This window comes from Peribacillus butanolivorans, assembly GCF_001273755.1.
Lineage (GTDB): Bacteria > Bacillota > Bacilli > Bacillales > DSM-1321 > Peribacillus > Peribacillus butanolivorans.
On sequence record NZ_LGYA01000001.1, the window covers coordinates 3,740,173 to 3,797,843 of the forward strand.

Annotated in this window: 58 protein-coding genes and 2 other annotated features (1 of these 60 running past the window's edge); of the genes, 8 read left to right on the forward strand and 50 right to left on the reverse strand. The window is 40.4% G+C overall.

The genetic code is table 11. From position 1 onward, the window contains the following. From AKG34_RS17280 to zapA, 7 genes are all read right to left on the reverse strand, one after another. Window positions 1-373 (reverse strand): helix-turn-helix domain-containing protein (locus AKG34_RS17280; protein WP_152952371.1); only part of this gene is annotated, 373 nt, incomplete at its 3' end. Window positions 374-454: 81 nt separating this feature from the next. After that, entirely contained in the window at window positions 455-601 is a 147-nt protein-coding gene (locus tag AKG34_RS28055; protein ID WP_161804948.1) for a hypothetical protein, read from the reverse strand. Between the two features lie 216 nt (window positions 602-817). Further along, entirely contained in the window at window positions 818-1,225 is a 408-nt protein-coding gene (locus AKG34_RS17285; RefSeq protein WP_053347227.1) for a DUF350 domain-containing protein, read from the reverse strand. Between the two features lie 65 nt (window positions 1,226-1,290). Next, entirely contained in the window at window positions 1,291-3,645 is a 2,355-nt protein-coding gene (locus AKG34_RS17290) for an endonuclease MutS2 (protein WP_053347228.1), read from the reverse strand. A 35-nt stretch (window positions 3,646-3,680) separates the two neighbouring features. Further along, window positions 3,681-5,399, reverse strand: a complete 1,719-nt coding sequence (gene polX / locus AKG34_RS17295) for a DNA polymerase/3'-5' exonuclease PolX (protein ID WP_053347229.1) — start codon at window positions 5,397-5,399, stop codon at window positions 3,681-3,683. Window positions 5,400-5,615: 216 nt separating this feature from the next. Continuing rightward, window positions 5,616-6,149: a CvpA family protein gene (locus tag AKG34_RS17300; RefSeq protein WP_053347230.1), complete on the reverse strand. Its 534-nt coding sequence runs from the start codon at window positions 6,147-6,149 to the stop codon at window positions 5,616-5,618. Window positions 6,150-6,153: 4 nt separating this feature from the next. After that, the gene (gene zapA, locus AKG34_RS17305) at window positions 6,154-6,414 is read right to left on the reverse strand and encodes a cell division protein ZapA (RefSeq protein WP_053347231.1); all 261 of its coding nucleotides are present in this window, start codon (window positions 6,412-6,414) and stop codon (window positions 6,154-6,156) included. A gap of 171 nt (window positions 6,415-6,585) precedes the next feature. Between zapA and rnhC the strand changes: the two genes are divergently transcribed. Then, window positions 6,586-7,539: a ribonuclease HIII gene (rnhC, locus tag AKG34_RS17310; RefSeq protein ID WP_053347232.1), complete on the forward strand. Its 954-nt coding sequence runs from the start codon at window positions 6,586-6,588 to the stop codon at window positions 7,537-7,539. Here rnhC and AKG34_RS17315 read toward each other — a convergent pair. From AKG34_RS17315 to AKG34_RS17330, 4 genes are all read right to left on the reverse strand, one after another. Then, complete coding sequence (locus AKG34_RS17315) at window positions 7,530-7,748, reverse strand: alanine-zipper protein (protein ID WP_407946264.1); 219 nt, start codon at window positions 7,746-7,748, stop codon at window positions 7,530-7,532. The two genes, rnhC and AKG34_RS17315, sit on opposite strands and share 10 nt — an antisense overlap. 190 nt (window positions 7,749-7,938) lie before the next feature. Next, complete coding sequence (gene pheT, locus AKG34_RS17320) at window positions 7,939-10,353, reverse strand: phenylalanine--tRNA ligase subunit beta (RefSeq protein ID WP_053347234.1); 2,415 nt, start codon at window positions 10,351-10,353, stop codon at window positions 7,939-7,941. A 27-nt stretch (window positions 10,354-10,380) separates the two neighbouring features. Next, entirely contained in the window at window positions 10,381-11,421 is a 1,041-nt protein-coding gene (gene pheS, locus AKG34_RS17325) for a phenylalanine--tRNA ligase subunit alpha (RefSeq protein WP_053347235.1), read from the reverse strand. Window positions 11,422-11,480: 59 nt separating this feature from the next. Beyond that, window positions 11,481-11,720: a binding site (T-box leader), on the reverse strand. A 44-nt stretch (window positions 11,721-11,764) separates the two neighbouring features. Beyond that, complete coding sequence (locus AKG34_RS17330; RefSeq protein ID WP_053347236.1) at window positions 11,765-12,523, reverse strand: TrmH family RNA methyltransferase; 759 nt, start codon at window positions 12,521-12,523, stop codon at window positions 11,765-11,767. A gap of 122 nt (window positions 12,524-12,645) precedes the next feature. Here AKG34_RS17330 and sspI point away from each other — a divergent pair, with 122 nt between their 5' ends. Then, on the forward strand, window positions 12,646-12,855 hold the full coding sequence (gene sspI / locus AKG34_RS17335) for a small acid-soluble spore protein SspI (RefSeq protein WP_053347237.1): 210 nt from the start codon (window positions 12,646-12,648) through the stop codon (window positions 12,853-12,855). A 34-nt stretch (window positions 12,856-12,889) separates the two neighbouring features. Here sspI and AKG34_RS17340 read toward each other — a convergent pair whose 3' ends face one another. The 7 genes from AKG34_RS17340 to AKG34_RS17365 all read right to left on the reverse strand — a co-directional run bounded on the left by AKG34_RS17340 (window position 12,890) and on the right by AKG34_RS17365 (window position 19,870). Next, window positions 12,890-13,276: a general stress protein gene (locus AKG34_RS17340; protein ID WP_053347238.1), complete on the reverse strand. Its 387-nt coding sequence runs from the start codon at window positions 13,274-13,276 to the stop codon at window positions 12,890-12,892. Between the two features lie 190 nt (window positions 13,277-13,466). Continuing rightward, window positions 13,467-13,799 carry a hypothetical protein gene (locus AKG34_RS17345; protein WP_152952306.1) on the reverse strand — a complete coding sequence of 111 codons (333 nt, stop codon included), beginning with the start codon at window positions 13,797-13,799 and terminating at the stop codon, window positions 13,467-13,469. Continuing rightward, entirely contained in the window at window positions 13,723-13,878 is a 156-nt protein-coding gene (locus AKG34_RS28060; protein WP_161804949.1) for a hypothetical protein, read from the reverse strand. Before AKG34_RS28060 ends, AKG34_RS17345 begins: the two co-directional genes overlap by 77 nt. Window positions 13,879-14,138: 260 nt before the next feature. Beyond that, window positions 14,139-15,464 carry a (Fe-S)-binding protein gene (locus AKG34_RS17350; RefSeq protein WP_053347240.1) on the reverse strand — a complete coding sequence of 442 codons (1,326 nt, stop codon included), beginning with the start codon at window positions 15,462-15,464 and terminating at the stop codon, window positions 14,139-14,141. Further along, entirely contained in the window at window positions 15,461-16,873 is a 1,413-nt protein-coding gene (gene glcD, locus AKG34_RS17355; protein WP_053347241.1) for a glycolate oxidase subunit GlcD, read from the reverse strand. Before glcD ends, AKG34_RS17350 begins: the two co-directional genes overlap by 4 nt. Window positions 16,874-16,990: 117 nt before the next feature. Beyond that, window positions 16,991-18,103, reverse strand: a complete 1,113-nt coding sequence (locus AKG34_RS17360; RefSeq protein ID WP_053347242.1) for a CdaR family transcriptional regulator — start codon at window positions 18,101-18,103, stop codon at window positions 16,991-16,993. A 75-nt stretch (window positions 18,104-18,178) separates the two neighbouring features. Next, entirely contained in the window at window positions 18,179-19,870 is a 1,692-nt protein-coding gene (locus AKG34_RS17365; protein ID WP_053347243.1) for an L-lactate permease, read from the reverse strand. 242 nt (window positions 19,871-20,112) lie between these two features. Here AKG34_RS17365 and AKG34_RS17370 point away from each other — a divergent pair, with 242 nt between their 5' ends. The 4 genes from AKG34_RS17370 (at window position 20,113) to AKG34_RS17385 (ending at window position 23,889) form a co-directional block, all read left to right on the forward strand. After that, a complete protein-coding gene (locus tag AKG34_RS17370; RefSeq protein WP_053347244.1) occupies window positions 20,113-20,844 on the forward strand; it encodes a FadR/GntR family transcriptional regulator in 732 nt (243 codons plus the stop codon). Between the two features lie 177 nt (window positions 20,845-21,021). Continuing rightward, window positions 21,022-21,738, forward strand: coding sequence for a (Fe-S)-binding protein (locus tag AKG34_RS17375; RefSeq protein WP_053347245.1), 717 nt, complete (start codon window positions 21,022-21,024; stop codon window positions 21,736-21,738). A 22-nt stretch (window positions 21,739-21,760) separates the two neighbouring features. After that, on the forward strand, window positions 21,761-23,191 hold the full coding sequence (locus AKG34_RS17380) for a LutB/LldF family L-lactate oxidation iron-sulfur protein (protein WP_053347246.1): 1,431 nt from the start codon (window positions 21,761-21,763) through the stop codon (window positions 23,189-23,191). Continuing rightward, complete coding sequence (locus AKG34_RS17385; protein WP_053347247.1) at window positions 23,188-23,889, forward strand: LutC/YkgG family protein; 702 nt, start codon at window positions 23,188-23,190, stop codon at window positions 23,887-23,889. The genes AKG34_RS17380 and AKG34_RS17385 overlap by 4 nt, the downstream gene beginning before the upstream one ends. Window positions 23,890-23,949: 60 nt before the next feature. Here the strand turns inward: AKG34_RS17385 and AKG34_RS17390 are convergent, their stop codons facing one another. Together AKG34_RS17390 and AKG34_RS17395 are read right to left on the reverse strand one after the other, a co-directional pair. After that, window positions 23,950-25,035 (reverse strand): M42 family metallopeptidase, encoded by a 1,086-nt coding sequence (locus AKG34_RS17390; protein ID WP_053347248.1) that lies wholly within the window; start codon window positions 25,033-25,035, stop codon window positions 23,950-23,952. A gap of 64 nt (window positions 25,036-25,099) precedes the next feature. Further along, window positions 25,100-25,588 (reverse strand): dUTP diphosphatase, encoded by a 489-nt coding sequence (locus AKG34_RS17395; protein ID WP_180320467.1) that lies wholly within the window; start codon window positions 25,586-25,588, stop codon window positions 25,100-25,102. A gap of 109 nt (window positions 25,589-25,697) precedes the next feature. Here AKG34_RS17395 and AKG34_RS17400 point away from each other — a divergent pair, with 109 nt between their 5' ends. Continuing rightward, the gene (locus tag AKG34_RS17400; RefSeq protein WP_053347249.1) at window positions 25,698-26,078 is read left to right on the forward strand and encodes a hypothetical protein; all 381 of its coding nucleotides are present in this window, start codon (window positions 25,698-25,700) and stop codon (window positions 26,076-26,078) included. 64 nt (window positions 26,079-26,142) lie between these two features. Here the strand turns inward: AKG34_RS17400 and AKG34_RS17405 are convergent, their stop codons facing one another. The 26 genes from AKG34_RS17405 to AKG34_RS17525 all read right to left on the reverse strand — a co-directional run bounded on the left by AKG34_RS17405 (window position 26,143) and on the right by AKG34_RS17525 (window position 52,403). Continuing rightward, window positions 26,143-26,715, reverse strand: coding sequence for a TVP38/TMEM64 family protein (locus tag AKG34_RS17405; RefSeq protein ID WP_053347250.1), 573 nt, complete (start codon window positions 26,713-26,715; stop codon window positions 26,143-26,145). A gap of 63 nt (window positions 26,716-26,778) precedes the next feature. Beyond that, a complete protein-coding gene (locus tag AKG34_RS17410) occupies window positions 26,779-27,051 on the reverse strand; it encodes a DUF1294 domain-containing protein (RefSeq protein WP_053347251.1) in 273 nt (90 codons plus the stop codon). Window positions 27,052-27,121: 70 nt separating this feature from the next. Further along, window positions 27,122-27,481, reverse strand: a complete 360-nt coding sequence (gene rplT / locus AKG34_RS17415) for a 50S ribosomal protein L20 (protein WP_034309067.1) — start codon at window positions 27,479-27,481, stop codon at window positions 27,122-27,124. Window positions 27,482-27,516: 35 nt separating this feature from the next. Next, the gene (gene rpmI / locus AKG34_RS17420; RefSeq protein ID WP_034309070.1) at window positions 27,517-27,717 is read right to left on the reverse strand and encodes a 50S ribosomal protein L35; all 201 of its coding nucleotides are present in this window, start codon (window positions 27,715-27,717) and stop codon (window positions 27,517-27,519) included. A gap of 34 nt (window positions 27,718-27,751) precedes the next feature. After that, entirely contained in the window at window positions 27,752-28,252 is a 501-nt protein-coding gene (gene infC, locus AKG34_RS17425; RefSeq protein ID WP_053347252.1) for a translation initiation factor IF-3, read from the reverse strand. A gap of 98 nt (window positions 28,253-28,350) precedes the next feature. Then, window positions 28,351-28,487: a sequence feature (ribosomal protein L20 leader region), on the reverse strand. A 126-nt stretch (window positions 28,488-28,613) separates the two neighbouring features. Further along, the gene (locus AKG34_RS17430; protein ID WP_053347253.1) at window positions 28,614-29,108 is read right to left on the reverse strand and encodes a GNAT family N-acetyltransferase; all 495 of its coding nucleotides are present in this window, start codon (window positions 29,106-29,108) and stop codon (window positions 28,614-28,616) included. Between the two features lie 84 nt (window positions 29,109-29,192). Beyond that, window positions 29,193-29,363 carry a hypothetical protein gene (locus AKG34_RS28065; RefSeq protein WP_157444028.1) on the reverse strand — a complete coding sequence of 57 codons (171 nt, stop codon included), beginning with the start codon at window positions 29,361-29,363 and terminating at the stop codon, window positions 29,193-29,195. 104 nt (window positions 29,364-29,467) lie between these two features. Next, a complete protein-coding gene (gene thrS / locus AKG34_RS17435; protein ID WP_053347254.1) occupies window positions 29,468-31,399 on the reverse strand; it encodes a threonine--tRNA ligase in 1,932 nt (643 codons plus the stop codon). 440 nt (window positions 31,400-31,839) lie between these two features. Then, a complete protein-coding gene (ytxC, locus tag AKG34_RS17440; RefSeq protein WP_053347255.1) occupies window positions 31,840-32,676 on the reverse strand; it encodes a sporulation protein YtxC in 837 nt (278 codons plus the stop codon). A gap of 120 nt (window positions 32,677-32,796) precedes the next feature. Further along, window positions 32,797-33,735 carry a primosomal protein DnaI gene (gene dnaI / locus AKG34_RS17445; protein WP_053347256.1) on the reverse strand — a complete coding sequence of 313 codons (939 nt, stop codon included), beginning with the start codon at window positions 33,733-33,735 and terminating at the stop codon, window positions 32,797-32,799. After that, window positions 33,722-35,134, reverse strand: a complete 1,413-nt coding sequence (locus tag AKG34_RS17450) for a replication initiation and membrane attachment family protein (RefSeq protein WP_309446296.1) — start codon at window positions 35,132-35,134, stop codon at window positions 33,722-33,724. Before AKG34_RS17450 ends, dnaI begins: the two co-directional genes overlap by 14 nt. Before the next feature lie 64 nt (window positions 35,135-35,198). Further along, complete coding sequence (gene nrdR, locus AKG34_RS17455; protein ID WP_053347258.1) at window positions 35,199-35,660, reverse strand: transcriptional regulator NrdR; 462 nt, start codon at window positions 35,658-35,660, stop codon at window positions 35,199-35,201. Window positions 35,661-35,920: 260 nt separating this feature from the next. Further along, entirely contained in the window at window positions 35,921-36,301 is a 381-nt protein-coding gene (gene speD, locus AKG34_RS17460; protein WP_053348147.1) for an adenosylmethionine decarboxylase, read from the reverse strand. 390 nt (window positions 36,302-36,691) lie between these two features. Continuing rightward, complete coding sequence (locus AKG34_RS17465; protein ID WP_053347259.1) at window positions 36,692-37,726, reverse strand: glyceraldehyde-3-phosphate dehydrogenase; 1,035 nt, start codon at window positions 37,724-37,726, stop codon at window positions 36,692-36,694. A 159-nt stretch (window positions 37,727-37,885) separates the two neighbouring features. Continuing rightward, entirely contained in the window at window positions 37,886-38,485 is a 600-nt protein-coding gene (coaE, locus tag AKG34_RS17470) for a dephospho-CoA kinase (RefSeq protein ID WP_053347260.1), read from the reverse strand. Between the two features lie 24 nt (window positions 38,486-38,509). Continuing rightward, window positions 38,510-39,142, reverse strand: coding sequence for a sporulation membrane protein YtaF (ytaF, locus tag AKG34_RS17475; RefSeq protein WP_053347261.1), 633 nt, complete (start codon window positions 39,140-39,142; stop codon window positions 38,510-38,512). 80 nt (window positions 39,143-39,222) lie between these two features. Then, a complete protein-coding gene (gene mutM / locus AKG34_RS17480) occupies window positions 39,223-40,053 on the reverse strand; it encodes a DNA-formamidopyrimidine glycosylase (RefSeq protein WP_053347262.1) in 831 nt (276 codons plus the stop codon). Window positions 40,054-40,073: 20 nt separating this feature from the next. After that, window positions 40,074-42,698 (reverse strand): DNA polymerase I, encoded by a 2,625-nt coding sequence (gene polA, locus AKG34_RS17485; RefSeq protein WP_053347263.1) that lies wholly within the window; start codon window positions 42,696-42,698, stop codon window positions 40,074-40,076. Window positions 42,699-42,824: 126 nt separating this feature from the next. After that, window positions 42,825-43,757, reverse strand: a complete 933-nt coding sequence (hflC, locus tag AKG34_RS17490; protein WP_053347264.1) for a protease modulator HflC — start codon at window positions 43,755-43,757, stop codon at window positions 42,825-42,827. Next, a complete protein-coding gene (hflK, locus tag AKG34_RS17495; RefSeq protein WP_053348148.1) occupies window positions 43,754-44,770 on the reverse strand; it encodes an FtsH protease activity modulator HflK in 1,017 nt (338 codons plus the stop codon). The genes hflC and hflK overlap by 4 nt, the downstream gene beginning before the upstream one ends. Window positions 44,771-45,024: 254 nt before the next feature. Further along, window positions 45,025-46,803 (reverse strand): two-component system histidine kinase PnpS, encoded by a 1,779-nt coding sequence (gene pnpS, locus AKG34_RS17500; RefSeq protein WP_053347265.1) that lies wholly within the window; start codon window positions 46,801-46,803, stop codon window positions 45,025-45,027. After that, complete coding sequence (locus AKG34_RS17505; protein ID WP_053347266.1) at window positions 46,787-47,518, reverse strand: response regulator transcription factor; 732 nt, start codon at window positions 47,516-47,518, stop codon at window positions 46,787-46,789. Before AKG34_RS17505 ends, pnpS begins: the two co-directional genes overlap by 17 nt. Before the next feature lie 290 nt (window positions 47,519-47,808). Then, entirely contained in the window at window positions 47,809-48,744 is a 936-nt protein-coding gene (gene mdh / locus AKG34_RS17510; protein ID WP_053347267.1) for a malate dehydrogenase, read from the reverse strand. Between the two features lie 122 nt (window positions 48,745-48,866). Then, window positions 48,867-50,138, reverse strand: coding sequence for an NADP-dependent isocitrate dehydrogenase (icd, locus tag AKG34_RS17515; RefSeq protein WP_053347268.1), 1,272 nt, complete (start codon window positions 50,136-50,138; stop codon window positions 48,867-48,869). 150 nt (window positions 50,139-50,288) lie between these two features. Next, window positions 50,289-51,404 carry a citrate synthase gene (gene citZ, locus AKG34_RS17520; RefSeq protein WP_053347269.1) on the reverse strand — a complete coding sequence of 372 codons (1,116 nt, stop codon included), beginning with the start codon at window positions 51,402-51,404 and terminating at the stop codon, window positions 50,289-50,291. 537 nt (window positions 51,405-51,941) lie between these two features. Next, window positions 51,942-52,403 carry a DUF441 domain-containing protein gene (locus AKG34_RS17525; RefSeq protein ID WP_053347270.1) on the reverse strand — a complete coding sequence of 154 codons (462 nt, stop codon included), beginning with the start codon at window positions 52,401-52,403 and terminating at the stop codon, window positions 51,942-51,944. Between the two features lie 188 nt (window positions 52,404-52,591). Between AKG34_RS17525 and ytvI the strand changes: the two genes are divergently transcribed. After that, complete coding sequence (gene ytvI, locus AKG34_RS17530; protein WP_053347271.1) at window positions 52,592-53,719, forward strand: sporulation integral membrane protein YtvI; 1,128 nt, start codon at window positions 52,592-52,594, stop codon at window positions 53,717-53,719. 90 nt (window positions 53,720-53,809) lie between these two features. Here the strand turns inward: ytvI and aceA are convergent, their stop codons facing one another. The 4 genes from aceA to pyk all read right to left on the reverse strand — a co-directional run. Next, window positions 53,810-55,093, reverse strand: a complete 1,284-nt coding sequence (gene aceA / locus AKG34_RS17535) for an isocitrate lyase (RefSeq protein ID WP_053347272.1) — start codon at window positions 55,091-55,093, stop codon at window positions 53,810-53,812. A 45-nt stretch (window positions 55,094-55,138) separates the two neighbouring features. After that, window positions 55,139-56,731, reverse strand: a complete 1,593-nt coding sequence (gene aceB / locus AKG34_RS17540; RefSeq protein ID WP_053347273.1) for a malate synthase A — start codon at window positions 56,729-56,731, stop codon at window positions 55,139-55,141. Window positions 56,732-57,158: 427 nt separating this feature from the next. After that, window positions 57,159-57,551 (reverse strand): FxsA family protein, encoded by a 393-nt coding sequence (locus AKG34_RS17545; RefSeq protein WP_053347274.1) that lies wholly within the window; start codon window positions 57,549-57,551, stop codon window positions 57,159-57,161. An 81-nt stretch (window positions 57,552-57,632) separates the two neighbouring features. Then, window positions 57,633-57,671 carry the 3' end of a pyruvate kinase gene (gene pyk, locus AKG34_RS17550; RefSeq protein ID WP_053347275.1) on the reverse strand. The gene runs 1,722 nt beyond the window's last position, so the window shows 39 of its 1,761 coding nt (coding positions 1,723-1,761); its start codon lies beyond the right edge, outside the window; it ends in the stop codon at window positions 57,633-57,635.

Genomic DNA, 57,671 nt, shown 5'->3' on the forward strand with positions numbered 1-57,671 from the left:
GATTCTTTTTCGATTTGAAGCGTGGTGACTTGTTTTGCTTTTTATAATATCGACTATAGGAATCTGCTAAATTTTCCACCGATTTCTGTAAGGCAATACTGTCTACTTCTTTCAGGAAAGAATACTCTTTCTTTAAAGCTGGAAGTTCTTTGATTGTTGCGTATTTATTCAGAAAAGAACCTTTCCATTCATTAGAGGATAATTGGCCGTTCTGCTTCATTTCTTCACAAATATACCAGTAGGCATCTTTCTCCTTTTGTTTGCCTAAAAAGAAGTTATAGACAAAACGGGAGCAGCCGATCGTTTTATTGATTAGAACTAGTTGTTCTTTAGTTGGATAGATTCGAAATTTATAAGCTTTGTTTACGATCATTGGTTTCACCCCCTTATAGTTATTATTAACCACAGAACGTATGTTTGTCAAAAGATTACTTTGGCTTATGCCAACCGCCATTCATCTTCCCCTTACCGTTGGGCTCTCGCCCTTCACACGCTTGAAGAGGGAGTCTTCTGGCGGGAAATGATAAATTTGCGTTTGCAGTGCCGGTAAAGCGTTCATTGATATTTCTTCAATCTTTTGTATCAGTTTAGACTGATCCACTTTTCTTCCTCCTCTTCCAAACTGTCAATTAATTAATATTTATACACTCAAAACATCATTTTTTAATAGGAGGTCAAATAAAAGAAGCGACACAAAGGCCGCTTCTATCAGGTGAAGAATATCATATAAATGATTCCAAACAGAAAAAAAATTCCGCAACAAACGATTAAGATTTTTGCAAGTTTCTCCACAGTTTTCTCCCTCTCATGCAGAGCATTAAGAAATTCCAGCGCCGATGACAAAAGATAAAGCGATTGAAATGATCATCGATAGAAATCCAACTGCCCGATTATCTTTTTGTATCTCTTCATCTATTTTAAATCCAGGCGTCATAAATTCAAAAATAAAATAACCGATCAGCAGCAGGACAAATCCGTATACGCCCCAGCCAATCATTGTAATTATCGAGTTCTGAAGGAGAATAGATTGTTGAAATACATAGGCAATCCCAAAAATCTTTCCGCCTGTGGCCATCGCGACAGAAAGATTTCCCTGTTTGATTTCCTCCCAATTTTTGTACTTTGTGACAAGTTCAAAAATGGCTAAAAAAACAATAATGCACAAAATAACAACACTGTAACGAGCAGCTATATATACATATTCATTTTCCCACATGTTCTCCATGGCACAACTCCCGAATGGTAACTGACCATCCGGCTTGGCAGAATAGCCGGAATGACCACTTTCCTTTATTTAAATTCTACCACCGTCACACCTGTTCCACCTTCTGCAGCCTCGCCGAACCGAATTCGTTTGACAGAGCGGTGATGTTTCAAGTATTCCTGAACACCTGACCGGAGAGCTCCCGTTCCTTTACCGTGAATGATAGAGACACTCGAATATCCGGCCAGCAGAGCATCATCAACATATTTCTCCACTCTGGACAGTGCATTTTCGAAACGTTCCCCACGAAGGTCAAGCTCAAGGCTAACGTGATAATCTCTTCCTTTTATCGTGGTAAGTGGTTTCGTTTCTTTTACTTTTGTAGTCTTAATGAACTCTAAGTCAGATTCCTTTACCTTCATTTTCATGATTCCGATTTGAACCTGCCATTCATTACTTGAAGCTTTCTCAATTAGATGACCTTTTTGTCCAAAGCTAACAACCTTAACTTCATCTCCAGGTTTTAAGCTTTTATCCAACGGTTTAGCCACTTTATTTGTTGATTTTTTTATTTTAGGTGCTGCATCTTCAAGTCGCTTTTTCGCGTCGATTAATTCATGCTCTTTGACATCAGCATGCTTTTCAAGACGCAGTTTACGTAAATCAGCAATAATTGCTTCCGCTTCTTTTTTTGCATTTTCCACAATGGCAGCTGCTTCTTTTGCTGCCTTTTCGACCATCGCATCCCGTTCTTCATGGTATTCACCAATTTGCTTTTGAAGGTCTTTATGAAGAATTTCAGCCTGTTTCAGGTGATCTGCGGCTTCTAGTTCCTCTTCTTCGGCCTTCTTGCGGCTATCTTCAAGGGACGCTATCATATTCTCAACTTTATTCGTATCTTCACCGATATGGCTGCGGGCGTGGCTAATAACGCTCTCTTCCAAGCCAAGACGCTTGGAAATTTCAAACGCATTACTCCGCCCCGGTACACCAATCAACAGTTTATACGTTGGACTCAAGGTTTCTACATTAAATTCAACGCTTGCATTAATGACGCCTTCCCTGTCATATCCATACGCTTTCAATTCTGGATAATGGGTCGTTGCAATCACACGTGCACCGCGCTTATAAACTTCATCCAAAATTGAAATGGCTAATGCGGCACCTTCCTGAGGGTCAGTTCCCGCTCCAAGCTCATCGAATAAAACAAGGCTATCATAATCGACATTCTTTAGGATATCGACAATATTGACCATATGGGAAGAGAATGTACTTAAGCTTTGTTCAATCGACTGTTCATCGCCAATATCGGCATAAACAGAGGAAAACACAGCCGTTTCAGAACCATCCAGCGCAGGAATTTGCAGACCGGACTGGGCCATTAACGTACATAGGCCAATCGTTTTAAGGGTAACGGTTTTACCCCCTGTATTGGGACCAGTAATGACGATTGTCGTAAATTCATCACCAAGGAAAATGTCATTGGCCACGACAACATCACTCGGAATGAGCGGATGCTTCGCTTTGAATAATTTCACGCGTCCCTCATTATTTAGAATTGGTTTAGACCCTTTTATCGCTTTTGCGTACTTTGCCTTGGCGACAAGGAAATCGACTTGTGCGAGCACCTTAACATTGTGAAGCAATTCCGGGGTGAACTCACCGACTTTTTCCGATAACTCGACTAAAATCCGTTCTATTTCCTGTGTTTCCTTCACTCGTGTTTCCTGAAGTACATTATTCAATTGAACGATTGCCTGTGGTTCAATAAACAACGTTTGTCCGGATGAAGATTGATCATGAATGATCCCGCCATACACACTTCGATATTCCTGTTTTACTGGGATAACAAAACGGTCATTCCGGATTGTGATAATGGCGTCTGACAACATTTTCGACGCATTGGAGGAACGAATCATACTTTCGAGTTTTTCCCTGACACGGCTTTCGTTCGTACGAATCTGGTTTCGAAGGGTACGCAACTTATCGCTCGCAGAATCCATCACTTCGCCGTGCTCACTAATAGCATAAGTAATTTCCTGCTGCAATTCAATCAACGGATGAAGTGAATCAATATATTCTGCTAAAAGTGGAACTTCGATTTCCTGCTCCGCGATTTCATCAAAGAAACGACTCAGAATCCTGCCGGCACGAAGCGTACTCGCAAGCTCCATCAATTCCATCGGTGAAAGCATACCGCCAATCTGAGCCCGTTTTGCATGTGGACGGATATCAAAAATTCCGCCCAATGGCAAATTTCCTTTTAAACGGACAATTTTGGCTGACTCATCTGTTTCTTCCTGCCACCTCGATACTTCCTCAAAGTCAGTGGAAGGCATCAATTGCTGTGCCTTCTCCTTTCCTATGGAAGAGGATGCATGTGAGACTAATTGTTCTTTAATTTTATGAAATTCCAATGTCTTTAAAGCTTTATTATGCATGGAGTTAAAGCTCCTCCTCTTTTGTGGGCAAATAGTTAGTCATTTCTCTTTAAAAACGTTAATAATCCATCAGTATTCTTTGCATTAAGGACAGTGGATTTTTTAATCCAGCCTTTTTTAGCCGAAGAAACCCCGACCGGCATATGTTCAAGCATGTCAATGCTATGAGCATCGGTATTGATCACAATCGGAACGCCTGCTTCCTGTGCCTTCCGTAAATGCGGCGGAGCCAAATCTAATCGATTCGGGTTAGCATTCAATTCCAGTGCTGTATTCGTTTCGAGCGCTAGTTCAATCAGCATATCAATATCAACATCATAACCAGTTCGTTTGCCGATAATTCTTCCAGTTGGATGGGCGATGATATCAACATGCGGGTTATTTAACGCAGTTTTTAAGCGCTCCATGATCGTATCACGAGGCTGGGAAAAACTTGAGTGGATTGAGGCGATAACCAAATCCATCTCTGCCAACAACTCATCGTCATAATCAAGTGTTCCATCAGGAAGTATATCCATTTCAATCCCTGAAAGCACGGTAAAATCATCATATTTTTCATTCAGGTCATGAATGATTTGTTTTTGCTCACGTAAGCGTTCCACGGTCAGACCGTTAGCCACTTTCAGATATTGTGAATGGTCAGTGATGGCCATATATTTATAACCTTTGGCCCGGCACGCTTCAATCATTTCTTCAATCGAATAAGCCCCATCACTCCATGTGGTATGCATATGCAGATCACCTTGAATATCTTCTACCGAAATAAGTGGTTCATCTGCATCATATTGCTCCACTTCCGTTCCATCTTCACGTAATTCTGGAGGAATAAACGGTAGTCCAAAATGATTATAAAAGAGTTCTTCTGTTTCAAATGTTAATACTTCACCCGTCTCAGCCACTTCTACTCCATACTCACTGATTTTTTCACCGCGATCTTTAGCCAGTTGGCGCATCCGGACATTGTGATCTTTTGAACCGGTAAAATGATGGAGGGTCGTGATAAATTCCTTATCCTTCACGATTCGGAAATCAACAGATATATCATATTCATAATCAAGTACAACTGACACCTTTGTATCGCCGGCTGCAATCACCTGTTTTATGCCCGATAATGAAAGAAGCTGATCCTTCACAGCTTCGGGATGATCAGTCGAAATAATAAAATCGAGATCTTTAATCGTTTCCCTCATACGACGGATACTGCCGGCTCTTGATGAACGGATGATATATTCCATGTTGGTAATAGCCAATTCAATATCATCCGCAATCGGTCTCATGAAGGCAAGCGGAAGCCGATCAGGCCTTGAACCAGCCTCAGCAATCGCAGACAAAATCTTCTCTTCCGTTTTTTTACCGAAACCGGAAAGTGCCGCGACCTTGCCTTCTTCACAAGCGAGTTTCAGGTCATTCACATCATTGATATGAAGCTCTTTATGCAGCTTGGCAATTTTTTTCCCTCCCAACCCTTGAAGTTGTAAGAGCGGAATCAAACCTTTTGGCACCTGCTCCTGAAGCTCTTCAAGAACAGTCGACTTTCCTTCATTGATATACTCTTCAATGACGGCTGCTGTTCCTTTCCCGATTCCACTTAAAGTGGTAAAATCTTCGATTGCCGTCAAACTCCGATCATCCGTTTCTAAGGCACCTGCCGCCTTGCGGAAAGCTGAAACCTTAAACGGATTCTCTCCTTTTAATTCCATATATATTGCAATTTTTTCTAGTAATTTAATGATATCTTTTTTATTTACTGTCATTTTTTTCACCGCCGAAAAAATTAGTAGGGTGTCCCTTATTTACTTTCTTAAAGATACCTTTCTTGGAGGTAAAGTACAAGCAGTCCGATTCTTACTATACGAATCAACAAGAAAGAAGTTTCATCGTTCTCCATACAAAGGGGCCTCACCCTTTCAAAGTATAGGAATCTAGGACTTTGAGAAAGGTAGATAGGCCCTCGTTTACTGTCATTAAGATTATTTCACAAACCAAAGATCTTTAACTTGTTCGGAAAGGAACGGCGTATGTTTCACTATAGATTCTGCCAGAAAAGAGCCGGTTAATGGTTCCTGAATGGAATCCATTGGCAGCAAGGCAGCTATGTATAATATAATAAACATGATAAGATAGACTTCGACAAATCCTAATATCCCGCCACCCCAGCGATTTAGCTGTTTTAAAATCGGCAGATAGGTAATGAAATTGAGCATCGATCCAAGCATTTGCCAGAGAATTTTGGTAGCGAAGAAAATGATTGCAAAGGCAATAGCGTTGTAATACGCCGTTTCAAGCCCTACTGTCTCGAAAAACATATTAATGTTTGAAGAATCACCTATCGTCGGGAATGGGATCCACAATTTCAAATTGGGAGCAAGATCGCCGTAGAACACATAGGCGACAATGAAAGCTACTATAAATCCAGTCATATGAACAGTTTGTAAAATAAAGCCACGCTTTAAACCGATTAATAAACCGATTAAAAGAATGGCCAAAATTGCTAAATCTAGCATGTACTCAGTCCTTCTCTCTCTTTAATTCCAGTTGAAGCTGGTCTAGTTCATCTTTTAATTTAATATATTCGTGGACGGTATTCACGGCCGTTAATACCGCAAGCTTACTCGTATCCAAATATGGATTTTTCATACTGATTTCTCTCATTTTCTCGTCAACCAGCGAAGCAACCTGGCGCATATGACTCGCGCTTTCTGTACCGACGATTGTATATGGTTGTCCGTATATATCAACTGTTGTTTTATTTCGTTTATCGTCTGACAAAATGATGCCCCCAATCTAAACAATCCTAATTCTATCATATCATGAAGTTTTTCGTCATGAAAGAGAGTACAACGTCATTTCTTGCATAAAATTGCAATAATTTGTCAAACGAAATCGACCTTAGGTTGAGGACTCCCTAAAAAAATAAAATTGAGTTAGGAGTTTCTAATTATGTCTCATGTTGTTTTACTTATCAGTCCTTCACAAATAACGGAAATGAAATCTCATTATTCCTCTTCCTTAGCCGCAAAACTGCCACCAGGAAGTATCTTTTCAGCTAAGCCACCCCTATGTACGGTGACCGCCTATAAATCCGGAAAGGTCCTTTTCCAAGGAAAGAATGCTGAAACGGAAGCGAAAAAGTGGCAGAAAGGTGCTGCTGCTCCAAAGAAAAAAGCAGCCTCTACCGCATCAGTCAATGTCCATCGTTATTCACCGCCTGCCCATATTGGCACCATGTCTGTTATTGGTTCGGATGAAGTCGGGACAGGAGACTATTTCGGACCCATGACCGTCGTTGCTGTCTATGCAAAAAAAGAGCAGCTGCCTCTATTGAAAGAACTGGGTGTCCAGGATTCTAAAAATCTGAAAGACCCACAGATTATCGAAATTGCCAAACAGATTAAAGATGTAGTGCCATTCAGTCTGCTTACTTGTGATAATCCGAAATATAATACACTTCAGGCAAAGGGGATGTCACAAGGAAAAATGAAGGCCCTCCTTCATAACCAGGCCATAAAGAATCTTATGCAAAAAATCCAGCCAGAACAAGCAGAAGCCGTCCTAATCGACCAATTCGCTCAACCTGATGTATTTTTCAACTACTTGAAAGGCCAAGAACTATTTCAGGCAAACGCCACCTATTTGTGCACCAAAGCGGAAGGCATTCACCTTGGGGTAGCTGCCGCTTCCATCCTGGCACGCTATGCATTCGTAAAACGCTTTGATTTGCTGAGTGAAAAAGCCGGTTTCAAAATCCCTAAAGGTGCCGGCTTTGCTGTCGATGAAGCAGCAGCACGATTGATTCACGAAAAAGGAATCGACTCTTTAAATGAATTTACGAAAACCCACTTTGCCAATACGGAAAAAGCGAAGCGACTATATCAACAGAAATATCATAAATAAGGAAAGCGGCTGTCCTTAATGTAATGGTCTGAGTATTTTTTTCGCTTTACTCGTGAATTCGCTCTGTTTACTCGTGAATTCGCTTTGTTTACTCGTGAATTCGCTTTGTTTACTCGTGAATTCATCCTGCTTACTCGTGAGTTCGCTCTGTTTACTCGTGAATTCATCCTGTTTACTCGTGAGTTCGCTCTGTTTTCTCGTGAATTCATCCCGTTTACTCTTCATCCTGTTTACTCGTGAGTTCGCTCTGTTTACTCGTGAATTCGCTCTGTTTACTCGTGAGTTCGCCCTGTTTACTCGTGAATTCATCCCGTTTACTCGTGAGTTCGCTCTGTTTACTCGTGAGTTCTGATTATAAAAAGACAGCTTCCCAAAATTCAGGAGGCTGTCTTTTTGAAATTATCCTCGTAGTTCTGCGCCAGCTTTTTCTTTAACAGCCGCAAGTACATTATCATGTGCTTTTGTAATATCCTCGTCCGTTAGTGTGCGTTCCGGATCGAAGTATTTCAGTGAGTAAGCGATGGATTTCTTACCTTGCTCCATTCTTTCGCCTTCGTATAAATCGAAGATGCCTACTTCTTTCAGCAACTTTCCACCGGCTTCTATAATAATGCTTTGAATGTCCCCAGCTTTTGTTGCTTTATCAACAACAAGCGCGATATCGCGTGTGGTCGATGGGTAGCGCGGAATAGTTTCATAGGCAATTGGCGCCACTTCCGCTTCAGCTAATGCTTTTAAGGAAAGTTCAAAAATGTATGTTTCTTTAATATCCAAGTCTTTTTGTACCGTTGGGTGCACCTGTCCGATGAAGCCAATCACTTCACTATTCAACAGTACCTCAGCTGTCCGTCCTGGATGCATATCATTGATTTCCGCTTGGCGATAACTGATTTGATCAGCTAAACCTAGTGTATCGAATAACGCTTCAATCACGCCTTTAGCTACATAGAAATCCACGGGTTTCTTTTCGCCTTGCCATAGGTGGGATTCCCATAGGCCTGTGATAGCCCCAGCAATATGTTCTTTCTCTTCAGGAAGCTCTTGTCCGTCCTGCTTAAAGAATACTGAACCGATTTCATATAAGGCAAGTGAATCAAGTTGGCGAGCATTATTGTATTTCACAACTTCTAATAATTGTGGCACGATGCTCAAGCGCAATTGGCTTCGTTCTTCACTCATTGGCATTGCCAAACGAATGGATTCGCGAGTTTCCAATGCGAATTGGGCCGCTTTTTCCTGGCTCGTCAGTGAATAGGTCACTGCTTGGTAAAGGCCTGCTCCTTCAAGGGTACGGCGAGCTTTCCGACGTTTGATTTGATAGTCCGTCAATTGACCTGGAGTTGCTGAACCGATTGGCAACGTTGCGGGAATGTTGTCATACCCATATAAACGTGCCGCTTCTTCAACTAAATCCGCTTCAATCGTAATATCACCACGGCGGGTAGGAACTGTGATTGTGAACGTTTCATTGTCAAGCTCCACTCCAAATTGCAGGCGTTTGAAGATTGACTCTACTTCAGATACCGTCATGCCCGTACCAAGAAGTGTGTTGATTTTTTCAAGTGTGATGCTTATTACAGCAGGTTCCATTGTTAATTCGTCAACTTCTGCTGTTCCTTGTAGAATTGTTCCGCCTGCATACTGTGCAATTAATTGAGCCGCACGCTCTCCAGCTTCACGTACCCGGGCTGGATCGACTCCTTTTTCAAAACGGGCACTGGCTTCACTGCGTAAACCGTGATCTTTTGAAGCTTTACGAACTACAGTACCAGCAAAATAAGCACTTTCAATAATAATATTCGTTGTATCATTTTTCACTTCGGAATTAGCTCCACCCATCACACCAGCAATCGCAACCGGCTCGTTGCCATTAGTGATTACTAAATGTTCAGGTGTCAAAGTCCGCTCCGCTTCATCCAATGTGACGATTTTTTCTGCATCTTTCGCTCTGCGAATGACAATTTCTTTTGAACCAAAACGATCATAATCAAATGCATGTAGCGGTTGACCATATTCAAGCAAAATGTAGTTCGTAATATCGACTACGTTATTATGCGGACGAATACCTGCAGACATAAGACGAGTCTGCATCCAAAGCGGTGACGGACCGACTTTTACATCTTTGATGATTTTAGCGATGTATAATGGATTATCTGCTTTCGCTTCCACTTTGACACTAATATAATCTGATGCTTTTTCAGCTGCTTCTTCATTCTCGATAACCGGCCATTTTACTTCCCGACCAAGAATAGCCCCTACTTCGTAGGCAACACCAAGCATGCTCAAAGCGTCAGAGCGGTTTGGGGTTAAGCCAAGTTCCAGCACTTCATCGCTTAAGCCAAGCTCTTCTAATGCATCTTTACCTACTTCCGTATCATTTGGAAACACGAAGATGCCTGTTGCATAGTCTTTAGACACAAGCTTGGATTCAAAACCCAATTCTTGAAGCGAACAAATCATACCGTGCGATTCTTCTCCGCGAAGTTTTGCTTTCTTAATTTTGAAGTTGCCCGGAAGCACAGCGCCGACAGTAGCCACCGCGACTTTTTGACCTTTATCGACATTCGGTGCACCACAGATGATTTGAACGGGATTTTCTGCCCCGATATCGACTAGACATTTATTCAATTTATCGGCATTTGGATGCTGTTCACGTTCTAGTACATGTCCGATGACAACTCCTTTAAGCCCTTCACTTTTCTTTTCTACCCCTTCAACCTCAATACCGCTTTTTGTGATTTTGTCAGCAAGCTCTGTTGCATTGATGCCGGAAAGGTCTACATAATCTTGCAACCATTTATATGACACAAACATGGTAGGTCCTCCTTTTTAAAATAAAATTTATGCTTCGTGATGATGGAATTGTTTTAAGAAACGAACATCATTTGTATAGAAGTGACGGATATCATCCACACCGTATTTCAACATTGCGATTCGTTCCACACCGATTCCAAAAGCGAATCCTGAGTATTTTTTCGAATCAAATCCAGCCATTTCAAGTACGTTCGGGTGAACAATCCCGCCGCCCAGCACTTCAATCCAGCCTGTTTGTTTACAGACGCTGCAGCCTTTTCCACCGCAGATTTTACAAGAAATATCAACTTCAACAGATGGTTCTGTAAATGGGAAGAAACTTGGACGAAGACGGATTTCACGGTCTTGACCAAATACTTTTTTCGCAAACACGTCAAGCGTACCTTTCAGGTCGCTCATGCTGATGTTTTCATCGATGACCAGGCCTTCAATTTGTTGGAATTGATGGGAGTGTGTCGCGTCATCGTTATCACGGCGATATACTTTACCAGGGCAAATAATTTTAACAGGGCCTTGGCCTTTATGTTTTTCCATCGTTCTAGCTTGTACCGGTGAAGTGTGTGTACGCATTAGGATTTCATCTGTGATGTAGAAAGAGTCCTGCATATCACGTGCCGGATGGCTTTTTGGCAGGTTCAATGCCTCAAAATTGTAGTAGTCGCTTTCGACTTCTGGACCTTCTGCAACTGTGTAACCCATACCGATGAATAAATCTTCAATTTCTTCTACAACACGTGTTAATGGGTGAAGATTCCCCTTGTTAACCGGTCGTCCTGGAAGTGTAACATCAATGGTTTCTGTTGCTAGCTTTGCATTGACAGCAGCTGTTTCAAGAGCTTTTTGTTTCTCCTCAATTTTTGAAGCGATTGCTTCACGAACATCATTAGCAAGAGCACCGATTTTCGGCCGTTCCTCCGCTGACAATTTACCCATGCCACGTAATACCTCAGTGATAGGCCCTTTTTTCCCTAAATAAGAAACACGGACTTCATTCAGTTCCTTTAGTTCGGAAGCTGCGGCAACTTTTTGCAACGCTTCTTCCTGCAGTTCTAGTAAACGTTCCTGCATCATGTCTTCCTCCTTTATTTTCCTTTTGTAAAAATAAACACAAAAAAACCCCAATCCCAGAAAGGGACGAGGTTTATGTATCGCGGTACCACCCTTATTAGTGCACAAGCAAAAAAACTTCGCACTCACTTCATAAAAATAACGGCTCTTCACCGGAACATTTTTCGGACCCTATGTCTTCCCAATGCCAACTCGAAAGGTGAATTCCCTTAAGCAGCGCCATAAAAATGCTTTCAGTCACGGCATTTTTTCCCTGGTTATGGATATCTTAAGTTACTACTCTTTGTCATCGTTGTTTTCATTATAAAATTCTGTTTTATTATATTATAATTCGTCAGCCGTTTCAAATTGATTTTCGTAAATGGTACATTAAAATCCCAGCCGCAATCCCTACATTAAGAGATTCGCTTTTCCCGTAGATAGGAATATAGAGGTTTTTCGTAGTTTTCTCTAGCAATCCCTTTGCTACTCCCTGTCCTTCATTACCGACAAGCAAAGCAAATCGAGAGGACTTTTCCACTTCTTCAAATGGCGAGGCTCCTTCAAGGGCTGTGCCGTATACCGGTGTGCCTTTTTGCTTCAAATCATCGATGATTTCAGAAAGGTTTCCTTTGATGACAGGCATATGAAACAGGCTTCCTTGCGTCGAACGGACCACTTTCGGATTATACAGATCTGCACAGCCTTCGCCGAGAATGACAGCATCAATTCCAGCCGCATCTGCCGTCCGAATCATCGTTCCAATATTCCCTGGATCCTGTACCGCATCTATCAACAATAGTTTATCCGGATTAATGGACGCCATACTAATTGATTTCTGCTCACATACAGCTGCAATTCCCTGAGGGGTCTCTGTATCACAAATCGCTTTCATAATATCATTTTTAACATAAATGACTTCTGTGCCTTCTAGTGTAAAATGGGCAGGCATTTCTGTTTCTTCATTAACAATCACTTCAATGACGATTTCTTCCTTTAACGCTTCTTCAACGAGGTGAAAGCCTTCGACTAAATATTTCCCTGTTTTGTCGCGCTCTTTCTTCGTCAATAGCTTTTTCCATTGCTTCACTTGCGGGTTTTTTACGGATTCAATATATTTCAAGGTTAAACGCTCCTTTAACTTCACACTGATTGTCCTATTATAACGCAATTTACATACATATTGCATGCCAGTTTGTGAAATGCTATTAATGTGAGTCATTATGTGTAAGAGGAGGAATAAATGTGAATTTAAACCTAAGGAATGCGATCATTCAAAATGTAACCGGGAATACTCAAGAGCAGCTAGAAGACACGATTGTCGATGCAATTCAGAATGGCGAGGAAAAAATGCTTCCTGGATTGGGCGTATTATTCGAGGTCATTTGGCAAAATTCATCTGAGCAGGAAAAACATGAAATGATTACTGTTCTCGAATCAGGATTAAAAAAATAACAGCCCTCGCAGGCTGTTATTTTTTTGTATTCGCTTACTTCGGCACTACTTTATCAAAGCCTGACTTTAGTTCATCGATAGAGACTTCTTCATCGAGCAGTAAGATGAATTTTTTTGCGCTCACTTCTTCAAGCATCGCTTTTGTCTCATCATAAGAATAGCCGTATTTCGTGAAAAAGCTACGTAAATCTCCAGATCCTTCATCTGTGAAGTAGTGGAAGATTCTTAAAAAAAGAGTGTCCTCCTTATCCTGATTGGCGATGATCAGGATATCCGTATGTTCATTTCCAAGCTGCACATCATTTTTTATATTAGCTGCTACTGTCATTTGGGGGCCAGTAACGCCTTTAGCTTGTAATTCTTGAATTGCAGCAAGTAGTTCCGGATTAGAGTCAAAAACACCATATACGTTTTTTTCCATGTTTCTCCCCCTCCTTGTTACTCTACTTAGAATAAATTCCTTTGTAATTATACCTTGCGGCTTGATCAATAAACAAGCAAATTGTCTAATGAGAAATCCTAACCAATCGTTAAAGGAATCCTTTGCATAAAAGGATTTCCACCCATTCCTTAAAAAAATAACAGCCTTGCGCAGGCTGTTATTTTGCGTCTTACAGATTATCGGTGTTCATTCGATTTTTGATGTATTCATCTTTCATGATATCCTTTTCTTCTTGCTGCACACTTTCAACATTCGGGTTCATAGTCCGATCCAGTGCTTTTTTAGTATCAGCAGAAAATGGGTCTACATTGGGGTCGCTCGCTAGTGTTCCTTCATAATCCCCAGGCTTTTTCACCTTATATTTTTCGGTGGAGTTCGCCTTTATTTCTCTTTCTTCAGCTCGATTCGTGTTCAGGTATTGACTTTCAAATAAGTTGGCAGAATTCCCATGAAGCTCTTCGCTTTTTCCTGGCTGGGCTTCTACTAATATCGTCTCCCTCAAAGCCCTTAGCCTTAAGTGCATTAATTGCTTGGATTACTTCTGCATTCGATTCATATACACCATATACTGTTTTATTCATGTTACATTCCTCCTTAGGTTTTGTTAAGTGGATGTTATATATAAACTCTACCCGCTGAGTCCCTAAGTAAACGAGGATGTACTATTTCATTTTTGGATATAACATTACAATTTGTTCTCAAAACAGAACGATATTTTACTTGAAACCAAGTCACAACAAAGGCTTTCGCATATATTAAAATTTAACATTTACCCAAATACTACCATTCCTATACTCTTCATTAACTACTTGAAGTCAATCAATACATCCGCTTTCTTCTACTATAAAACAACAGCCTCTAAAAGCAGATCCACAATATGAACCGCTTTCGTACACTCGCTCAAGTTTTCTCTTTCGATTCCCAATTGCATTTGTAGCAAACAACCAGGATTTGCTGTAACAACAATATCTGCCTGTGTCGATTTAGTGTGTTCCATTTTCGAATCGAGAATTTTCATAGACATCTCTGATTCTACAATATTATAAATCCCAGCTGAGCCGCAGCAACGATCAGCATCTTTCATTTCCCTAAAATCAATTCCTTCTATCGATTGAAGGAGAATTCTCGGCGCCTTTGAAGTTTTCATCACATTCCGTAAGTGACAGGAATCTTGATATGTCACTGACTGTGAGGGCAGTTTCAAGCGAACTTTTTCCTGAAAGCGTAAATCCACAAGAATTTCGCTGATATCTTTCATTTTGTTTTTAAAAGCAATGGCCCTTTCGTACCACTCCGGCTCATCTTGAAGCAAATGATCATAATCAATAAGGAATGCTCCACAACCCCCGGCATTTGTAATAATATAATCGACTTCGTCCGCTTCAAACGCTTCAATATTACGCTTGGCTAGTTGTTTTGCGCCTTCTTTTTCACCACTATGACCATGCAGGGCTCCGCAACAAGCCTGGGCTTTTGGGATTACGATTTCACATCCGGCCAGCTGCAGAAGTTTTAGTGTAGCCTTGTTTGTATCCAAAAACATTGTATCCATTAAACAGCCGGAAAAGAAGGCTACCTTTTTGACTGGATTTCCTATCGCAGGCAGCTCTGTTGGCCGATTTTTCATTTCGGATTTTTTGGGAACTTTCGGTAGCACTTTTTCCATGGTCGCAAGATTATCCGGAAGGATGCTTAGGACACCAGTTTTACGAGCAATGTACTGAAGACCAGAACGCTGGTAAAAGCCCAGTAAACTTGTCATGTTCTGCATCCGCTCTTGATGAGGAAATAATCCGTTAAAAGCCGCCTTACGAATCGCTTTTACTGGAAGACTGTGTTTTTTATTCTGATGGATGATATCCCTCGCTTCTTCTAGTAGATGTCCATATTTAACACCGGAAGGACAGACTGGCTCACATGCCCTACAGCCGAGGCAAAGGCTTAAAGAACGCTCTACATCTTCATCCGGTTCAATCAAGCCATCCGTTACCGCTTTCATAAGTGCAATACGGCCCCTTGGTGAATGGGATTCCTTTAATCCTGATTCAATATATGTCGGGCAATGGGGTAAGCAAAAGCCACAACGCATACAATTAAGCAATTCATCCTCATTCATTTTCTCCGCAAATTGGTCGGCAATGATTTCCCTCTCTTGGACTGTCGTCACGATGACACCACCACCCTTTTCCTACTTTCTTTGGCGAATACCTTGCCTGGATTCATGATGTTATTCGGATCGAATGCCTGTTTAATTCCCTTCATCGCGGCAATGCCCTCTTTTTTCAGCTTCCATTCAAGGTAAGGGGCCTTCATGGCTCCAACTCCATGTTCACCGGTAATCGTGCCTCCAAGGTCAATAGCCACAGCAAAAATGTCGGCAAAGGCAAGCTCCACTCTCTCCATTTCGTCATGATCACGGGCATCAGTAATACACGTTGGGTGAAGATTTCCATCCCCAGCATGACCAAATGTACAAATGTTCACATTATGTTTAGTAGCGATTTCATTAATGGCTCTAACCATTTTGGCAATTTCCGAACGTGGTACTGTAGCATCCTCTAAAATTGTCGTAGGTTTCAAACGTGCGAGTGCAGAAAGAGCTGTCCGTCTCGCCGTTTTCAAGGCCACTGCGTCGAGTTCCGTTTCAGCAATTTCAACAGAGACAGCTTTTTCCTCTAGACAGATATCCGCCATTCTTTTCATATCACGTTCTACAACTTCTGGCGGTCCATCCTGTTCGATTAGGAGAACTGCTTCCACATTGGTAGGCAAACCGATTTTCGCGAAATCCTCAACCACTATCAAGGTTGGCCGATCAAGAAATTCAAGGGTGACTGGAATGATTTTATTTGAAATGATTTTAGCTACAGATTGGGCCGCAGCATCCAGGTCGTGATATAAAGCAAGCATGGTCTTTGTCGTTTCCGGAATGGGAATCAGTTTTAAGATCGCTTCCGTTACGATACCAAGTGTGCCTTCTGAGCCAACAAACAGCTTTGTTAAATCATAACCGGCTACATCCTTGGCAAGCTTTCCTCCTGTTCGAATGATGTCCCCATTCGGAAGAACTACTTCAAGCCCGATAACATAATCACGAGTGACCCCGTATTTTAAACCTCGTAATCCACCAGAGTTCTCATTTATATTGCCGCCAATTGTGGAAATCTTCATCGAACTTGGATCGGGCGGATAAAATAAGCCCTTCTTTTCAACCGCAGAAATCAAATCCAATGTGATAAGCCCAGGCTGGACCGTAGCCGTTAAGTTTTCCTCGTCTATTTCAATCAATGAATTCATCCGATTAAATAAAAGGACAAGGCCCCCTTCTGTTGGGCATGTGCCTCCGCTCAAATTCGTCCCCGAGCCGCGTGGAATGATAGGAACTTTGTGTTCGTTACAAACTTTGACGATTGCGGCCACTTCATTCGTGCACCCTGGTTTAATAACGGCATTCGGCATCGATTGATATCCCGGCGTCGCATCGTATGAATAAACAAGGCATTCCACTTTAGAATCATCGTAATTTTCCGGACCAACAATGCTCAGTAGTTGTTGCTTAACCTGTTTTGTTAACATATACATCCCCCTTATGTAATAAAAATAGTTCACGAATTTTTTATGTAGTTTAAGTATAGAAAAAAGCCAGTCCATCTTCTATGTATGAACATATAGACTTTCCGGCTTTTAATATTATTAATTTGTATGTTTATCTAATATTTGTACAGCTAGATACATAGTGACTAAATCTGACAGCTTCCTAGGATTTAATTGGGTCAACTCTTCAATACGTTTGAGCCTGTAATGGAGAGTATTAATGTGTATATGCAGGGCTGCAGCGGTTTCTTTCAAAGAAAGATCACAGGAAAAATACATGGACAGCGTTTTAAGTAACTCCTCGTTAAGAAGTAGGTTCTCAATCGTCCGAGTTAAATATTCCTGTCTTGTTTCAGGGGTAACTTCATCGAGCAGGACTTCGAGCTTCAAGTCCTCATCAAATACAATATTCGATGAAGAAAGCGCAATTTTCAAGGACCGTTCTGCTTTAAAAAAGGCTTGTCTAAATGCGGAACCTGGTGAACGTGAACTAACCCCAACGCTCACTTTATATCCGGAACTTTCCTCAAGTTTTTTTTGCAATTGGCTTAATTTCGTTAATTGGTGGGTTTTTGAACCGATAAAATCAGCTAATGAAAGAATGACGAACTGGTTCCTTCCCCAACGAACTACGATGTCCTTTGGGTGCTGCTGCCTTATGTAAATCTGCAGCGTCCTCCACACATGCTGTTCAATGATTTTTTCTGTCTGAAATTCACCAAGAATGATAATTCGGTCAACCATAACATCGATTCCCAGCAGCTTTGCCTTCTGAAGGAAAGACTCATTGAACCTTTGAAGCTGATGCCATTCAAACACAAAGAATTCCATCAGGCGGGACTGCGATTCTTCTTGTTCGATATGGTAGCTTTCCTGAATAAACATCTCCGTCATCTTCTTTAAAAGTTCTGCATATGGAGAAACCTGTTTGGGATCACCGGTAATACCAATTACACAAACGGCTTCCTGATTAAAAAAAATGGGCAGGTTGATTCCCGTCTTTACCCCTTTCCAATGTTGTTCATCTTGTTTATTGATAATCAGTTTCTCACGGTTTTTAAAAGCATGGATGGCTCCTTCATGGTAAGAACCAATACGACTTTTATCCGTGCTGGCGATAATCATGCCAACATGATTAATAATGATGATTTCCTCATCAATCAACTTTCGAACCTCATGAACTAATTTTTCTGCCACTGCTGCTAAATGCATAAGTTGCCCCCCTTCGTATAAGATCATAAAAGCATAGAGGACTCTCCCTTTTCAAAAGGGAGAGCCTCATTCAAATTATGGAATCATCCAGGATAGGACGCCATTTTGCAAGAAGGTAATTATACAAACAAGCAGCAATAAGAATAAGCTATGTTTAATCGTGAATCTCAATAATTCTGATTCCCTGCCTGCCAATCCTACAGCAGCACAAGCAATGGCAATCGATTGAGGCGAGATCATTTTACCGGTAACCCCTCCGGATGAGTTCGCCGCAAGTGCCAGAACCGGTTCCATCCCTACCTTAAGTGCTGTAACTTTCTGAAGACTGCCAAATAAGAGATTAGCAGATGTATCGGATCCAGTAATAAACACCCCTAGCCAACCGAGAACCGGTGCAAAGAACGGAAACAAATCCCCTGATTTTGCAAGTGTCATTCCTAATGTTGTCGACATGCCAGAAGCATTCGTTACGTACGCAAAAGCCACAACAGAAGAAATCATCAAAATTGGTTTTGCCAACTCTTTCATTGCTTCGGCAAAAGTGTTAAAGAAAACTTTTGTAGAGATGTGTGCAATAAACTTCGTAACGATTGCAGCCAGTAATATAGCTGTACCCGCTGCCCCGAGCAATTCTATTTTGAAGAAAGCGGCTATCGGTAATCCATTGCTCCCGATAATCTCGTTATGCAGACTTGGTACTTCAATTTGGAAGGTTAATAGTTTTCCAATTTCATTGATGCCGCTCAGTAACATATTGTCACCTTCATAATGTCCAGAGAGCGCAGGTTTTATTGGATTCATCCCCCATATCGTTATGAAAAGCGTTAACAAAAGGAATGGTGACCATGCATGGAATATTTGCCATTTCGTATACCTTTTTTCCACTTCCACTGAATCATCCAATGGTTCAACAGCTGCTGCCGTTTCTTCAGACGCAAACCGGAAAATTGTTTTAGGCTTCCAAAATTTCAGGAAGATTGCTAAAGCAAAAAGTGACACTAGGGCAGAAAGGATATCTGGTAACTCCGGTCCAAGAAAATTCGAGCTAAAGTATTGGGTAATTGCAAAGGATAGACCAGAAACCAAGATAGCTGGCATAACCTCAAGCGATCGTTTCCACCCAGTCATAATCATAATGAGGTACAGAGGAATGAATGCTGAAAGGAATGGCAGTTGGCGACCGACCATTTTTGAAATCTCCATGGCAGCAATCCCCGTAGGCCCTTCCATAGCAATAATCGGTATTCCAACGGCCCCAAATGCGACCGGAGCAGTGTTGGCAATTAAACAAATGCCAGCTGCATATAGCGGGTTAAACCCAAGACCTACTAAAAGTGCTGCGGAAATCGCAACCGGTGCTCCAAATCCAGCAGCCCCTTCTAAAAAGGCCCCGAAAGAAAACGCAACCAATAAAGCCTGAAGGCGGCGGTCTTCGGTAAGCGAAAGAACCGAAGATCGAATAATATTGAATTGTCCGCTTTTAATTGTCATTTTGTACAAAAATACTGAAGTGATAATAATCCATCCAATTGGCAGTAGCCCGTACACCGCCCCTTGCGAAGCAGACATTATGGCCTTTCCTGCTGGCATTCCATACACAAAAACGGCAACTGCAAGGGCCACTAGTAACGTCGTAAGACCAGCAATGTACCCTTTCATTCGCTTGATCGTGAGAGCCCAGAAAAAGTAAATAATTGGGATAAGTGCTACAAGGGAAGATACGACTAAATTATCGATAATCGGCGTAAAGTTTTGTGTCCATGTCATTCATTTCGACTCCTTTTGCTTATTTTTTTAAAATTTCAGAAATTATGTATCAGGTGAAAACCCTTACATATCTAAATATTCAAAGTCATCAGATGACTTGATGAGTATTTATTTAAATTAAATGATAAAAAATATAAAATCAAGATTTTTTTTAGATTTTTAATCTTCGACAAGTGAGAAAGATCGTTTGTGTTATATAATATTAACCAGAGAAACTCATAGAAAATAGAGGTGTTTACTACTTGGTATATAAAAAAATTAAACCGAAAAAAATTTATGAAGAAGTCAGCGAAGAACTTTATGAAATGATTCGGTCAGGCACCCTGAAACCAGGTGAACAATTAGACTCCATTCAACAGCTTGCGGAAAATTTCCAAGTCGGACGACCGGCAATCCGTGAAGCATTAAGTGCATTAAGTTCAATGGGACTCATTGAAATCAAACAAGGAGAAGGAACATTTGTTAAAACATTTGACCCTAGCATCATGAACCTCCCATTAACTGCTGCTCTTTTGATGGATAAGGACAATATCAAGCATTTGCTAGAGGTTCGGAAAATCCTTGAGTCAGGGGCGGCTGAAGTGGCTGCGAAGAAACGAACAAATGAAAATCTTGCTGAGCTTGAGTTCAGGCTTTCTGAAATGGAAAAGGTGACTGAAGATGAAGAACTGAGTGATAAAGCTGATATAGCCTTCCATGTCGCAGTCGCAAACGCTTCCCAAAATGAATTGCTCATTACGCTGATGCATCACGTTTCAGAATTAATGACGGAAAAGATGCGTGATATTCGGCGAATTGCTCTATATTCTGAAGAAATGACACTTAAACGACTTTACCAACAGCATGCGAAGATTTATGACGCGATTGTGGCGCAAGACGAAGCAGGAGCCCGCAACGCTATGCTATTTCACCTTCAAAACGTTGAGGAATCATTAGATAAAGTCATCCTCACTAATCAGCAAACAAATATTTGATTATTCATTAAATTTCAAAAATACTCTATACAACCAAGGAGAAAATTGGTATATTATTTTGAAAACGATTTCTTCATTTATAATCCTGGAATTGGTATTTTCTCTAAACCATTTCCTTTTTCTATTATCTAGTCATCAGATGACCTGTTAACCTATTTTAAAAAGGAGGAGACCAAATTGAAAGTAACTCTCTTTGCAACTTGTTTAGTTGATTTGTTTCAATCCAATGTCGGAAAAGCAACAGTAGAACTACTCGAGAGATTAGGCTGTGAGATTGATTTTCCAGAATCGCAGATTTGTTGTGGACAGCCGGCATACAATAGCGGGTATACAAAGGAATCAAAGGAAGCTATGAAAAAGATGATCCAAACGTTCGAGGATGCTGAATATATAGTAACCCCCTCAGGTTCCTGTGCGGCTATGTTCAAAGAATATCCAGTCCTTTTTAAAGGCGATGCTGAATGGGAAACGAAGGCTGCTGCATTGGCGGCAAAAACATATGAATTGACCCAATTCATCGTGAACGTTCTAAAGGTAACTGATGTTGGCGCTACATTTGAAGGAAAAGCGACTTATCATACTTCCTGTCATATGACTCGGCTGCTTAAAGTGAAAGAAGCCCCTGCCATTTTGTTAAGCCATGTTAAAGGACTGGAAATGACACCTCTTCCGGACGCTCAAAATTGTTGCGGATTCGGGGGAACCTTTTCAGTTAAGATGGGTGATATATCCGGACAAATGGTCGAGGAAAAAGTCTGCAATATTGAAGATACCGGAGCCGACTTTTTAATTGGCGGCGATGCAGGCTGTTTAATGAATATCGGCGGACGTATCCAACGTAAAGGTCAACCTATTAAAGTTCTACATATTGCCGAAGTATTGAATAGTATTTAAAGAAAGCGAGGAGGGATAAAACATGGCTATGAAAACCAGCTCTGCCAAGTTTAAAGACCGAGTGGATGAAGGAATACATAATGATTTTATGCGACTGGCGGTATCGAGTGCCCAAGAACGATTACACGGACGGCGGCTGACTGCCGTTGATGAGTTGGGAAGCTGGGAGGATTGGCGGTCCCTTGGGGAAGAAATCCGACAGCATGTGCTTAGCAACCTTGATTTCTATTTGCACCAGCTTGCAGAAAATGTTTCGAAACGAGGAGGTCATGTCTTTTTTGCTGAAACAGCTGAAGAAGCAAGCGGATACATTAAGGACGTTATCGTAAAAAAGAAGGCCAAAAAAGTCGTGAAATCAAAATCGATGGTCACGGAAGAAATCAATTTAAATGCTACTCTTGAAGCTGTTGGACTTGATGTCGTTGAAACAGACCTCGGTGAGTACATTTTACAAGTTGATGATCATGATCCGCCTTCCCATATCGTCGCGCCTGCTCTCCACAAAAACAAAGAACAAATAAGGGATGTTTTTAAAGAGAAGCTTGCCTATACGAAAACCGAAAATCCGGAGGAGCTTACCGCTCATGTCCGGGGTATTCTTCGGAAAGATTTCTTAAGTGCGGATGTTGGCATTACCGGCTGTAATTTTGCGATTGCAGAAACTGGCTCGATTGGTTTGGTAACGAATGAGGGAAATGCTGATTTAGTCACAGCCCTGCCAAAAACGCAAATTACCGTGATGGGGATGGAACGGCTTGTACCTACATTCGATGAATTTGAAGTTCTTGTCAGTTTATTGACAAGAAGCGCGGTCGGTCAAAGATTGACCAGCTACATTACCGCACTTACCGGTCCACGTGATGAAGGGGATGTCGACGGACCTGAGGAATTCCACCTTGTCATCGTCGATAATGGACGCTCTTCCATTTTAGGAACTGAGTTTCAATCTGTTCTCCAATGCATTCGCTGTGCAGCCTGTATCAATGTCTGCCCGGTCTATCGCCAGGTTGGCGGCCATTCCTATGGTTCCATTTATCCGGGTCCAATCGGTGCTGTGCTTTCACCATTACTTGGTGGCTATGATGATTTTAAAGAACTACCTTATGCATCAACTCTTTGTGCAGCTTGTACCGATGCCTGTCCGGTAAAAATCCCTCTGCATGATCTGCTAAGAAAGCATCGTGAAGTCATCGTAGAAAAGGAAAAAATGGTTCCCTTCTCTGAAAAGATGGCTATGAAGGCATTCGGAATCGGCGCCGCTTCTCCAATGCTTTATAAGTTTGGTTCAAAAATGGCCCCTTCAGCTATGTCCCCTTTTAAAACGGGAGATATCATCTCAAAAGGACCGGGACCACTTAAAACCTGGACCGAAAGCCGTGAATTCCCAGCTCCTAGTAAAGAAAGCTTTAGGGACTGGTTTAAAAATCGCGAGACAGGAGGGAAACCATCATGACTGGAACTATCCAAAATGAAGGCACGTTTTTAAATAAAATTGCCAAAAACCTAGGAAGAGCTCCTATAACCAAAGGCATAACCCGTCCTGTTTGGAAGCACGCCCCCCAATTCGAGGTTCTGAAACATGCGACACCAGATGATCTTGTCAACGAATTACAGGAACAGTGCAAACGGGTCCATACGCAGTTTCACCTTACCGACTCAAAGCAAGTTGCACACCTTTTAAAACAGGTGATTGAGGAACTTGGAAATGGACAATTAATCATTCCAAAAGATGATCGATTCTCTGACTATCAGTTATTTGATGTGCTGAATGAAAAAGGTGTCCACGTTTGGGACCATCAAGCAGGGAAAAAAAATATCGAACTGGCAGAAAGTGCTAATATCGGAATCACATTCAGTGAAATAACACTTGCGGAATCAGCGACCGTCGTCTTATTTAGCAGTAAGAACCATGGCCGTTCCATCAGCTTCCTGCCCGCTTGTCATGTTTCCATTATCCCAAAGAGCACCATCGTTCCGCGAATGACACAAGCTGCAGCGGCCATTCGTTCTAAAGTTAATCGCGGTGAAGTCGTTCCTTCCTGCATTAATTTCATAACCGGACCGAGCAATTCCGCTGATATCGAAATGGACCTTGTCGTTGGCGTTCATGGTCCAATTAAAGCCGTCTATATAATTGTCGAGGATAAGTAACTATCAATGAAAAAGGAGAGGCCCTTTAAAGGAGCCTCTCCTTTTCTAAATTTCTCTATGTTATTCGTAAATAATACGGTCCACTGCTTCACGGTCTAAGCGTTTGATCACTTCGACAATTAGTTTAACTGCATTTTCATAATCATCACGATGAAGCATTGCCGCATGTGAATGAATGTAGCGTGTTGCAATCGTAATTGCCAGTGCAGGAACTCCATTTGCTGTTAAGTGAATGGAACCTGCATCCGTTCCACCGCCTGGAATCGATTCATATTGATAAGGAATGTTCATTTCGTCAGCCGTGTTGGTAACGAAATCCCGCAGTCCTTTATGAGCTACCATCGATGCATCATATATAACGATTTGCGGACCTTCACCCATTTTACTCATCGCTTCTTTATCAGTTACACCTGGTGTATCACCAGCTATACCGACATCAACGGCAAAACCAATATCCGGCTTAATTTTGAACGTTGATGTTTTAGAGCCACGCAGACCAACCTCTTCTTGAACTGCACCAATCCCGTATACAACATTCGGATGGTCGCTATCTTTCAACTGTTTAAGGACGTCAATAGCGATTGCACAGCCAATTCGGTTGTCCCAAGCTTTAGCAAGCAACATTTTTTCATTATTCATGACTGTGAATTCAAAATACGGTACTACCATATCGCCCGGCTTAACGCCCCATTCCTTTACTTCTTCCTTGCTAGTTGCACCAATGTCAATAAACATATCTTTAATCTCAACCGGCTTTTTCCTCGCTTCTGCTGATAAAATATGTGGCGGCTTTGAACCGATAACCCCAGTTACATCGCCTTTATTTGTGACGATCGTCACGCGTTGAGCGAGCATCACCTGTGACCACCAGCCTCCTACCGGCTGAAAACGCAAAAATCCTTTATCATCAATTTGAGTTATCATGAAACCAACTTCATCCAAATGTCCAGTAACGACGATTTTCGGACCGTTTTCATCACCTGTTTTCATAGCGATCAAACTTCCCAAACCATCAGTCGATATTTCATCCGCGAAAGCGGTTATGTATTCAGCCATTACTTTTCTTACTTCACTTTCATTTCCAGCAATGCCTTTAGCATCCGTTAAATCTTTCAGCATCCTTAATGTTTCATCCAATTGAGCCATGCATTTACCTCCCTCTTTTTTACACTACAAGAATAATTATACAAAATATCGGTTGCACAAACAATTAATAGCCTTGTTTTTGTCTTTCGTAATTCACTTCATTTTTGGTGACGTATGCATTTTCCACATCCTCTGCGGAAAATCCTAGCAACTCCCCTAAATGTAGATATTCAGCAAAAACCTTTTGAAACGCGGACTCTGTTAATTGCACACGAAACTCGTTGATGTACCCGTATATCAAAGTGAATTGAGCCGTTAAATCAACATGACCCATTTTGAAAGCCGATGGAACTTTTGGTACAAAACTCTTTTCAATCCCAAGTGACAAAATAAAGTGAATGCCATCCACGTATTCAGCCAAAATCGTTTCTTTATCCGAAGGACCTTTAAGACTCCAGAATTTAAAACATCTCGTTTCGTTAGCCAGCTCCCCAAGCTCCACTAAAAGAGCAAGAGTCTTCCGCTCGACCAAGTTTTCTGCACCCAGATCGTGCTTTGTCTCTATATGCTTATCTAAGGCCGCCTGCATGTCCATCAATTTTGCTATGTTCACTTTTATCACTACTTTCTATCTTAATCCCTTAAATTATAACAAATAAATGAAACTTATTAAAAACCCATACGTAAATGAAAGGAATCACTCTGTTTAGGGAGGTAGCTACATGGTGTTAATATTGCGGTTCTTTATTTTGGCTCTCATCATCTTCTTAATATATACGACTATCAAATATCTATTTAATCCAAAACGAAAATTAGAGCTGGCACATGAACAGAAAAAGTTCTTTCTGCTCGATGATACAAAGAATATACACAAGAATTTTTTATTGACGTACAATGGGGTCATGTTTGAAGGGGAAAAGTATTTAGGAACGACGGAACGCTCCTTCGAGGTTATCTCCATCTTCATTTGGCCTAAGAAAATAGCCGATTTGAAAGGTTTGAAGCGCAATGACTTTTTAAAAATCGAAGCATCCATAAAAAAACAATATCCGGATGCCTTGATTGATTGGAAAAGCCCTGTAAAGGAATTTTTGGATAACTAAAACATATCGAGTGGTGTTACAACTGCGTACTTAAGAGCCTTGAGGAAATTGCACTCAAGGCCCTTTATTTATCATGTGAGCGGAAAAATTCTTTCCAGGGAACGACCGTCTGCTTTTCTCTTAATAAATAAAGCAATAAGGTTAATGATAATAAAATAATGACGATTAATGTCGGGCTGAAATCTGCAATATAATGGCCAAACACTGTATATACGAAGGCTACAGGGATATTCGTCATGAAGGATAAATAAAAATAGTTTTTCAACCCTTTATTGGATTCCAGCAAGCAAAGCGACAATAAATAAAAGTGTATAAACGGAATAAGCCTCAGCACCGCAATTTGTCGGCTGTTAAGCTTTCGGTTTCCAAACAGCTTATTTTTAAGTCGTAGAAGCTTATCCTTCGTTTTCGGAAATTTACCTATTACAAAATAAAAGGCCATACTGGACAACGTCAAACCGATTATGGAATAGATAGTTCCAAATGCTGCACCGAATAAAACACCACCAGCCATGCAAACCACGATAACAGGAATGAATAAAAATTGCCGTAATAAATGAAAGGTAATAAAGATTAATGGCGCAAACACGCTGCCGGATTGAACGTAGCTCATCACAAGTGTCAGTTTATCATTCATGTTTTCCCCCCAGCTACTCTTTGCTGCTTCTACAAGCATATACACTAAACGAGCTACATATGACTATCGAATTAAGATCTTGATAAGTAACCCTATTTGGATGACCATCAAAACCGGCAGTCCCCACTTAAAGGAGGTATGCTTCGTTTTATGATGGAAATGTTTCATTCCAAGAAAGGTCCCAGTTCCCCCACCTATGACTGCCCAAAACCAGAGTGTCTTTTCGCTGATACGATACTTCCCATTGCGTGCTCTCTTTTTGTCGACTCCCATTATGACAAAGCCTACGATGTTAATGATAAACATAAAGGCAAGAATGATCCAAACTCCTTGCATTCCTCTCTCCCCCTTTAAATATGTAAAAAGCCACCCTCTTGAAAAAGAGAGTGGCTGATATCAGTCAGACTTATTTGTCTAATTGTTGTTTAGCAGCAGTTGCTAATTGAGCAAAAGCTTGTTCGTCAGCAACAGCAAGATCAGCAAGCATTTTGCGGTTTACTTCGATACCAGCAAGCTTTAAGCCATGCATTAAACGGCTATAAGAAAGACCGTTGATGCGAGCTGCAGCGTTGATACGAGTAATCCAAAGTTTGCGGAAATCACGTTTTTTCTGACGACGGTCACGGAAAGCATAGTTTCCTGACTTCATTACTTGTTGGTTAGCTACTTTGAAAAGAATATGTTTCGCGCCATAGTAACCTTTAGCTAATTTTATTACCTTTTTACGACGTTTGCGAGTAACAGTACCGCCTTTTACACGTGGCATGTTATTTCCCTCCTATTTAACTCGATAAATCGAACTTATTTAATATTGTCTAGCATATGACGAATACGTTTGAAGTCACCTTTGCTTACAAGGCTAGCTTTGCGAAGCTTACGCTTTTGCTTAGTAGATTTGTTAGCAAATAAATGGCTTGTGTAAGCGTTAGAACGCTTAAGTTTGCCGGATCCAGTCTTTTTGAAACGTTTAGCAGATCCGCGGTGAGTTTTCATTTTAGGCATAAGGTATTCCTCCTCATTACAAATTACTTTACAATTACTTTTCGGCTTTTGGTGCTAAGATAATGAACATGCTGCGTCCGTCCATTTTTGGATGTTGCTCGATTGTAGCCACTTCTTTACATGCTTCAGAAAAACGAACGAGTACACGTTGACCAATTTCCTTATGTGTAATAGCACGTCCTTTGAAACGGATAGAAGCTTTTACTTTATCGCCTTTTTCAAGGAATTTAATACCGTTGCGAAGCTTAGTATTGAAATCATGTTCTTCAATCGTCGGGCTCAAACGAACCTCTTTAAGACTGATAACTTTTTGATTTTTACGTGCTTCCTTGTCTTTCTTTTGCTGCTCGAAGCGGTGTTTTCCGTAGTCCATAATCCGGGCTACCGGAGGCTTTGCATTTGCAGCAACTAAAACTAGATCAAGATTTACACGAGCGGCAATTTCCAATGCTTCGAGTTTCGTTTTAATTCCAAGTTGTTCTCCGTTTTGGTCAATAAGACGAACTTCACGGGCTCGGATGCCCTCGTTTACCATCGCGTCTTTACTAATAGTTAGCCACCTCCAAAGATATTGGCGAATACGAATATTTGAATCAATTCGGTCACGCTCACAACTCGCTTACAGGATATAATCATAATAAAAAAGTGTGGATGCATGCTGCACCCACACTGATAGACTAATTCAGAAAGATCCAAATAATCAAATCATGACCTGTTAACTGCATCGTTTGCGTCAACCAGGTGAGAAGCGGGTGCTTCTTCTTTTCCTCAAACACGTATTCAATTCACTTTAGAAATATATCATAAACACTGATGACTTGTCAAATGCTAATTTATTCGTTTTTCACAACAGAATTAATCTTATCAGACATTTTGTTATTTGACAATACGTTTTTTTAAAGAAATTTAGACAAATAGTATTCGTCATGATACATTTCATCGAAAAATAATGAGTCCCGCTTCGTACCTTCTAGTACAAAACCCATCTTTTTATAAAGGGAAAGTGCTGGTTCGTTGTTAGCAATAACGGTCAATTCAAGGCGCCGGATTTCATATGCCAGTGCCTGCTCCTCCATTTTTTGAAACAGCTTCGTTCCGACTCCTTTTCCTCTCTCTTGTTCGGATATGCCGATGACAATTTTGGCAGAATGCTTTGTTCTGCTAAGTTCATTGCCCAATAATATGAGATATCCTATCAAGTCGTGGCCGCTTGCTGCAACGAGGAAAATGGAGCGGGGGTTATTTTCAATTTGCTCGATTTGCCTCTCCAATTTGTTCTCCGTTGCTTTTCTTTCACCCGGATTGTACAACATGAACCCGGAATCTTCAACATGATTGAACAGAGCTGCCAATTTTCCCGCATCTTGCCTTGTAGCCTTCCGTATCTCCATTTCTCCCCACTCCCTCATATTAATATTTTTTTGGGTAATTAGCTGAATTTACATCTTGGATCTATTAACTAGAGTCTTCAAATGTTACGGGTTTTCTTTTGCCTTTTTCTTTTTCTCAATAGCATCCCACGCAAATAGAACTATCCAAAACAACAGGACCGGGACAATAGCATATTGTCGATAACCATCCAGTAACAATAAGATGATGACGACAAGAAATGTTGGTCCGAATAGATAGGAAAATTTCTTATTCATGCTGACCACTCCTTTTCATTGTTGACTATACTTTCACATGCTGTTGTTATTAATCATGCATTATGCAAAAGAGAGACACAACAATATGTGTCTCTCTTTTGATGTTAACGACTTACTTCTGCTTTAATCGCTGAAACAAAGTCTTCAAACGCGACTGTTTCTGATTTTTGTTCACCGTATTTACGTACGTTCACACTGCCTTCTTGGGCTTCATTGTCACCAACAACCAGCATGTACGGGATTTTCTGCATTTGCGCTTCACGGATTTTATAACCAATTTTCTCGTCACGTGTATCCAAATCAACACGGATGCCTTCTGCCTTAAGTTTTTCTTGCACTTCTTTGGCATAATCCAAATGAACTTCTGGTGAGACCGGAATCACTTGTGCTTGGATAGGTGCCAGCCAAGTTGGGAATGCCCCCTTGTATTCTTCGATTAAGTAAGCAACGAAACGTTCCATTGTGGAAACAACTCCGCGATGGATAACGACCGGACGGTGCTGCTTGCCGTCTTCACCGACATAGTTAAGATCAAAACGTTCAGGAAGCAAGAAATCAAGTTGAACAGTTGAAAGAGTTTCATCTTTTCCTAAAGCTGTACGTACTTGAACGTCAAGCTTCGGACCGTAGAATGCTGCTTCACCTTCTGCTTCAAAATAATCTAGTCCAAGTTCATCCATCGCGCTTTTCAGCATGCTTTGTGCTTTTTCCCACATGGCGTCATCATCAAAATACTTCTCTGTATCCTGCGGATCACGGTAAGACAGACGGAATGAATAATCCTTAATATCGAAATCTTTATATACTTCCAGAACCAAGTTCACAACACGTTTGAACTCTTCTTTAATTTGATCTGGACGGACGAAAATGTGAGCATCATTCAATGTCATCCCACGTACACGCTGCAGACCAGAAAGAGCGCCTGACATTTCATAGCGGTGCATCAAGCCAAGCTCAGCAATCCGGATTGGTAGCTCGCGGTAGCTGTGGATGCCGTTTTTATATACCATCATGTGATGCGGACAGTTCATCGGACGCAGGACCATCTGTTCGTTTTCCATCTCCATGACTGGGAACATATCATCCTGGTAATGATCCCAGTGTCCAGATGTTTTATAAAGGTCAACGCTTCCCATTACAGGTGTGTATACGTGGTCATAGCCCAAACGTTCTTCCTTGTCAACGATATATCGTTCAATTGTGCGGCGAATTGTCGCACCCTTTGGTAACCACATTGGGAGACCTTGCCCAACTTTCTGTGAGCTCATGAACAGGTTCAATTCTTTTCCGATTTTACGATGGTCACGTTCTTTAGCTTCTTCTAGGAAACGTAGGTGTTCGGATAGTTCTTCTTTCTTAAAGAAAGCAGTTCCGTATATACGTTGAAGCATTTTGTTTTTGCTATCGCCTCTCCAGTATGCACCGGCGACGCTTAATAGCTTGAATTCTTTAATTTTCCCAGTAGATGGAACGTGGATTCCGCGACAAAGGTCAAAGAATTCACCTTGCTCATAGATCGTTACTTGCTGATCAGCAGGAATAGCATCGATCAATTCCAATTTATACTCGTCACCAATTTCTTTGAAACGAGATATGGCTTCGTCACGACTTACTTCGATGCGAGCAATTTCCAAGTTTTCATTAACGATTTTCTTCATTTCTTTTTCAATCAAAGGAAGATCTTCAGGTGTTAATGATTCCTCTAGATCCATATCGTAGTAAAAACCGCCTTCGATGACAGGGCCGACACCGAATTTAGCATTTTTGTAAAGACGTTTGATCGCTTGTGCCATCAAATGAGCTGTACTGTGGCGAAGCACTTCAAGCGCATCTGCTGCATCTTGTGTGACGATTTCAATTGTACCGTCTTCTTCAATTGGACGTTTCAAATCATATAATTCACCATTGAACTTTCCAGCAATGGATTTTTTTCTTAAACCAGGGCTGATGGATGCAGCAATGTCTTCAGTAGTTGTACCTTTAGCAAACTCCTTCACCGCTCCGTCAGGAAATGATATTTTCAGTAATTCAGACATTCAGTTTCACTCCTTCTTATTTTTAGAACAATCTGTTTTCAGTTATAGGTATCCGAGCGAGAAATCTAATTACAACACAAAAAGCCCGCCCCTGTATAAAACAGGGACGAGCTTAATAATCATAATCATTAACCCGCGGTTCCACCCTCGTTTCACTTTGCTTTTCACGGCAAAATGACACTTGTAACTTGGTAACGGCAGCTTCCCGTCAACTCATAGTCGCAATCTAATTGCTTTCCGAGCCGAAGTTTAAAGGTGGTAAGTGATCTATGCGAATAGGAAGCTTACAGCCTTTTGGCTCCCCTCTCTGAAAATCGGCGACTAGAATACCCGTGTCCTCATCATAACTTTTGTTTTTAATAGTATGTAGGAAATTATAATTTGTTATACGGTGAAAATCAAGGTTAATTTTCTGTTTTGTTCATTATACTCAAAAAAGATTATTCAAACGCCTTCGAAAATGCTGAAAGCGGCAGGACTGTCGCCCGCTCCTCGAAAATCCGCGCCATTGTTTGAATCAGGCCTTCTTCCTTGTCATCGGTATAGATGTACAAGTTTTCCGGAGCAATCGATAACAGCGGGGCAAGTATCACCGTATCGAGAAAAAGTGAACTTTTGGCAAGGAGCCGCCTGTCAATCATACTATTGATTTTTGGACGGTCAAGCTTGCTGAATTCCTGATCATAGAATTGAAAACCGTCTCGATTGACAAGATGAAGCTTTGGTAATTTCGACTCCTGCCCATGCAGGCAATCACGGAGCGTAGCAATAAAATTTTGATAGTCCTGTTCCAACTTATATTCATCAATCGCCTTGACCACATACTTTTCCAACGTATGCTGAAATGATTTTAAACGGAAAGTCGTAAAAGAATCGAATGAAAAAGACACCTTCCCCGCCAAAATGCTTTGAAGCCCTTCCTCAATCAATTTTTTTTCCGTACTGAATAACATCCCTTGACACCTAGCTCTTTCTCCTTCAATAATCGATGATGCAATTTCGGTAATCGCTTCAATTTCTTCTCGTTCTCTATAGAAAAATTTACTAATTATGATTTGTTCAATCACAGGAAGCATCTTTTCTTCCAACAAAAAAGAATGAAATACTTCACTGAGCAGGATTAGCCATTTATCACCTACTGACTCTGTCATATCCACATACATACCTTGTTGTGGAAGAAATCGAATGTATGGTTGAAATTCTGCCCCTAACGGATGGACAGAAACTAAATTCAGTAATTTTAATGCCTCTGAATCATTTTGAAACGAAATTTGCACTACGACATCCCCCCTTCCCCCTTGCTTCTTTTTTCATGTATATGGGGATAGGGACTTGTTTAGAAGTAGGATAAGGCTTGTAATAGAAAAAAGTGACCTCTAATAAGAGACCACTTTCCACTATCTTCTCCGGTTTATTCCATCAAGCTTGACCGGTTCTGCTAAATATTGAATTCTTTCCAATACTCTGGCCGCTTTCACTTCTTCCTTCTCACCGCGCTGTGAAAAGGTTAAGTGATTTTCAAGGCCATTCATGTCAAAATTCGAAGTGAAAAACGTAGGCAGGTTTTCCAGCATCCTAAATTGCAAAATTGGCCCAAAGACTTCATCGCGTCCCCAGCTTGTCATAGACTCGGCTCCGATATCATCCAGCATAAGAACAGGTGCTGTTTTGACCATTTCAATTTTCTCATTGACGGTATTATCGCCAATCGAGCCCTTTAGTTCTCTTAAGTAGTCCGGTACATAGACGATTAGTGAGGATATTTGCCTTTCAGCGAGTTCATTGGCAATTGCCCCCAATAGATAAGTCTTGCCAACGCCGAACTTCCCATAAATATATAATCCTTTTTGTCTTTTACCCGGCTCATACTCCATAATGAATGACATCGCTTTACCTAAAACGCCTAAACGTTTGTTTTCATCATCCGTTTGTGAAAAGTCTTCAATTGTTGCCTTTAAAATATCCTTTGGCACATAAAGACTGCGAATCAATTTTTCGCGTTTTCGCTTTTCATCCTCTGCCAATTTCCGCGGACAGATTTCATAATTCAAATTAAGGGCCTTCCCTTGAACAACCAGTTTGGGATAATAGCCATGCATCATATTGATACAGCCATCCAAACTTGGACATTTATCACACTTATTACTTTGCGAAGTAAATTCATAAAGCTTCCCTAAGTTTTTATCAATCATTTCCTTCGTAACAGTCGAACTATTGGCATTCAAAAATAGCCGCACCTGTTCGTCTTCAAAAATTTCCTGTTTTAACTTTTCATAACGCTCCTGAAATTGGTTTGTATTAGCCAATTTATTAAGGGAACTATTAATCTTTTCCATCGTTCATTTCACCTCCAGCTTTCCACTGCTTCCATTTCTCCTGAAGCTCGCGTTTCTGTTCATCCAATTCAGGCTGATCCACTTTCTGCTCCTGCTGTGTTTCTTCTTTTTTCTCAAGCCATTCGGGAACCACTTCTTCCCGAATCGTCTTTTTCCGGCCGCCTTTTGCAACGTTTCTGCTTCCCTGAGCCCAATCCTGATATTTCCGGTGCTCATTTTTAGCTAGTTCCATCGCTTCGATGACAGTAGACACCTTCAGACGTGCCCAATGGCCCGCCAGTTTTTCCACATAGCCCTTTGTGAATTTCATATCTGTTTTAAGCATAACATATTCAATTAAGACATTGACGACCCCCGGATTTAGCTTTTGGTTGATCATCACACCTTCTACCACTTTCAAATCACCGCTGGATGGCTCTGCACCGCCTGACAACTGCATTAGCCGGTCGCGCGGGGAAATCGTCTCCAAATGACGGATTAGCTCTTGTTCCTGCGTTTTCGGTTCTTCTTTTTGTGTTCGTTCACGTATCGGCTGCACGCGATTGACAAGGGAAGGCATATCGGCCTGTCGCTCGATTTGGTACCAGTCCCTTGCCGCCTTTCTTAATATTTCCTCATCGATCTCATCATCCAATGAAACGGCATCCATAACTAGTTTTTGCATTTCAAGCGGATCAATGCCATATAAAAAGGCAAGTTTGGCAATCGTACTTTTTATTTTCGGAGTAAAGGCCTTTTTCGGCACGATTGATGATTTTATTCCGGCTAACAAAAGGTCAAAATCAAATAAGCCGTCAAATCCCGATGGCTCGACTCCATCCGCTCGATTGATATATTGCTGTTCGGGCAAAGGTTTCCATTCGTTTTTCGCTTCATCTGTTACATATAAGGAGTCCAAATGATCTGATGAAAACACCTCTGCAAAAGATTTTGTCACACTTTCATACTGATCCGTTAAAATGTGATCATCGCAAAAGAATCTCTTTAACCGGTTAAATTGTACTTTGCCAATTTTTTTGTATAAGTATATATTCAGCATACCATCAGTGAAAAACTGTTGAGGGGACAGCGGCGAATTTAATTCGTAAATAAATTCCTTCGTATCTTCTTTCGATTTCTTATACACATTCAGCAGTCCGATTCCCTCAAGCAAAAGGCGTGCTTCGTAGATATCGCCTAATTTAAGACCAATTGTATTCATTAATTGATAATGTGAGGAAGCTTCCGACCAGAGCCGATTTTCCTCTAACTCACTCCATAAGGTCATGTATAGGCTAATACAGATCGGTCCAATAAGAGGTTGATATAGTCGGGTTAGTATTTTCCGATCATAATCATGAAGCAGCCCCGCAGATGAAACCAAGTATGAATCCGCTGGGAGCAATTCTTGCCAATGCATTGACATCTCCATTCAAACCTTTCAAAAGATGTAGTGAAAAAAGAGCCAAAGTAAATCTTCAGCTCTACTTTCTTTCTTTATTTATTAAATCTTTCAATTCATCAATAAAGACATTAATATCTTTAAATTGTCGATATACGGAAGCGAATCTAACATAGGCAACCTCATCGACTTCTGCCAGTTTGTCCATCACCATTTCGCCGACATTGTCACTTTTCACTTCTGCGATGCCCTGGTTGCGCAATTCCTTTTCTACATAACTGGTAATTTGTTCCAATTCCTTTAGTGGAACTGGACGTTTTTCGCAGGCCCTGATTAAGCCACGTAGGATTTTATCACGACTGAACTCTTCCCGTGTCCCGCCTTTTTTCACTACAATCAGCGGCGTTTCCTCTACCTTTTCAAATGTCGTGAATCGAAAACCACATGCCTCACATTCACGGCGTCGTCGAATCGATTTACTTTCATCGACTGGCCTGGAATCGAGCACTCTTGTTCCATTATATTGACATGATGGGCATTTCATCATTATCAGCTCCGTATTTTATGTAGGACTCCCCTATCTAAATGTTCCCCAAGGATTTACTCTTCTATCTCAATCTTATATTAAAAGGAACAGCCAGTACAAGTAAAAAGTGTAACTTCCAACAGTAGGCACTTTTTTTAAGGAGCGTTATCAAGAGTCGTTATGCTTTTTACTAGTCACAATCTTAAGTTTAAAGCGGGCTTGCTAATTTATTGCATTAAAAAAGAGATGCACCCATGGCATCTCTGTGTATACGTTTTTTATAGGGCACTTATATTGGCTTTTTTCATTTGTACCGGACCTAATCCACGTGGAAGTTCAATGTTTTCACGTGTTTGCGCATTCAAAGCTTCAGCAATATAGTTTGCCGCAATATTCGGATCCAAATTACCACATGTATAGACATCAATGCTTGCATAGCCGTGTTCTGGAAAACTGTGAATCGTTAAATGTGATTCAGAAATGATGACAACCCCACTTACTCCTTGTGGAGCAAACTTGTGGAATGCTACTTCGCGAACCTCTGCACCTGACTTCAAGGCAGCATCAACAAAAATCTTTTCAATCAAATCAATATTGTTCAGTTTTTCAAAGTCACAACCCCAAAGTTCAGAAATGACATGTCTACCCATTGTTTCCATAGTGTAAGCTGTTTCCATTTTAAGCTTCCCCCTTACCATGATTAAAAATTACATAACTTCTAACAACTACCACGGGGGAAAGTTAGTCCAAAGAGGTCCTAACCCTTTAAGTAGCCATCATGCAAACTCTCTTTTGAAGAAGTTCACGATTCATAGTATATATTGTTTGAATTTTTTTTGCAACTGCCATTTTGAATTTTCGGCAAGATAATGTTTATACGAAAAAAATGTAAGGGCTTTCTTAATGGAGTCCTTGCCCTTTGAATCATTTCATAGCAGTTTATCACTTCGCAAAAAAAAATTCACATTAACCGCTAAAAATAGAATTAAAAATTCGCTAAAAATAAACCCGAGCCCGCTAAAAGACTCAGCAGACTCGGGTTTATTCAACTAATTAGCAGATAATTGAACTTCTGTTTTTTTCAACTCGGAAGCTACTAAATTCACAAGATCCACTACACGGTTTGAGTAACCCCACTCGTTATCATACCAAGCAAGAACTTTCACTTTTCTATTCCCAATCATCATCGTTGATAGACCATCGATGATTGCAGAGTGCGGATTAGTTTTGAAGTCACTCGAAACAAGAGGTTCTGTCGTGAATTCCATAATGCCTTTAAGTTCATTTTCTGATGCGTCAATGAATGCTTGGTTCACTTCATCAATCGTTACATCATGATTTAAGTCCACAACAAGATCGACTAAAGAAACGTTAGGTGTTGGTACACGTATTGCCATACCGTGAAGTTTGCCTTTTAATTGAGGCAAAACAAGAGAAATGGCTTTAGCCGCTCCTGTTGTAGTAGGAATGATACTTTCTGCAGCTGCACGAGCACGTCTTAAGTCTTTGTGCGGGTTATCGATATTATTTTGGTCATTTGTATAAGAATGAATCGTTGTCATTAAACCGTTGTCAATGCCGAATTTTTCATCGAGCACTTTCGCAACTGGTCCAAGGCAGTTAGTTGTACAAGATGCATTGGATATAACAAAATGCTTGTCAATTTCTAGCGCTTCCTGATTGACGCCCATTACAATGGTAACGTCTTCATTTTTACCCGGAGCGGATAAAATAACTCTTTTTGCCCCTGCATCTAAATGAAGAGCCGCTTTAGAACGATCATTGAATTTGCCCGTAGCTTCGATTACAATATCTATGTTCATCTCTTTCCAAGGCAATTGCTTTGGATCGCGGTTATTTATTAGTTGTACACGGCGGCCATTCACTACAAGTGAATCATCTTCCGCTACAATTATACCGTCGAATTTACCATGGATCGTATCATATTTTAGTAAGTGGGCTAAAGTTTCAGCAGGATAGCTTGCATTAATGGCAACAATGTCCAAACTCTCATCTAATATGGCCTTTCGGAAAACCATTCTTCCAATTCTCCCAAATCCGTTAATCGCTATTCTTGAATTCATTGTTCGGACCCTCCTGAAAATATTAATGTTATACTTATTACCTCTCATATGTAATTAGTATAACATAATTAAGTGCAATTGTGCTAATAAAAATGCGGATTGTTGTTATTTTTTCAAAATAAAAGGAAGAAACCATAAGGCTTCTCCCTTTTTTCTCATTTATAAGACATTCCAATTGCAAAGTACGGTTTTAACCTGCTTCTTTGTTTCCTCAAGATTCCCATTATTATCAATGACCGCATCCGCTAAAACTTTTTTATCAGCTAACGGCATCTGTGAATGAATTCTTGCAAGTGCATCTGTCTCTGATAATCCATTCCGGTTCATTAAGCGTTCCAATTGAACGCGCTCATCTACATATACCAATAGAGTCTTTTCAACCATGAATGTTAACTTACTTTCGAATAGGAGCGGAATATCCATAAATACCGTTTCTTCCCCTGCAGCGAGTGCCTTTTCCGTTTTTAGACGCATCCAATTCCTAACAGCAGGGTGCACGATACTATTTAAAAGCAATCTCTTTTCTTGATCATGGAATATAATAGACCCTAATTTCACCCGATCAATATTGCCATCCACCAATAAAATATCTTCACCAAAAGCTTTTACTACTTGATGGTAGGCTTCTTCACCTGGCTCTACGACTGCGCGGGAAGCCACATCTGCATCTACAATCGTGAAACCGAGTTCCTGTATATAGAGGCTGACGCTGCTTTTCCCGCTTGCAATCCCCCCGGTGATTCCAATGATTTGTCCCATAAGCTCCCCCTTTTAAATCAATTATTATAACTTGAATACACCAATTAAAATCAATAGCACGCCCGGAAGAAAGGTTAACTGCTGCACAATTTTATTATTTGAAAGCAATTTCCCGCTTTGAAGTCCGCTCCAAATGAAGATTGAACTCATTACAGCGATGCATATTGCGAGAATAATCGGAGAAATCCCGATCATAGCTGCTCCAACTCCAGCTCCGAACGCATCAAGCGAAAGTGCAAACCCGAGAACAAGTGCTTCAATACCAGTAATTGTTCCTGATTTGTCAAAATCGGCATTCAATGGTTTTTGTAAAATATTTATGACTACTCCAAGTGATTTAATTTCAAAGTTAAAGATGATTTTTTCATGATATCTCTCGTCGTTCAATTCCTTCTCAGGCTTAAAATACTGGTATACCATCCAGGCACCAAGAAAAATGAGAATGATGCCCCCAGTTTTTTCAGCCGCTCCGACAGAAATAAGCTGACTGATGAACTGCCCGATGACCATCGCAATGCCTAAACTCAGTGCCGAACAAAATGAGATGACCGCTATTGACTTTAAGGGGATTTTCATCTTTCGCATACCAAATGTCAAACCTACGCCAAAACCGTCAATACTTACTGCAAAAGCAAGAAAAATAATTTGTAGCCACATCGGAATTATTACTCCTTCCCTTCTCGTTGCTACCCTAGTATATGGAAGGAGCCCATCCGATGTGTTTGAAAAAACATTGACTACTTAAGTCGCTGACACAACGGGCATATATGTGTGCCGCGTCCGGCTACAACCAGCTTTTCAAGTGGTGTACCGCACGTTTTGCAGTTCTCTCCTTTACGTCCGTAAACATTAAGTTCTAACTGAAACATGCCGATTTGCCCTTGAGAGTTAATGTACGAACGAATCGTACTTCCCCCTTTTTCCACCGCTTCACCTAACGTTGCTATGATTTCGGAATGCAGCTTTTTAATTTCCTCTAACGTAAGTGAAGAAGCTATTCTCTCTGGATGAATCCCGGAACGGAATAAAGACTCGTCCACATATATATTTCCAATTCCAACGACAACAGTTTGATCTAGAAGAACTGGCTTAATCTTCCTACTGGTTCTTGCCAGCTTCGCACGAAGCCCCTCGACTGTAAACTCTTCTGATAGCGGTTCAGGACCTAAATGCAATAGTGGCATCTGCTCAAGTTCTTCCCCTTTTGTAAATAAATGCATCGTCCCGAATTTCCGGACATCCCGGTACCGAAGTTCACTGTCATCCGTAAAAGTAAAAATAACATGAGTGTGCTTATCATACGGCTCTTCTTTTGGATGCACTCCGTATTTCCCTTCCATCCTTAAATGCGAAACCAATGCATAATCATCCAGTGTGAAAATGAGGAACTTGCCTCGACGGCCTATTCGCTGAATTGTCTGCCCTCTTAAAGCATCCTGAAACTGTTCGACAGGTTCAGGTGCTTTAATAATCTTAGGCCAGAAGACGGACACTTCCTTGATTTCTTTTCCAAGTACGAGCTGCTCTAACGTTCTTCTAACTGTTTCTACTTCAGGAAGTTCTGGCATAACTAATCACCTATCTTTTATTATTTGGCATCAAACCATGTTGGCCCGTAAGCATAATCCACTTTGAGAGGCACATTTAATTCAATAGCATTCTCCATTTCCTCTGGCACGATTTTCTTAAGGATTTCGAGTTCTTCCGGAGGTGTTTCAAAAATTAATTCATCATGCACCTGTAGAAGCATTCTCGTTTTTAGCCCCTCTTTTTTCAGACGCTTATTCATATTAATCATGGCAAGCTTGATGATATCTGCTGCACTGCCTTGAATTGGCGTGTTCATGGCTGTCCGTTCGGCAAAACTTCTAATGTTGAAATTACGGCTTGTAATCTCAGGAATATAACGCCTTCTTTGCAGCAAAGTCGTACTATATCCTTTTTGACGAGCTTCATGTATGCTTTCTTCCATATATTCCTGTACACCAGGAAAGCTTCTTAAATACTTCTCAATGAACTCTCCCGCTTCTTTTCTAGTAATGCCAAGGCTTTGTGAAAGTCCGTAGTCACTTATACCATAGACAATCCCAAAGTTAACCGCTTTCGCTTGGCGTCTCATGTTCGAAGTGACTTCCTCTGCTGATACATGGAAAACATCCATCGCTGTTTTTGTATGGATATCCATCCCTGCCTGAAACGCTTCAACTAGGCCGCTATCATTGGCGATATGCGCAAGTACTCGTAACTCAATCTGAGAATAGTCAGCAGCAAAAATAATCCAATCCTTTTCAGAAGGGATAAACGCCTGCCTGATTTTCCGGCCTTCCTCTAGCCTGATTGGGATGTTTTGAAGGTTAGGATCTGTCGAGCTTAATCGGCCGGTCTGAGTCAATGCTTGGTTGAAACGAGTGTGTACCTTATCTGTTTTCCGATTGACTACTTTGAGCAAGCCTTCAATATAGGTGGATTGCAACTTACCAAGCTGACGGTAAAGTAAAATTTGTTTCACAATATTATGCTGGCTCTCCAATTTTTCCAGCACATCAGCTGACGTAGAATAGCCTGTTTTAGTTTTCTTCAATACTGGAAGCTCTAACTTTTCAAAAAGAATTACACCAAGTTGTTTCGGTGAATTGATATTGAAAGCCTCTCCAGCCAGATCAAAAACTCGCCCTTCGATGGTTTTTAATCGAACGGCTAATTCCTGCCCCATGTTTTTTAGTCGTCCAATATCTACCTTAACACCCTGCCACTCCATATTAGCCAAGATAATGGACAAAGGCAGCTCAAGTTCCGTTAACAGATGGTATTGCTCAAACTCCTGCAGCTTTTCAACCATAGGTTCTTTTAAAGAAAAGATAGCCTTCGCTTTTCTGGCGATATGATCTCTCAATTCAGATTCTTCGGGTACCTTGCGTTTTGCACCTTTTCCATAAAAAATATCATCGGTTTCAAGACGTATGGTTCCTTGAGTTTTTGTGATTTCGGCCACTTCATCCACTGACTCTGCAGGATCTAGGATATATGATGCTAAAAACACATCAAAATCAATGCCTTTTATTTCGACTCCTCGATGGCGCAGTGCTACAACCGTGCGCTTTGCGTCAAAAACCGTTTTCTTTTTTGTTTCATCTTCTGCCCAAGATTTAAATATATCTGAAGTCAGTGCCGTCTCACCATGGAAGTAAAAATGGCCATTTTCATTGCTGACGGCTATTCCAAGAATGTCTGCATGATGATAATTATCTTCTAAGATTTCAACATATAAAGCACTTCCATCAACAAACAACTCTGCAGTCATTTCCGAAGTGTGAACCTCAATTTTTTCTTGTTCAATCGGTACACTTTCTGAAACATCCAATTTATCGAGCAGCGTGGAAAAACCAAGCTCTTTATAAAATGAAATAACCCTTTCCTGGTCCATTCCGTTGTACTCGGTCTCATTGACCATAACTTGAATTGGCGCTTCCCTTGTAATTGTCGCAAGCTCTTTGCTTAACAAAGCAAGGTCTTTATGTTCTTCAATTTTTTCCTTCAATTTTTGACCGCTTACCTCATCAATCGAACGCAGCAGGTTCTCAACCGTTTCAAACTGGTGTAATAATTTAAGTGCCGTTTTTTCACCAACTCCCGGTATGCCAGGAATATTATCGGAAGCATCACCCATCAACCCTTTTAAATCAATGATTTGCAGGGGTGAAAGGCCGTATTTTTCATGTATATGCTTTGGTGTATATTCCTCAATTTCAGTGATTCCCTTTTTCGTGATTGAAACCGTCGTACTCGGGGAAGACAATTGGGTTAAATCTTTATCACCGGAAATGACTTTTACCTCAAAACCATCTCTTTCCGCCTGTAGAGACAGCGTACCGATAATATCATCGGCTTCGTAATTTTCCAATTCATACCTTTTTATTTGGAAACAGTCGAGCAACTCGCGGATAAAGGGGAATTGCTCGGATAATTCAGGCGGCGTTTTCTGGCGTCCACCCTTGTATTCTTTAAATGTCTCATGTCTGAATGTCGTTTTACCGGCATCAAAGGCCACAAGAATATGCGTTGGCTTTTCTTCTTCAAGAATGCGGTTAAGCATCATGGTAAATCCGTACACCGAATTCGTATGTACACCCTTATCATTATTCAAGAGCGGAAGCGCAAAAAATGCGCGGTAAGCAATACTATTTCCATCTATGAGTACTAACTTTTTATCCAAATTCGTCTTCCTCCAGTCACACAGGGTTATGTAGTTCAGCTTCTATTTATAAACGCAAAAAGCCGTTCATTTTCTTTCTCTATTCTACCATGAGTAGAAGTGGAAAGAAAAATGACGGCGACTATGCTATTTTGTATTTCCCATTAACAAGCTAGCGTACGGTGAATCTGATGGCAGAACGATGACCGTTTGATCACCAATCGTTTTTTTATAAGATTCAAGCGTCCGGTATAGTTTATAGAAATCAGGATCTTTGGAAAACGACTTATTATAAATTTTCGCTGCTTCCCCTTCTCCCTCAGCCCGAATTACTTCTGCATCTGCCTCTGCAGTCGAAAGCAATTCTTTTACCTTTCGATCAGTATCCGCAATAATTCGGTTTTTCTTCGCATCTCCTTTGGATAGGTACTCTTGCGCTTTCGATTCGCGCTCGGAAATCATCCTTTTAAAGACGGATTCTTCATTTTCCGCAGGCAGATCCGTCCGTTTTATCCGGACATCAGTTAGACTGATCCCGTAACTGTCCTTTTGTAGCAGTTCGTTAACTTTCTCCGTAATACGGTCGTTCAAGCTTCCCCTCGATGACTTCTCATCATTAATAATTTCATCATAATTCAACTGACCCAACTCTGAACGTACTGCCGAATAGATGAACTCTTCCATTCTCGTTTCCGCATTCTCAAGTGTCCTTGCATTGGTGATCAATTTTTTTGGGTCCTCTATCCTCCAGACCGCATAGTTATCGATGAGCATCCGCTTTTTATCTTTTGTATTGATTTCCGCCTCTGACACATCAGAACTCATTTGATATTTTGGCAGGGTAACCACACTTTGAATGAATGGTACCTTCGCCTTTAATCCTGGGGTTTTATCGATTCTAACCACCTCACCGAATTGGCGGACGACTTTATATTCACCCTCCTTGACGATATACACATTGGTGAAGATAATCAGCAGCAACACGATAAATATAATGAAGAAAATCCCTATTTTAACATAGCCTCCCCAGTGAAAATTACCTTTCCTCATTTCATTAAAATCAATTACTTTTCCGCTCATTGTTTGGTGCCTCCTTCCCCTGTCGCTTTTTCTTCAGGTACAGACTCCTTCTTCGTTTCTTCTTCAGGAATAGGCGTTTTTTTCGTTTCCTCTTTTTCTAGTGAGCGAAGTGGTAAGTACTTCATTGTATTTCCATCATCATTCATGATATAAATCTCTGCATTCGGCAATACTTCCTCAAGCGTTTCAATAATAAGACGGTCTTTTGTAATACCCTTATTGCCTTTATATTCACTATATAATTTTTCAAAGACCGCTACATCCCCACGAGCAGCCTCCGTACGAGCGGCTTTATCACCATTTGCTTGTGAGATAATGGCGTCTTTTTCCCCTTCAGCTTCATTAATACGTTTGTTTTCATATTTATCCGCTTCATTGATTTTCGTATTCGCCGTTTCTCTAGCATCTGTGACATTCGTAAAGGCTTTCCGCACTTCTTCATTCGGTAACTCCACATCCTGGAGCTTAACCGCAGATATTGATATGCCTACATCATATTTCTCCATTAACTGTGATAGCAGTTCCCGGACATCTGCTTCAATTTGTGCTTTACCGGAAGTAAGTGCATCATCAATTTTCGTGCTTCCGATAATACTTCTTAAAGCAGCGGAAGTCGTGTCATATAAAATTTTCTCTGGATCATCTGCATTGTACAGGTATTTTGGAGGGTCTGTGATTTTCCATTGAACCACTAGGTCAGCAAGAACAATATTTTCATCCCCCGTAATCATCTTGGTCTCTCTCGGATAATCTGTTACCTCTCCATTCTCCTCCTTGTATCCAAATTTAAGACTGAATGTTTCTTTCGATAGTTTTTCAACCGACTGAATCGGCCAAGGCAGCTTAAAGTGAAGGCCTGGTTCTGTAATCGTCTGCTCTACCTTACCAAACGTCATAATAACAGCCTGATCGGATTCATCTACCGTGTACCAGGTCGATATCGCAACTACACCAAAAATTAAAATAAGAAATACTAGTCCTGTGATTGTATATATCCTTTTTAAACTGACGATATGTATCACCCCTTATTTGCCGTTATATCTTATTTACGCAAGGAAGGGTCTAAAGTTTCATAAAAATCAAATATTTTCCTAATGAAAATAGTATAGAAGGTAGGTAAAGAGGAAAATAGACAAAAGAAAAGACAGAGACTTAGTGTCTCTGTCTTCGCCTAACTCCTTGGATGAGGGGTTGTACAACCATTTTAACCCCCCATTATGAAGTCAGTTTAAAGAAATTGTAAAGGACATGTAAATTCACACACTTCCTACACTTTTCCTTTTAAGCTTTTATTTAACGTTACCGTAAAAGTCGTACCCGATCCCGGCGTACTTTCTACTTTGATTTTACCTTTATGGACTTCTATAATATGCTTGACGATAGCGAGTCCGATGCCTGTTCCTCCTGAATCACGACTCCTTGCCTTATCAATGCGATAAAACCGTTCAAAGATTCTTGGAAGTTCTTTTTCTTCAATACCGATACCGCTATCTTGGACTACAATATCCACCGTTTGTTCATTTTCAGTGACGTTCACGGTGACCCACCCTCCATTTGGTGTATATGTCAACGCGTTAGTAATCAAATTAATGAAAACCTGTTTGATCCTGTCTGATTCCCCTTCAATAAAAACAGGTTTCGAAGAAGATTTTATCTCAAGAGAAACTTCTTTTTCCTTCAATTTACCAATAAGCATCTCTTGTATATCACCAAGGACATTTGTAATATCCACGTCGCCTGTTTTTAAAACAAATTCCTGTTGCTCCATTTTTGATAAATTAAGAAGTTCCTGAATGAGTTCTTGCAGCCGATCACTTTCTTTCAAGATAATGGATAAAAAGTGCTTCAATGTTTTTTCGTCTTTTAAAGCCCCATCGAGCAACGTTTCTGAAAAGCCTTTGATAGAAGTAATCGGTGTTCTTAGTTCATGGGATACATTGGCCACAAAATCCTTCCGCATTTGCTCGAGCCTTTTCAATTCGGTAATATCATGGAAAATGAGGAGAATCCCCTTCCATTCGTCATGAGTACCGATAATCGGAGCCCCGTATATCTCAAAATGCTTACGTTCAATGGCAAGTGGTATTTTCACTTGGCGTTTTATTGTCTTTTCCGTCCGGAAAATTTCCTCTATTATAGAAATGACTTCTTTATCTTTAATGACCGAGTAAAATACTTGAAACAAAAACGTAGCCGAGTTTACTCCGAAGCTTTTTTTGAATTCCCGGTTAATTAAGGTCGTATAGCCCTTACTGTCGATTAATAGGACACCGCTACCGATATTTTCAACCAGTGTTTCCAAACGATCCTGATTCATTTCCCTAGCCGTTTCTGTTTCCTGTAAATTCCTCGCTAATATGTTTAGCGAAGTCGTGAGCATCCCTGTTTCATCAGAATGCTGCTCGAATGTCCGAGTTCTATAGTTCCCCTTTGCCAATTCAATGGCTGCCATCGTTGCTTCCTCAATCGGCCGGGTATAATAAGAAGTGATTTTACTCGCAAGCATGAGGATAATGATCAAGGCTACCCCTAAACAAATGATCAATATTTGCCACATTTGCTTATTAACTTGGTGGATGGCCTCTATTTCGTTGCTATGAACGACAAATCCTTCAATTTCTCCATCCTTTTCAATCGTTTTCCAATAATAATGGAGATCCGATTCTCCCTCGATAACTTCATATCCTTCTTCTTGCTTAAGACCTTTTTCCAAGATGATCTTTCGAAGGATATTGGCATGGTTTTTATGTAGCTCATTTGACGATGTTGAATCGTATAAAATCTCTCCACTCGCTGAGAGGATGGTTAAGTTGGAATCTAACAAGGGTGTTAATTTTGCCGTTTTCCCTTCTTCCAAAAAGGATGTAATCCCCCCATGCTCCTGAATATATGTAGAAATGAAAAATGTTTCGTTCTGTATACGCTCATTAAATGTTTTAATATAATAACTTTTGAACAAATGTCCCAATAAAAAGCCCACGGCCATCATGACGACCATCACCAACATGATGAGAGTATAAAGAAGCTTTTTACGATAGGTGGTCATTCTTTTTTGGCTCCTCAAGCTTATAACCCAAGCCCCTGATCGTTTTGATATAAAGAGGTTTTCTTGTATCTTGCTCTATTTTTTCACGAAGGTGGCTAATATGGACATCAACGATTCGCGAATCTCCCGCAAAATCATAATTCCAAACCGCACTTAAGAGCTGATCTCTCGTTAAAACTCTTCCTTTATTCTTTGCAAGGTATAAAAGTAATTCAAATTCCTTTGGAGTTAATTCTAATTGTTGTTCATCAAAGAATGCTTCGTAACGTTCAGGATAGACTTTTAAGCCGCCTAATTTTAGGAATCCATCTTCCTGATCAAGATTTGTTTCATTGCCAGTCGATTGAAGCTGGGATCTTCTTAGTATTGCCTTAATTCGGGCAACCACCTCACGAGGACTAAAAGGTTTGGTTAAGTAATCATCCGCCCCTAGTTCAAGACCAAGCACTTTGTCAAATTCATCGTCCTTAGCTGTCAACATCAAAATGGGTATATTGATTTTTTGCTGACGAAGCTGTTTACACACTTCAAGCCCATCCATTTTAGGCAACATCAGATCCAATACGACTAAATCCGGTCGTATATCCACAGCAGCCTGCAGACCTTCTTCCCCATCTAAAGCTGTAACTACTGAATAGCCTGCCTGTTCTAAATTATACTGAAGTAAGGTAACTATTGATTGTTCATCATCCACTACGAGAATTTTCTTTGACATTAGATCCTCCTGAATTATGTATTACCCCTGAGACTTTTTTCAGTCTACTCATCCAACTCTATTATAAAGAATATTATATGAAATTTACACATAAAAAAAACATCATTGAAAAGTAATCCTACCATCAGCAGGGATCATCGTCTTCTTTATGGTTATTAAACATGGATTAATTAAGTCCCGGTTAGAAACGGCCAGAAAAAAACTACCCGGTTGGATGGGAGGATAAGGCCTTAGCTTAGCCTTCCCTTCCATTCTTCCGGGCAGTCATATTAAGATGCTTTCAATGTCTCTTATTGTAAAACTTGCATTACTGCTTTAACTGATTCAACTGATTTAGAAAGTGATGCTTTTTCGTCTTCAGTTAATTCAAGTTCGATAATTTGTTCGATACCATTTGCACCTAGTACAGTTGGCACGCCAAGGTAGATTCCTTTGAATCCGTATTCGCCTTCAAGGTAAGCGATAGAAGGTAGAACGCGACGTTGGTCTTTAAGGATAGCTTCAGCCATTTCTACTAGAGCTGCAGCCGGTGCATAATATGCACTTCCGTTTCCAAGAAGGTTAACGATTTCTCCGCCACCAGTACGTGTACGAGCAACGATTGCTTCTAAACGATCTTGAGGAATCAATGTTTCCAAAGGAATTCCGCCAGCGTAAGAGTAACGCACTAGAGGAACCATATCGTCACCGTGTCCACCAAGAACGAAACCAGTTACATCTTTAACAGACAGGTTTAATTCTTGAGCTACGAAAGTACGGAAACGAGCTGTATCAAGTACACCAGATTGTCCAATTACGCGTTCTTTAGGGAAACCTGATTCTTTATAAACAGTGTATGTCATTGCGTCTACTGGGTTTGTTAAAACGATGATGGTTGTATTTGGAGAATATTTGACTACTTCTTTAGTTACAGATTTCATAACCTTTTGGTTAGTTTGAACTAAATCGTCACGGCTCATACCAGGTTTACGAGCGATACCAGCAGTGATGATGACTACGTCAGAATCAGCTGTATCTTCATAGTTAGAAGTACCGATGATGTTAGCGTCAAAACCTTGAACTGGAGCTGCCTCGGCCATATCAAGTGCTTTACCTTTTGTTGGGTTTTCAGCTTGTGGAATATCAACTAAAACGATATCACCAAGTTCTTTTTGAGCTGCTAGGAATGCTGCTGTTGCTCCAGTGAAACCAGCACCAACTACTGTGATTTTTTTACGTTTAGACATGTTATTTCCTCCTTAAAATATATAAATACTTTCGGAATACTTTTAACGTCTTTATGCACATAAAGCTCCCTGAAAAAGAAGACCATATCGGCTCTTTTCCAGAAAGCATCATAAGTAATTAATTATTTAAGGTTTTTGATAAGTTCGTCAGCGAACTCAGAACATTTAACTTCTGTTGCACCTTCCATTAGGCGGGCAAAGTCATATGTTACAACTTTAGAAGCAATTGTTTGTTCTACTGATTTTGTGATGCTGTCTGCAGCTTCGTTCCAACCAAGGTGTTCAAGTAAAAGAACGCCTGAAAGAAGAACTGAAGATGGGTTAACTTTATCAAGACCAGCGTATTTAGGAGCTGTTCCATGAGTTGCTTCGAAGATAGCATGTCCAGTTTCGTAGTTGATGTTTGCTCCTGGAGCAATACCAATTCCGCCAACTTGTGCAGCAAGTGCATCAGAAATGTAATCTCCGTTTAAGTTCATTGTTGCAACAACATCAAACTCTTTAGGACGAGTTAGGATTTGTTGTAAGAAGATATCAGCAATAGAATCTTTAACGATGATTTTGCCTTCAGCTTCAGCAGCAGATTGTGCTTTGTTAGCAGCTTCAGTGCCTTCAGCTTCTTTAATTTGATCATATTGGTTCCAAGTGAACACTTTCTCAGCGAATTCTTGTTCTGCAACTTCATAACCCCAAGTTTTGAATGCGCCTTCTGTAAATTTCATGATGTTACCTTTATGAACAAGAGTTAATGATTTACGGCCTTCTTTGATCGCATAGTTAAGTGCAGAACGAACAAGACGTTTTGTTCCTTCTTCAGAAATTGGTTTAATACCAATACCAGAAGTTTCAGGGAAACGAATATTTTTAACACCGAATTCATTTTGTAGGAAATCGATTAATTTTTTCGCTTCGTCAGAACCTTTTGCATATTCGATACCAGCATAGATGTCTTCAGTGTTTTCACGGAAGATAACCATGTCAGTGTCTTCAGGACGTTTAACTGGTGAAGGTACACCGTCAAAGTAACGTACTGGACGTAGACATACGAATAAGTCTAATACTTGACGCAATGCAACGTTCAATGAGCGGATTCCGCCACCGATTGGTGTTGTAAGAGGTCCTTTAATAGCGATTAGATATTCATTAATGACATCAAGAGTTTCTTGTGGAAGCCATTCGCCTGTTTGGTCAAATGCTTTTTGTCCAGCTAAAACTTCTTTCCATTCGATTTTCTTTTCGCCATTGTATGCTTTTTCAACAGCTGCGTCTAAAACGCGTGAAGCTGCTGCCCAGATATCAGGACCGATTCCGTCTCCCTCAATGTAAGGAACGATTGGGTTGTTTGGTACGTTAAGAGCACCGTTAGTAACTGTGATTTTTTGGCTTTGTGTCATGTCTCTTTACCTCCGATTCAAATTCAAAGGTTAGCTGGCCGCTTAAATTTAAGCAGAACCACTAACCTTTTTTACTCACATCTATTAATTTACTACAAAATCGATGAAATAAAAAATAAAATTTCGAAAAAACTTTTATCTATTCAAAAATTATCGGTTTTCAATCGGTACGTATTTTTGCATACCTGGTCCAACATACTCTGCACGTGGACGGATCAGACGGTTGTTTGAATATTGCTCTAGGATATGAGCAATCCATCCTGAAGCACGGCTTACAGCAAAGATTGGTGTAAATAGGTCATGCTCGATACCTAAACTGTGGTATACAGAAGCAGAGTAGAAATCAACGTTTGGTGGAAGATTTTTTTGACCAGTTACAATTTCATGAATTTTGATAGACATATCGTAGTATTGTGGTTGACCAGTAAGTTCAGTCAATTTTTGAGACATTTCTTTAAGGTGTTTAGCACGTGGATCACCTTTACGGTATACACGGTGGCCAAAGCCCATGATTTTTTCTTTATTAGCTAATTTTTCGTTGATATAAGGCTCAACGTTTTCTACAGAACCAATTTCTGTAAGCATTTTCATAACTTGTTCGTTAGCTCCGCCGTGAAGAGGGCCTTTTAATGCGCCGATAGCAGAAGTCACGCCAGAATAGATATCAGATAATGTAGCCACACAAACACGTGCAGTGAATGTAGAAGCGTTTAATTCATGGTCAGCATGTAGAACTAATGCTTTGTTGAATGCTTCTTCTTCGATTGCTGTTGGTTCATTACCGCTTAACATATATAAGAAGTTAGCAGCAAAGCTTAGATCAGTACGTGGTGCAACCGCTTCTTTTCCTTGACGGATACGAGCGAAAGTTGTTACCAATGTAGGGATTTTTGCTTGGATGCGGATTGCTTTACGATAGTTAGCGTCTTCACTCATTACATCTGCTTCTTCATCATAAAGACCAAGAAGAGATACTGCTGTACGAAGAGCTCCCATTGGATGTACTTTATCAATTGGGTATGTTTTGAAATGATTAACCACTTCAGCTGGAATTGCAGCATTTTCAGCAAGTTGTTTAGTTAATTCTTCTAATTGGCTTTTGTTTGGAAGAGCTCCATGCCATAAAAGATAGATTACTTCCTCGAATGTTGCGTTTACAGCTAAATCATCGATATCATAACCTACATACGTTAACGTATCATCGATAATAGAGCTTACTGATGAAGTTGTTGCTACCACACCTTCAAGACCTTTTGTTGCTGTCATACTAAATCTCTCCTTTTCCTAAGTATTCCCCTATGCCCTTGCTTATTGCGTATAAATATAGCGCTTCCAAGAAATTAGCTATTGAATACAACCATCTATTTTTTAGCAGAAGACATACATCTTGTATTGGAAGCGTTCACAGAATATGACCCCAACAATAGTAAAATGTACGATAATCCTTTATACGAAATTCTAAAAATAATGCTTGTAGCTATTCCTAGTGAGCGCTTGCTCAATAACTACATCTCTTTTTAAGATTCCTCAAAAATATCAATGATATTCTGAATCCCATTTTCAATAAATCAGAGCAGTTACATGATTATTATAAACAATAAACACTTTTTTGGGAATCAAAAGCACCTAAAATGTGAAAAAATTATTATTTTATTAGAAAAATTAGCTACATATTCTCTTGCTTTTTTTTATGGGATTCAAAACGTTTTTTTGAAAATTTGTTACAAAGCAGAATAATCGAAACATTAAATAGAATTTTTTCATTTCCACTCTTACAATCCATTCTATCATTTACCATTTTGCTCATTTGAAAAAATCAAAGATTTGCATGCATAGATAAGCAATTCCTGCCCCAATTAACGGTCCAACAGCGACACCTTTGAATAATGCGACCGCAAGAATCGTCCCAAAAACAAGAGCCGTTGTAATATGCGGATCATGTGAAAGGAGGGTAATTCCATTTTTCGCTATAAGTGCGACAGCTATTCCAGATGCGAGTGCAATCCAGGCATAAGGTGACTTTATGGCGTCACCGAGTTCCTTGAAACCAATCGCTCCATTTGCAATGGGGATTAGCACTGAAATCGTAATGATGGTGACGCCTAAGTTGATCCCTTTCGCTTCTAAATATGGAAACACTTTTGTATCAAGGCCGATGAGTTTCATGAGTAAAAGAAACCCCGCAGCCGCAATCAGTGATGTGTTTTTTCCAACCCAACCGATAACTGCAAGTAAAATTAAAAATACGACAGGACCGTTTATCATTCTCCCTTCACCTTCTTTCTTTTTGTTATTTTAACATAACAACCTCCACTCTTTCTCAATAGGAGATTGATTTATAAAACGATACTAAAACGGAAAAAAATTAAGCAGAAAGACGAAAGAATCTTTCCTTTCTTTTCCAACGTCGTTACAATTATAATACAAAGTTTATGTTAGAAGGAGGGGATGTCTTGAATCCTGTTTATATTTATCGTTTCATTCGTTCTTTACTGGTCATCGGAGGCATAATTTTAGGTGGAATTGCCTTGTTCTATTTATCTAAATATACATATCCATTCATTATTGCCATGATTATTGCTTTCTTGATGAACCCTCTGGTTACTTTTTTTGAAAAGAAAGGCCGGTTACCAAGAGGATTGGCTGTTTTCGTTTCCCTTTTACTCATTTTTCTTTTATTTGCAGGACTCATTACCCTGCTGGTTACTGAAATTATTTCAGGTACCAATTACCTTGCTGGTGTCATACCTCAACATATTGAAACTATAGTAGATTATATCGAAACATACATCGCGACCACTATCATCCCTTTATATAATCAAACAACCGCTATGTTCAATAATTTAGATATCGAGCAGCAAGACACCGTCCTCAAGAATATCCAAAATATTGGCGAATCCATCACTACTGGTGTTAGTAGTTTTATTCAAGCGTTCTTAAAAAATATTCCCGCAATCATCGGCTGGTTTCCAACTACTGCAACAGCACTCCTCTTTACCCTACTGGGCACTTTCTTCATTAGTAAAGATTGGGATCACTTCGGCCGCATAACGGGAAAGTTTTTACCTGATAAGATTTTTGCAGGTGCCAAGCGTTTATTCCGGGATTTAAAACGAGCTTTATTCGGGTTTATCCGGGCACAATTCACACTTGTTTCATTGACAACGGTTACGATCTTGATTGGTTTACTCATTTTAGGAGTGAATTATTCAATTACAATTGCATTAATTTGCGGATTGGTTGATATCATTCCCTATTTGGGTACCGGGACCATATTTATTCCATGGATTATTTTTGAATTCATTACAGGGAATACTAGCCTTGCAATTGGTTTGTCTGTGCTTTACATTATCGTAGTTGTCCAGCGTCAATTAATTGAGCCCAAAGTTCTTTCTTCTAGTATCGGATTAGATCCACTTGCTACTCTCGTTGCTTTATTCATCGGTTTCAAATTAATCGGTTTTCTGGGACTGATTGCAGGGCCTGTGGTCCTTGTCATATTTAATACACTTCAGCGCGCCCATGTCTTTAAGGCCATTTGGTCATTTATTATCGGAGCGGATTCAAATAAAACCACCTAAAACTTTAGAGTTAACTTTAATTAAGAAAACTCTCGTTCCTATAAAAAAGTCCGCCTCGAGTTTGAGGCGGATTTTTTTATAGTCTATCTATTATTTTGAAGTCTCAAATTGTTCTGCTTCAGTAGAGCCAGCAAGTGCTGTTGTAGATGATGTTCCACCAGAAACTACTTGTGCTACTTCATCAAAGTAACCAGTTCCAACTTCACGTTGGTGACGAGTTGCAGTATAGCCGTCAATTTCACTAGCGAATTCTGCTTGTTGAAGTTCTGAGTATGCAGCCATTCCACGGTCTTTATAACCAAGAGCAAGGTTGAACATGCTGTGATTCAATGAGTGGAAACCTGCAAGCGTTACGAACTGGAATTTATAACCCAATTTCCCCAATTCAACCTGGTAACTAGCAATTTCTTCATCACTTAATTTTGCTTTCCAGTTAAATGATGGTGAACAGTTGTAAGCAAGTAGTTTACCAGGGAACTCTGCATGAATCGCTTCAGCAAATCGGCGAGCATCTGCTAGGTTTGGTTCAGAAGTCTCGCACCAGATAAGATCAGCATATGGTGCATATGCTAGACCACGTGCAATCGCTTGGTCAAGACCTGCGTTTGTACGGTAGAATCCTTCTGGAGTTCGTTCACCTGTGATGAAAGGTGCATCAACTGGATCGATATCATCAGTGATCAAGTCTGCAGCATCTGCATCAGTACGAGCAATTAAAATAGTTGGTGTTCCCATTACGTCTGCTGCTAAACGAGCTGATACTAAGTTACGTACTGCAGTTTGCGTTGGGAGAAGTACTTTACCGCCTAAATGACCACATTTTTTCTCGGAAGATAGTTGGTCTTCAAAGTGAACGCCAGCAGCTCCAGCTTCAATCATACCTTTCATTAGTTCGAATACGTTAAGTGCACCCCCGAAGCCTGCTTCAGCATCTGCTACGATTGGAGCAAACCAATCAATATCATCTTTTCCTTCAGCAAAGCTAATTTGGTCAGCACGTTGCAGTGTTTGATTAATGCGTTTAACAACCTGTGGTACAGAGTTAGCTGGGTATAAGCTTTGGTCAGGGTACATTTGTCCAGCGATATTAGCATCAGCAGCTACTTGCCAACCACTTAAGTAGATTGCTTTTAAACCAGCTTTTACTTGTTGCATTGCTTGGTTACCAGTTAATGCTCCTAGTGCGTTAATGAAATCCTCTGTATTTAAAAGGTTCCATAGTTTTTCAGAACCACGGCGAGCTAATGTTTGCTCGATATCGATAGAACCTCTTAATTTGATAACTTCTTCAGCAGAATAAGGCCGTTTAATTCCAGTCCAGCGTGCGTCATTTTCCCAGCTTTGTTGTAGTTGTTGCGCTCTTTCATTAGTCATTATAATTTCCTCCTAATTTATATTAAACTATTAATTAACTAAATATTAAGATAATTGTTCATATGCCGGATTTGTTAAGAAATCCGCAAAGTCATCTGCTGCAATCAATTCTTCAAATAGTTTAGTAGACTCTTCAAATTTCCCTGATTTGAAAGCTTCTTCTCCTACCTCTGATTTAATGACTGCTAATTCTTCTTCTTTAATCTGATGGAATAATTCTTCGGTGATTTTTCTACCATCTTCTAAAATACCTTTTGGATGACGAATCCACTGCCAAACTTGAGCACGTGAGATTTCAGCTGTTGCTGCATCTTCCATTAGGTTATGAATAGGAGCAGCGCCTCTTCCACTTAGCCAAGATGCAATATACTGGATGCCTACGTTAATGTTCGTCCGTAATCCAGCTTCCGTTATCGTTCCTTCTGGTACTTCTAGCAATTCTTCTGCTGATACTTGAACATCTTCACGTTTCCGATAGATTTGATTCGGTTTTGGAACAAGTAGGTCAAACACCTCTTTTGCTGTACTTACCATGCCTGGGTGGGCGACCCATGTCCCATCATGACCGTCTCTCGCTTCGCGTTCTTTATCAGCGCGTACCTTAGCAAACGCCTCGTTATTTTTGACCGGGTCATTTTTGACTGGAATTTGTGCTGCCATCCCGCCTATTGCCGGAGCATTACGAGTGTGGCATGTTTTGATTGCTAATAAGGAATACGCTCTCATGTTCGGGACAGTCATCGTAACCTGTAACCTATCAGGGAAGATAACATCATCCGAGTGACGGAATTTTTTCAGGAAGCTGAAGATATAATCCCAGCGGCCACAGTTCAGGCCTGCGGAATGATCTTTCAACTCGTACAGAATTTCGTCCATTTCGAATGCTGCAAGAATCGTTTCAATCAAGACAGTTGCTTTTATAGTTCCTTGCGGGACTCTTAAATCGTTTTGTGCATAAACAAAGACATCATTCCATAATCTTGCTTCGATATGGCTTTCCATCTTCGGTAAGTAGAAGTATGGACCGCTTTCTTTTTCGATTAATGCTTTTGCGTTGTGATAAAAGTATAGTCCAAAGTCGAAAAAGCTAGCTGATATTGGCTGTCCATTTAAAAGAACATGCTTTTCTTCTAGGTGCCAGCCGCGAGGCCTTACTTTTAAAACAGCTGTTTTTTCATTTAATGCGTATACTTTTCCATTTGGATTTTCAAATGAAATGGTACCGCTAATTGCATCGCGTAGATTCAATTGACCATCTATACAATTTTCCCAAGTGGGTGAATTGGCATCTTCAAAGTCAGCCATGAAAACATTGGCACCTGAGTTCATAGCATTAATGATCATCTTACGGTCAACCGGTCCAGTGATTTCAACCCTGCGGTCTTGCAAGTCATTCGGGAGGGGCGCAATTGTCCAATCACTTTCACGAATATGCTTCGTTTCTTCAAGAAAATTAGGTAGCTTGCCTTGATTTAGGTCCTCTTGAACGATTTTACGTTGTTCTAAAAGTTCTTTTCTTCTTTCACCGAAATGCCGTTCAATTCTTTCGATAAATTGAAGAGCTTCCGTTGTAAGTATTTGTTCATATCCAGGCTTAATAGTACCTGTAATTTGTAAGCCTTTTGCTTCAGTAATCATGTTGCTTTCCACATCCTTTCAAGCTCTTTTATGTTATAATACAGTTGTTTCTTTTCTTGATTGTATTATATAACACGCTGCGTAAATTTGTCACCAGTTTTTTCTAAAAAAAATTAAAAAAGAGAATATTTAACTTGGAAAAGCCTGGTATAACAACATTTCTCTTAAAAAATAATTAAAAAATTCTGATATTTTATACTAGTTTTACTTCCAAAAATCCATTCTTGATCAGTGAAACAGGCAAAATCTTACCCCAAAAAATTTCTCTCATGACTGGCCGCTATAATTAAAAACGTAAACAATGCAAGAGCCTTTTCAGTAAAAATGCAAAAAAGCATCCTTAGAAATACCGGGGATGCTAATGATAAATTCATTTCTCTAACCAAAAGAGGCTGTCTAAAAAGCTTAGCTTTTAGACAGCCTCTTACTATTTATGGCGAATAATCGTTACTTTTCCTTTATTCATCCTGTTCATAATAAACCGGATAACGATCGGTTTGAGGAGATTCCGGGTTGGCGGAAATACTAGGATTAATCCTATGATATCCGAGATAAGTCCCGGTGATAGCAACAATGCAGCCCCAAGAAAGATACAGATTCCATCAATGATTTCATTTCCTGGCATCATTCCGTATCGAATCTGTTCCTGCGCCTTTTTCCATGTTTCCATTCCTTGCCGCTTGGCCAAATAGGCACCGATTAAACCGGTAACTACAATCAGGAACAGTGTTGGCCAAAAACCAATCACATTACCTGACAACAATAAGACAATAATCTCAATGACCGGCATCGCAATGATAAACAATAAAAAATATTTCATCTACATTCCTCCTGCACAGCCCACGTATGGTGCGGTACACTCATCTTACCTCATTGGACCGAAATCATCCAAAATTTCGTTCTATAAAACGTTAGCATGTCCGTCATAAATGATTCCGCG

Bases quoted from the DNA above. Each gene is read 5' to 3' on its own strand.
- AKG34_RS17285 (WP_053347227.1), bottom strand. From the start codon at position 1,225: ATGGAGAACATGTGGGAAAATGAATATGTATATATAGCTGCTCGTTAC.
- AKG34_RS17290 (WP_053347228.1), bottom strand. From the start codon at position 3,645: ATGCATAATAAAGCTTTAAAGACATTGGAATTTCATAAAATTAAAGAA.
- polX (WP_053347229.1), bottom strand. From the start codon at position 5,399: ATGACAGTAAATAAAAAAGATATCATTAAATTACTAGAAAAAATTGCA.
- AKG34_RS17300 (WP_053347230.1), bottom strand. From the start codon at position 6,149: ATGCTAGATTTAGCAATTTTGGCCATTCTTTTAATCGGTTTATTAATC.
- rnhC (WP_053347232.1), top strand. From the start codon at position 6,586: ATGTCTCATGTTGTTTTACTTATCAGTCCTTCACAAATAACGGAAATG.
- AKG34_RS17315 (WP_407946264.1), bottom strand. From the start codon at position 7,748: ATGAATTCACGAGAAAACAGAGCGAACTCACGAGTAAACAGGATGAAT.
- pheT (WP_053347234.1), bottom strand. From the start codon at position 10,353: ATGTTTGTGTCATATAAATGGTTGCAAGATTATGTAGACCTTTCCGGC.
- pheS (WP_053347235.1), bottom strand. From the start codon at position 11,421: ATGCAGGAACGTTTACTAGAACTGCAGGAAGAAGCGTTGCAAAAAGTT.
- AKG34_RS17340 (WP_053347238.1), bottom strand. From the start codon at position 13,276: ATGGAAAAAAACGTATATGGTGTTTTTGACTCTAATCCGGAACTACTT.
- AKG34_RS28060 (WP_161804949.1), bottom strand. From the start codon at position 13,878: ATGAATAAAACAGTATATGGTGTATATGAATCGAATGCAGAAGTAATC.
- glcD (WP_053347241.1), bottom strand. From the start codon at position 16,873: ATGTTAACAAAACAGGTTAAGCAACAACTACTGAGCATTGTTGGTCCG.
- AKG34_RS17360 (WP_053347242.1), bottom strand. From the start codon at position 18,103: ATGCATTTAGCAGCAGTGGCAGAAAAATTAGTTCATGAGGTTCGAAAG.
- AKG34_RS17365 (WP_053347243.1), bottom strand. From the start codon at position 19,870: ATGACATGGACACAAAACTTTACGCCGATTATCGATAATTTAGTCGTA.
- AKG34_RS17380 (WP_053347246.1), top strand. From the start codon at position 21,761: ATGGCTATGAAAACCAGCTCTGCCAAGTTTAAAGACCGAGTGGATGAA.
- AKG34_RS17385 (WP_053347247.1), top strand. From the start codon at position 23,188: ATGACTGGAACTATCCAAAATGAAGGCACGTTTTTAAATAAAATTGCC.
- AKG34_RS17390 (WP_053347248.1), bottom strand. From the start codon at position 25,035: ATGGCTCAATTGGATGAAACATTAAGGATGCTGAAAGATTTAACGGAT.
- AKG34_RS17400 (WP_053347249.1), top strand. From the start codon at position 25,698: ATGGTGTTAATATTGCGGTTCTTTATTTTGGCTCTCATCATCTTCTTA.
- AKG34_RS17405 (WP_053347250.1), bottom strand. From the start codon at position 26,715: ATGAATGATAAACTGACACTTGTGATGAGCTACGTTCAATCCGGCAGC.
- AKG34_RS17410 (WP_053347251.1), bottom strand. From the start codon at position 27,051: ATGCAAGGAGTTTGGATCATTCTTGCCTTTATGTTTATCATTAACATC.
- rplT (WP_034309067.1), bottom strand. From the start codon at position 27,481: ATGCCACGTGTAAAAGGCGGTACTGTTACTCGCAAACGTCGTAAAAAG.
- rpmI (WP_034309070.1), bottom strand. From the start codon at position 27,717: ATGCCTAAAATGAAAACTCACCGCGGATCTGCTAAACGTTTCAAAAAG.
- infC (WP_053347252.1), bottom strand. From the start codon at position 28,252: ATGGTAAACGAGGGCATCCGAGCCCGTGAAGTTCGTCTTATTGACCAA.
- AKG34_RS17430 (WP_053347253.1), bottom strand. From the start codon at position 29,108: ATGGAGATACGGAAGGCTACAAGGCAAGATGCGGGAAAATTGGCAGCT.
- AKG34_RS28065 (WP_157444028.1), bottom strand. From the start codon at position 29,363: ATGAATAAGAAATTTTCCTATCTATTCGGACCAACATTTCTTGTCGTC.
- thrS (WP_053347254.1), bottom strand. From the start codon at position 31,399: ATGTCTGAATTACTGAAAATATCATTTCCTGACGGAGCGGTGAAGGAG.
- dnaI (WP_053347256.1), bottom strand. From the start codon at position 33,735: ATGGAAAAGATTAATAGTTCCCTTAATAAATTGGCTAATACAAACCAA.
- AKG34_RS17450 (WP_309446296.1), bottom strand. From the start codon at position 35,134: ATGCATTGGCAAGAATTGCTCCCAGCGGATTCATACTTGGTTTCATCT.
- nrdR (WP_053347258.1), bottom strand. From the start codon at position 35,660: ATGAAATGCCCATCATGTCAATATAATGGAACAAGAGTGCTCGATTCC.
- speD (WP_053348147.1), bottom strand. From the start codon at position 36,301: ATGGAAACAATGGGTAGACATGTCATTTCTGAACTTTGGGGTTGTGAC.
- AKG34_RS17465 (WP_053347259.1), bottom strand. From the start codon at position 37,726: ATGAATTCAAGAATAGCGATTAACGGATTTGGGAGAATTGGAAGAATG.
- coaE (WP_053347260.1), bottom strand. From the start codon at position 38,485: ATGGGACAAATCATTGGAATCACCGGGGGGATTGCAAGCGGGAAAAGC.
- ytaF (WP_053347261.1), bottom strand. From the start codon at position 39,142: ATGTGGCTACAAATTATTTTTCTTGCTTTTGCAGTAAGTATTGACGGT.
- mutM (WP_053347262.1), bottom strand. From the start codon at position 40,053: ATGCCAGAACTTCCTGAAGTAGAAACAGTTAGAAGAACGTTAGAGCAG.
- hflC (WP_053347264.1), bottom strand. From the start codon at position 43,757: ATGAGCGGAAAAGTAATTGATTTTAATGAAATGAGGAAAGGTAATTTT.
- pnpS (WP_053347265.1), bottom strand. From the start codon at position 46,803: ATGACCACCTATCGTAAAAAGCTTCTTTATACTCTCATCATGTTGGTG.
- AKG34_RS17505 (WP_053347266.1), bottom strand. From the start codon at position 47,518: ATGTCAAAGAAAATTCTCGTAGTGGATGATGAACAATCAATAGTTACC.
- mdh (WP_053347267.1), bottom strand. From the start codon at position 48,744: ATGTCTAAACGTAAAAAAATCACAGTAGTTGGTGCTGGTTTCACTGGA.
- icd (WP_053347268.1), bottom strand. From the start codon at position 50,138: ATGACACAAAGCCAAAAAATCACAGTTACTAACGGTGCTCTTAACGTA.
- citZ (WP_053347269.1), bottom strand. From the start codon at position 51,404: ATGACAGCAACAAAAGGTCTTGAAGGTGTGGTAGCAACAACTTCATCA.
- AKG34_RS17525 (WP_053347270.1), bottom strand. From the start codon at position 52,403: ATGATAAACGGTCCTGTCGTATTTTTAATTTTACTTGCAGTTATCGGT.
- aceA (WP_053347272.1), bottom strand. From the start codon at position 55,093: ATGACTAATGAAAGAGCGCAACAACTACAACAAAGCTGGGAAAATGAC.
- aceB (WP_053347273.1), bottom strand. From the start codon at position 56,731: ATGATTACTGAAGCAAAAGGCTTACAAATTACAGGTACTATTAAGCCT.
- AKG34_RS17545 (WP_053347274.1), bottom strand. From the start codon at position 57,551: ATGAAATATTTTTTATTGTTTATCATTGCGATGCCGGTCATTGAGATT.